General features: G+C 56.0%; 58 protein-coding genes, 1 pseudogene and 1 riboswitch (2 of these 60 cut by a window edge). Of the genes and pseudogenes, 16 read left to right on the plus strand and 43 right to left on the minus strand.

Annotation, left to right across the window (positions count from 1 at the left end; all coding sequences use genetic code 11):
- Window positions 1-275, minus strand: the 5' portion of a protein-coding gene (gene rph, locus AC27KL_RS13270) for a ribonuclease PH (protein WP_036713558.1). The gene continues 484 nt to the left of window position 1, outside the view; the window shows 275 of its 759 coding nt (coding positions 1-275); its start codon is at window positions 273-275; its stop codon lies beyond the left edge, outside the window.
- Window positions 276-414: 139 nt separating this feature from the next.
- Window positions 415-1,485: a GerMN domain-containing protein gene (locus AC27KL_RS13275; protein WP_339323837.1), complete on the minus strand. Its 1,071-nt coding sequence runs from the start codon at window positions 1,483-1,485 to the stop codon at window positions 415-417.
- Window positions 1,486-1,746: 261 nt separating this feature from the next.
- Between AC27KL_RS13275 and AC27KL_RS13280 the strand changes: the two genes are divergently transcribed.
- Window positions 1,747-2,313 carry a phosphatidylglycerophosphatase A family protein gene (locus AC27KL_RS13280; RefSeq protein ID WP_036713556.1) on the plus strand — a complete coding sequence of 189 codons (567 nt, stop codon included), beginning with the start codon at window positions 1,747-1,749 and terminating at the stop codon, window positions 2,311-2,313.
- An 86-nt stretch (window positions 2,314-2,399) separates the two neighbouring features.
- Here AC27KL_RS13280 and AC27KL_RS13285 read toward each other — a convergent pair whose 3' ends face one another.
- Together AC27KL_RS13285 and AC27KL_RS13290 are read right to left on the minus strand one after the other, a co-directional pair.
- Window positions 2,400-3,383, minus strand: coding sequence for an MBL fold metallo-hydrolase (locus tag AC27KL_RS13285; protein WP_487169999.1), 984 nt, complete (start codon window positions 3,381-3,383; stop codon window positions 2,400-2,402).
- Between the two features lie 18 nt (window positions 3,384-3,401).
- Window positions 3,402-4,159, minus strand: a pseudogene (locus tag AC27KL_RS13290) (class I SAM-dependent methyltransferase).
- Between the two features lie 313 nt (window positions 4,160-4,472).
- Here AC27KL_RS13290 and AC27KL_RS13295 point away from each other — a divergent pair.
- Entirely contained in the window at window positions 4,473-4,934 is a 462-nt protein-coding gene (locus tag AC27KL_RS13295; RefSeq protein WP_487170000.1) for a hypothetical protein, read from the plus strand.
- A gap of 68 nt (window positions 4,935-5,002) precedes the next feature.
- On the opposite strand, the gene AC27KL_RS13300 is transcribed toward AC27KL_RS13295, so the two are convergent.
- Window positions 5,003-6,232: an MFS transporter gene (locus AC27KL_RS13300; protein WP_487170001.1), complete on the minus strand. Its 1,230-nt coding sequence runs from the start codon at window positions 6,230-6,232 to the stop codon at window positions 5,003-5,005.
- A 58-nt stretch (window positions 6,233-6,290) separates the two neighbouring features.
- On the minus strand, window positions 6,291-7,187 hold the full coding sequence (locus AC27KL_RS13305; RefSeq protein WP_339323834.1) for a TetR/AcrR family transcriptional regulator: 897 nt from the start codon (window positions 7,185-7,187) through the stop codon (window positions 6,291-6,293).
- A 280-nt stretch (window positions 7,188-7,467) separates the two neighbouring features.
- Between AC27KL_RS13305 and AC27KL_RS13310 the strand changes: the two genes are divergently transcribed.
- Window positions 7,468-7,662: a hypothetical protein gene (locus tag AC27KL_RS13310; RefSeq protein ID WP_487170002.1), complete on the plus strand. Its 195-nt coding sequence runs from the start codon at window positions 7,468-7,470 to the stop codon at window positions 7,660-7,662.
- 200 nt (window positions 7,663-7,862) lie between these two features.
- Here the strand turns inward: AC27KL_RS13310 and AC27KL_RS13315 are convergent, their stop codons facing one another.
- From AC27KL_RS13315 to AC27KL_RS13330, 4 genes are all read right to left on the minus strand, one after another.
- Window positions 7,863-8,792: a manganese-dependent inorganic pyrophosphatase gene (locus AC27KL_RS13315; protein ID WP_487170003.1), complete on the minus strand. Its 930-nt coding sequence runs from the start codon at window positions 8,790-8,792 to the stop codon at window positions 7,863-7,865.
- Between the two features lie 138 nt (window positions 8,793-8,930).
- Entirely contained in the window at window positions 8,931-9,275 is a 345-nt protein-coding gene (locus AC27KL_RS13320) for a DUF1904 family protein (RefSeq protein ID WP_487170004.1), read from the minus strand.
- Between the two features lie 112 nt (window positions 9,276-9,387).
- Complete coding sequence (gene gpmA / locus AC27KL_RS13325) at window positions 9,388-10,137, minus strand: 2,3-diphosphoglycerate-dependent phosphoglycerate mutase (RefSeq protein WP_339323830.1); 750 nt, start codon at window positions 10,135-10,137, stop codon at window positions 9,388-9,390.
- A 78-nt stretch (window positions 10,138-10,215) separates the two neighbouring features.
- On the minus strand, window positions 10,216-10,575 hold the full coding sequence (locus tag AC27KL_RS13330; protein ID WP_339323829.1) for a hypothetical protein: 360 nt from the start codon (window positions 10,573-10,575) through the stop codon (window positions 10,216-10,218).
- Between the two features lie 133 nt (window positions 10,576-10,708).
- Between AC27KL_RS13330 and AC27KL_RS13335 the strand changes: the two genes are divergently transcribed.
- Together AC27KL_RS13335 and AC27KL_RS13340 are read left to right on the plus strand one after the other, a co-directional pair.
- Complete coding sequence (locus AC27KL_RS13335; protein ID WP_339323828.1) at window positions 10,709-11,170, plus strand: DinB family protein; 462 nt, start codon at window positions 10,709-10,711, stop codon at window positions 11,168-11,170.
- Between the two features lie 359 nt (window positions 11,171-11,529).
- The gene (locus AC27KL_RS13340; RefSeq protein ID WP_036649309.1) at window positions 11,530-11,754 is read left to right on the plus strand and encodes a helix-turn-helix domain-containing protein; all 225 of its coding nucleotides are present in this window, start codon (window positions 11,530-11,532) and stop codon (window positions 11,752-11,754) included.
- A gap of 814 nt (window positions 11,755-12,568) precedes the next feature.
- On the opposite strand, the gene AC27KL_RS13345 is transcribed toward AC27KL_RS13340, so the two are convergent.
- On the minus strand, window positions 12,569-12,943 hold the full coding sequence (locus tag AC27KL_RS13345; RefSeq protein WP_487170005.1) for a hypothetical protein: 375 nt from the start codon (window positions 12,941-12,943) through the stop codon (window positions 12,569-12,571).
- Window positions 12,944-13,156: 213 nt separating this feature from the next.
- On the opposite strand from AC27KL_RS13345, the gene AC27KL_RS13350 reads away from it, so the two are divergent.
- From AC27KL_RS13350 to nagA, 7 genes are all read left to right on the plus strand, one after another.
- A complete protein-coding gene (locus AC27KL_RS13350) occupies window positions 13,157-13,453 on the plus strand; it encodes a transposase (RefSeq protein ID WP_487170006.1) in 297 nt (98 codons plus the stop codon).
- 190 nt (window positions 13,454-13,643) lie between these two features.
- Window positions 13,644-14,516: an iron uptake system protein EfeO gene (gene efeO, locus AC27KL_RS13355; RefSeq protein ID WP_487170007.1), complete on the plus strand. Its 873-nt coding sequence runs from the start codon at window positions 13,644-13,646 to the stop codon at window positions 14,514-14,516.
- A gap of 4 nt (window positions 14,517-14,520) precedes the next feature.
- Complete coding sequence (gene efeB / locus AC27KL_RS13360; protein ID WP_487170008.1) at window positions 14,521-15,813, plus strand: iron uptake transporter deferrochelatase/peroxidase subunit; 1,293 nt, start codon at window positions 14,521-14,523, stop codon at window positions 15,811-15,813.
- A gap of 28 nt (window positions 15,814-15,841) precedes the next feature.
- The gene (locus AC27KL_RS13365; RefSeq protein WP_487170009.1) at window positions 15,842-17,698 is read left to right on the plus strand and encodes an FTR1 family iron permease; all 1,857 of its coding nucleotides are present in this window, start codon (window positions 15,842-15,844) and stop codon (window positions 17,696-17,698) included.
- Between the two features lie 226 nt (window positions 17,699-17,924).
- Complete coding sequence (locus tag AC27KL_RS13370; protein WP_340999854.1) at window positions 17,925-18,809, plus strand: MurR/RpiR family transcriptional regulator; 885 nt, start codon at window positions 17,925-17,927, stop codon at window positions 18,807-18,809.
- The gene (nagB, locus tag AC27KL_RS13375; protein ID WP_339323821.1) at window positions 18,806-19,531 is read left to right on the plus strand and encodes a glucosamine-6-phosphate deaminase; all 726 of its coding nucleotides are present in this window, start codon (window positions 18,806-18,808) and stop codon (window positions 19,529-19,531) included. The genes AC27KL_RS13370 and nagB overlap by 4 nt, the downstream gene beginning before the upstream one ends.
- Window positions 19,531-20,703 carry an N-acetylglucosamine-6-phosphate deacetylase gene (nagA, locus tag AC27KL_RS13380; protein WP_487170010.1) on the plus strand — a complete coding sequence of 391 codons (1,173 nt, stop codon included), beginning with the start codon at window positions 19,531-19,533 and terminating at the stop codon, window positions 20,701-20,703. Before nagB ends, nagA begins: the two co-directional genes overlap by 1 nt.
- A gap of 121 nt (window positions 20,704-20,824) precedes the next feature.
- On the opposite strand, the gene AC27KL_RS13385 is transcribed toward nagA, so the two are convergent.
- Together AC27KL_RS13385 and AC27KL_RS13390 are read right to left on the minus strand one after the other, a co-directional pair.
- Window positions 20,825-21,838: a YhcN/YlaJ family sporulation lipoprotein gene (locus AC27KL_RS13385; protein ID WP_487170011.1), complete on the minus strand. Its 1,014-nt coding sequence runs from the start codon at window positions 21,836-21,838 to the stop codon at window positions 20,825-20,827.
- 109 nt (window positions 21,839-21,947) lie between these two features.
- On the minus strand, window positions 21,948-22,511 hold the full coding sequence (locus AC27KL_RS13390) for a hypothetical protein (protein ID WP_487170012.1): 564 nt from the start codon (window positions 22,509-22,511) through the stop codon (window positions 21,948-21,950).
- Window positions 22,512-22,726: 215 nt separating this feature from the next.
- On the opposite strand from AC27KL_RS13390, the gene AC27KL_RS13395 reads away from it, so the two are divergent.
- Complete coding sequence (locus tag AC27KL_RS13395) at window positions 22,727-23,641, plus strand: NAD-dependent epimerase/dehydratase family protein (protein WP_487170013.1); 915 nt, start codon at window positions 22,727-22,729, stop codon at window positions 23,639-23,641.
- A 73-nt stretch (window positions 23,642-23,714) separates the two neighbouring features.
- On the opposite strand, the gene AC27KL_RS13400 is transcribed toward AC27KL_RS13395, so the two are convergent.
- From AC27KL_RS13400 to AC27KL_RS13410, 3 genes are read right to left on the minus strand one after another with little or no spacing between them, the layout of a single operon-like run.
- Window positions 23,715-24,098, minus strand: coding sequence for a hypothetical protein (locus tag AC27KL_RS13400; protein WP_339323816.1), 384 nt, complete (start codon window positions 24,096-24,098; stop codon window positions 23,715-23,717).
- A gap of 14 nt (window positions 24,099-24,112) precedes the next feature.
- Window positions 24,113-25,174, minus strand: a complete 1,062-nt coding sequence (locus AC27KL_RS13405; protein ID WP_487170014.1) for a glycosyltransferase family 4 protein — start codon at window positions 25,172-25,174, stop codon at window positions 24,113-24,115.
- Window positions 25,175-25,201: 27 nt separating this feature from the next.
- Entirely contained in the window at window positions 25,202-25,537 is a 336-nt protein-coding gene (locus AC27KL_RS13410; protein ID WP_036714372.1) for a hypothetical protein, read from the minus strand.
- A 182-nt stretch (window positions 25,538-25,719) separates the two neighbouring features.
- Here AC27KL_RS13410 and AC27KL_RS13415 point away from each other — a divergent pair, with 182 nt between their 5' ends.
- Window positions 25,720-26,349, plus strand: coding sequence for a DUF1796 family putative cysteine peptidase (locus tag AC27KL_RS13415; RefSeq protein WP_339323814.1), 630 nt, complete (start codon window positions 25,720-25,722; stop codon window positions 26,347-26,349).
- A gap of 89 nt (window positions 26,350-26,438) precedes the next feature.
- Here the strand turns inward: AC27KL_RS13415 and AC27KL_RS13420 are convergent, their stop codons facing one another.
- The 23 genes from AC27KL_RS13420 to AC27KL_RS13530 all read right to left on the minus strand — a co-directional run bounded on the left by AC27KL_RS13420 (window position 26,439) and on the right by AC27KL_RS13530 (window position 50,671).
- Window positions 26,439-26,600, minus strand: coding sequence for a hypothetical protein (locus tag AC27KL_RS13420; protein ID WP_339323813.1), 162 nt, complete (start codon window positions 26,598-26,600; stop codon window positions 26,439-26,441).
- Window positions 26,601-26,637: 37 nt separating this feature from the next.
- Window positions 26,638-27,861, minus strand: coding sequence for a glycosyltransferase family 4 protein (locus AC27KL_RS13425; RefSeq protein WP_487170015.1), 1,224 nt, complete (start codon window positions 27,859-27,861; stop codon window positions 26,638-26,640).
- Between the two features lie 204 nt (window positions 27,862-28,065).
- A complete protein-coding gene (locus AC27KL_RS13430) occupies window positions 28,066-28,503 on the minus strand; it encodes a hypothetical protein (RefSeq protein WP_487170016.1) in 438 nt (145 codons plus the stop codon).
- A 117-nt stretch (window positions 28,504-28,620) separates the two neighbouring features.
- Complete coding sequence (locus tag AC27KL_RS13435; protein ID WP_339323810.1) at window positions 28,621-29,334, minus strand: glycosyltransferase; 714 nt, start codon at window positions 29,332-29,334, stop codon at window positions 28,621-28,623.
- Window positions 29,331-30,263, minus strand: a complete 933-nt coding sequence (locus tag AC27KL_RS13440) for an NAD-dependent epimerase/dehydratase family protein (protein ID WP_487170017.1) — start codon at window positions 30,261-30,263, stop codon at window positions 29,331-29,333. The genes AC27KL_RS13435 and AC27KL_RS13440 overlap by 4 nt, the downstream gene beginning before the upstream one ends.
- Window positions 30,224-31,072, minus strand: coding sequence for an SDR family oxidoreductase (locus AC27KL_RS13445; RefSeq protein ID WP_339323808.1), 849 nt, complete (start codon window positions 31,070-31,072; stop codon window positions 30,224-30,226). Before AC27KL_RS13445 ends, AC27KL_RS13440 begins: the two co-directional genes overlap by 40 nt.
- Entirely contained in the window at window positions 31,072-32,055 is a 984-nt protein-coding gene (locus AC27KL_RS13450; RefSeq protein WP_339323807.1) for a polysaccharide biosynthesis protein, read from the minus strand. The genes AC27KL_RS13445 and AC27KL_RS13450 overlap by 1 nt, the downstream gene beginning before the upstream one ends.
- Window positions 32,048-33,139 carry a non-hydrolyzing UDP-N-acetylglucosamine 2-epimerase gene (gene wecB, locus AC27KL_RS13455; RefSeq protein WP_339323806.1) on the minus strand — a complete coding sequence of 364 codons (1,092 nt, stop codon included), beginning with the start codon at window positions 33,137-33,139 and terminating at the stop codon, window positions 32,048-32,050. The genes AC27KL_RS13450 and wecB overlap by 8 nt, the downstream gene beginning before the upstream one ends.
- A 12-nt stretch (window positions 33,140-33,151) precedes the next feature.
- On the minus strand, window positions 33,152-34,570 hold the full coding sequence (locus tag AC27KL_RS13460) for a glycosyltransferase family 4 protein (RefSeq protein ID WP_487170018.1): 1,419 nt from the start codon (window positions 34,568-34,570) through the stop codon (window positions 33,152-33,154).
- A 145-nt stretch (window positions 34,571-34,715) separates the two neighbouring features.
- A complete protein-coding gene (locus AC27KL_RS13465) occupies window positions 34,716-35,852 on the minus strand; it encodes a CgeB family protein (protein WP_487170019.1) in 1,137 nt (378 codons plus the stop codon).
- Window positions 35,853-35,942: 90 nt separating this feature from the next.
- Window positions 35,943-37,070, minus strand: a complete 1,128-nt coding sequence (locus AC27KL_RS13470; protein ID WP_487170020.1) for a CgeB family protein — start codon at window positions 37,068-37,070, stop codon at window positions 35,943-35,945.
- Between the two features lie 252 nt (window positions 37,071-37,322).
- Window positions 37,323-37,682: a hypothetical protein gene (locus AC27KL_RS13475; RefSeq protein WP_339323804.1), complete on the minus strand. Its 360-nt coding sequence runs from the start codon at window positions 37,680-37,682 to the stop codon at window positions 37,323-37,325.
- 24 nt (window positions 37,683-37,706) lie between these two features.
- The gene (locus AC27KL_RS13480) at window positions 37,707-37,982 is read right to left on the minus strand and encodes a hypothetical protein (RefSeq protein WP_036714360.1); all 276 of its coding nucleotides are present in this window, start codon (window positions 37,980-37,982) and stop codon (window positions 37,707-37,709) included.
- On the minus strand, window positions 37,979-38,317 hold the full coding sequence (locus AC27KL_RS13485) for an alpha-helical endospore appendage domain-containing protein (RefSeq protein WP_339323803.1): 339 nt from the start codon (window positions 38,315-38,317) through the stop codon (window positions 37,979-37,981). Before AC27KL_RS13485 ends, AC27KL_RS13480 begins: the two co-directional genes overlap by 4 nt.
- A gap of 30 nt (window positions 38,318-38,347) precedes the next feature.
- Window positions 38,348-38,635 (minus strand): nucleoside-diphosphate sugar epimerase, encoded by a 288-nt coding sequence (locus AC27KL_RS13490; RefSeq protein WP_339323802.1) that lies wholly within the window; start codon window positions 38,633-38,635, stop codon window positions 38,348-38,350.
- 134 nt (window positions 38,636-38,769) lie between these two features.
- Window positions 38,770-40,113, minus strand: coding sequence for a glycosyltransferase family 2 protein (locus AC27KL_RS13495; RefSeq protein ID WP_487170021.1), 1,344 nt, complete (start codon window positions 40,111-40,113; stop codon window positions 38,770-38,772).
- 54 nt (window positions 40,114-40,167) lie between these two features.
- The gene (locus AC27KL_RS13500) at window positions 40,168-41,046 is read right to left on the minus strand and encodes a GT-D fold domain-containing protein (protein WP_487170022.1); all 879 of its coding nucleotides are present in this window, start codon (window positions 41,044-41,046) and stop codon (window positions 40,168-40,170) included.
- 236 nt (window positions 41,047-41,282) lie between these two features.
- Window positions 41,283-42,014 (minus strand): sugar phosphate nucleotidyltransferase, encoded by a 732-nt coding sequence (locus AC27KL_RS13505; protein ID WP_487170023.1) that lies wholly within the window; start codon window positions 42,012-42,014, stop codon window positions 41,283-41,285.
- 27 nt (window positions 42,015-42,041) lie between these two features.
- Entirely contained in the window at window positions 42,042-42,800 is a 759-nt protein-coding gene (locus tag AC27KL_RS13510; protein ID WP_487170024.1) for a glycosyltransferase family 2 protein, read from the minus strand.
- Complete coding sequence (locus tag AC27KL_RS13515; protein ID WP_487170025.1) at window positions 42,797-43,909, minus strand: glycosyltransferase family 2 protein; 1,113 nt, start codon at window positions 43,907-43,909, stop codon at window positions 42,797-42,799. Before AC27KL_RS13515 ends, AC27KL_RS13510 begins: the two co-directional genes overlap by 4 nt.
- A 5-nt stretch (window positions 43,910-43,914) precedes the next feature.
- A complete protein-coding gene (locus AC27KL_RS13520; RefSeq protein WP_487170026.1) occupies window positions 43,915-44,745 on the minus strand; it encodes a glycosyltransferase family 2 protein in 831 nt (276 codons plus the stop codon).
- Between the two features lie 204 nt (window positions 44,746-44,949).
- Complete coding sequence (locus tag AC27KL_RS13525; RefSeq protein WP_487170027.1) at window positions 44,950-49,449, minus strand: WIAG-tail domain; 4,500 nt, start codon at window positions 49,447-49,449, stop codon at window positions 44,950-44,952.
- 64 nt (window positions 49,450-49,513) lie between these two features.
- Window positions 49,514-50,671 carry a glycosyltransferase family 4 protein gene (locus AC27KL_RS13530; RefSeq protein WP_487170028.1) on the minus strand — a complete coding sequence of 386 codons (1,158 nt, stop codon included), beginning with the start codon at window positions 50,669-50,671 and terminating at the stop codon, window positions 49,514-49,516.
- Window positions 50,672-50,977: 306 nt separating this feature from the next.
- On the opposite strand from AC27KL_RS13530, the gene AC27KL_RS13535 reads away from it, so the two are divergent.
- The gene (locus AC27KL_RS13535; protein WP_487170029.1) at window positions 50,978-52,060 is read left to right on the plus strand and encodes a YheC/YheD family endospore coat-associated protein; all 1,083 of its coding nucleotides are present in this window, start codon (window positions 50,978-50,980) and stop codon (window positions 52,058-52,060) included.
- Window positions 52,061-52,085: 25 nt separating this feature from the next.
- On the opposite strand, the gene AC27KL_RS13540 is transcribed toward AC27KL_RS13535, so the two are convergent.
- Genes AC27KL_RS13540 through AC27KL_RS13550 form a run of 3 tightly spaced genes read right to left on the minus strand, consistent with a single transcriptional unit; the run spans window position 52,086 to window position 55,031 of the window.
- A complete protein-coding gene (locus AC27KL_RS13540; protein ID WP_487170135.1) occupies window positions 52,086-52,892 on the minus strand; it encodes an energy-coupling factor transporter transmembrane component T family protein in 807 nt (268 codons plus the stop codon).
- Complete coding sequence (locus AC27KL_RS13545; RefSeq protein ID WP_487170136.1) at window positions 52,892-54,430, minus strand: ABC transporter ATP-binding protein; 1,539 nt, start codon at window positions 54,428-54,430, stop codon at window positions 52,892-52,894. The genes AC27KL_RS13540 and AC27KL_RS13545 overlap by 1 nt, the downstream gene beginning before the upstream one ends.
- On the minus strand, window positions 54,423-55,031 hold the full coding sequence (locus AC27KL_RS13550; RefSeq protein ID WP_487170030.1) for an ECF transporter S component: 609 nt from the start codon (window positions 55,029-55,031) through the stop codon (window positions 54,423-54,425). Before AC27KL_RS13550 ends, AC27KL_RS13545 begins: the two co-directional genes overlap by 8 nt.
- 105 nt (window positions 55,032-55,136) lie before the next feature.
- A riboswitch (TPP riboswitch) is annotated at window positions 55,137-55,248 on the minus strand.
- A 327-nt stretch (window positions 55,249-55,575) separates the two neighbouring features.
- Between AC27KL_RS13550 and asd the strand changes: the two genes are divergently transcribed.
- Window positions 55,576-56,382, plus strand: a complete 807-nt coding sequence (gene asd / locus AC27KL_RS13555; RefSeq protein ID WP_212948130.1) for an archaetidylserine decarboxylase — start codon at window positions 55,576-55,578, stop codon at window positions 56,380-56,382.
- Here the strand turns inward: asd and AC27KL_RS13560 are convergent.
- A protein-coding gene (locus tag AC27KL_RS13560) for an SDR family oxidoreductase (RefSeq protein WP_487170031.1) crosses the window boundary here: on the minus strand, window positions 56,379-57,179 show its 3' portion. The gene runs 66 nt beyond the window's last position; only the last 801 of its 867 coding nucleotides appear in the window; its start codon lies off the right edge, out of view — the gene reads right to left on this strand; it ends in the stop codon at window positions 56,379-56,381. The two genes, asd and AC27KL_RS13560, sit on opposite strands and share 4 nt — an antisense overlap.

Here is a 57,179-nt window from a genome sequence, read left to right on the forward strand (position 1 = left end):
CGCTGAATTTCCATCGTCCGGCCGGTGAGCTTGCCGCGGGCGCTTTCCCGCTGGTTCCGGGATTGCGTCGCGCGGGGAAGCATCGAATATTCCGCCGTTACCCAGCCCTTGCCTTGTCCCTTCAAAAACGGGGGCACCTTCTCGTCTACCGTTGCGGTACATAATACTTTCGTGTCCCCCATTTCGATGAACACGGAGCCTTCGGCGTATTTGTTCACGTTTACTGTTAAATTCATCGGCCTCAGCTGGCTTTCGCCGCGTCCGTTTGATCTCATGTTTTCTGCCTCCTACATTTGCGCGTCCTGTGATATAGAACGGGCTGAAGACGGCTTTTCGGCCGTTTTTCAGCCCATCTATACGATAGCAAGTTTTATTTTATCAAAGTGTCGGCATAAAAGCACCCCGGAAAGGCGCTTACAGCGGAATCTCATTGATGTACTCGGGTTTGGAAACGGGCTTGCTGTAATCCCGGGTATCGCTGATGCCTGTAATGCGGGTCTGTCCGTTCATGTCGATTTTGACCTTCGCGTTGTTGGCGTTTTCGGACACGGTCAGCACGACGGATTGGAGCAGCTCATCCGGAATCGGATCCTCTTTTGCGAACATGTCGTCCTTCAGCGAAACGGTCACCGTGCCGTCTTTTTCGGTTTTCACCGAATCCACGGACGTGCCTTGCGTCATGACCATCTCGAGGCCGTCGTTTTGCTGCGGGCCGGCAATCAGCTCATGCAGCGCCGCGCTTACCTTGTCTTGCCCGGGCTGAACGAGCCGCGTGACGGGGACGTAATAAGAATAGGTGCCGTCCGGCGTAATGGTCGAAAAATAGACCGTCACCGGCGTCGAATTCGTCAGGCTGGCGCCGTCGGATTTTTGCAGATTGATGCCGAAGCTCCGCGTGAGCGGCTGATTAATTGGCGTTTTGTTCTGCGGCATTTCCGTCAACCGCTGGCCTTCGACCCACAGCTCCACTTTTTGCACGCCCGGGAATCCGGTTGCCGTCCAAACGACGGCCTCCAATATTTTGCGCTCATCCTGCGGATTATATTGGTTAAAAGCGCCGTTGAATTCCACGACCGCCGTTTTTTGCTCCTTGTCCACCGACAATTGCGTAATCTCCGTTCCTTTCGGCAGGATGCCCGCAAATCCCTTAGGCACGTATTTGGAATAGGCTCCTCCCGAGACAAGCGCCGTAAGCGCCTGCTTCAGGCTGTCCTGGTCTTTTGCTTCGGGGATGCCGAGCGACACGGGGGCGAGCAGCCCTTTATCGTTGGCCAAATAGACCGTCGTTTTGGGACCGGTTTGCTCCCCGTTGTTCGTCGAGGCCGGGCCGTTCGCCATGTTCAGCATTTGCTGCTCGATGTCGACCGGCGGCTTGTCGATGTCCATGGAAGATTGTGAACCAAAGAGGCTGCATCCGGACAACAACACAGGTACAGCCAGCAATCCGGCAACCGAAATGCCGCGAATTTTTTTAGCCTTCGTCATATTGATGGTTCCTCCTAATCATTTTGTACAGTTTGTACTACCATGTATACGAGCCCCTGCCGCAAAAAATAACAGCCGGTCCAAATAAAAATCCGCGGCAAAACAGGGCCTTCCTTTAAGGATTTGCGCGGTGCCCCGACAAAGGCCGGAAAAGTATAAAAAAAGCCCGGGACCGAATACATAATTGGTTAAAACTGGACAAACCCTAGGAGAGGGACGTACAATCGTACTATTACGATAAGCATACAGCGGGGGGATAAGATGAGTGATCCGAACAACGAAAAAATACCTTACAGCCTGAACAGCCGGAAGGTAGCCAGCGCTACCCGGGAATGGCTGCATAAAAGGGGCGTCAAAGTGGAAGAAATCGCGGAGCTTGTCATGCTCCTGCAAAACAAATATTATCCGGATCTGACGATGCAGGAATGCTTGGACAACGTGGAAAAGGTTCTTGCCAAACGCGAGGTGCAAAACGCGGTGCTGACCGGCATCCAGCTGGACGTGCTCGCCGAAGAAGGCAAGCTGATTTCCCCGCTGCAGGAAATGCTGGTCAATGACGAAGGTTTGTACGGCGTGGACGAAATATTGGCATTTTCCATCGTTAACGTGTACGGCAGCATCGGTTTCACCAACTACGGTTACATCGACAAGCTGAAGCCGGGTATCCTGGAACGTTTGAACGACAAAAGCACCGGCGAAACGAACACGTTCCTGGATGACATCGTCGGCGCGATTGCCGCGGCGGCAAGCAGCCGGATCGCGCACCGGAAACAAGCCGAACGCGAACGCCAAAACGGAGAGCCCGAACCGGAGCTTCCCGAGGATTAAAACCAAGCCGGCGTTGCCGGAGCGAACTTAGAAAGAGCCGTCCCGAAAGGTCTTGGACCCCGGGGCGGCTCCTTTTCGATTATGGATCACGCAAGGCGGAAATAGGTCCCGCCGCCTTCGCCCGTCCATGATTCGATCCGTCCTCTGCGTTCAAGCTCCCGGGCATGCGCCAACGTTTCGCACATCGCAAAACGCATCTGGTGAATGCCGAGCTTCGTGCCAAACAACGAAACGCAAAGCCCGAACCCCGTGGCGGGAGCTTCCTCCAGCAGACGCTCCATCTTGGCAAGCCTCTCTTCATGATGCAGCAGCAGCGCCTCCAGCCGCTCTCCGAAATGCGTAAAAGGGTTGCGGTGCCCCGGGTAAGCGGTAGAGACCTCCAATGTTTTCAGCTTCAGCAGCCCTTGCATAAACGATTGAAGCGGCTCCGGATCGCTGCCCGGCATCAGGCTGACGTTGGGGGAAATTTGCGGCAGAACGGCATCCCCGCAAATCAGATGGCCGGTCTCCGGGTGGTAAAAGGAAAGATGCCCCGGAGCATGGCCCGCCGTTTCCATCGGCAGCCACCGGCGCCCGCCCATGGCCAAAAGCCGATTTGCATCGATAAAACCGACCTCGGGCATCGGGGTAACCTGCGGGATAAATCCATTCAGATGGGCTTCCAGCTGGCCGGCCCATTCTTCCGGCATGCCATGGCCGCGGAACAGCGCCGGCAAATCCCGGTTCATCGTCGAACCCGGTCCCCACATCAGCTGCGCCTCCCGGTAAGAACGTTCCGACATCCATACCCGGCAACCGGACTGCTCCTGCAGCCACCCGGCACAGCCGAGATGATCCGGATGGTGATGCGTCAGCACGATTTGCCGGATGTCGGCCGGCCCGATTCCCAGCTCCGCAAAAGCTTTTTTCCATTCTTCCTCGTTCCCGGGCGTCCGCGGCCCCGGATCGACGATCGTCATCCCATCGGGTCCGGGCAACAAATAGCTGTTTACCCAGCGCAGCGGAAAGGACATCGTTATTTTGACTTGAATGATTCCGTTTAAATGATCCGTTATCTCCGGCATGTTCACTTTGGATTAAACCTCTTTTCACGCTTGCTTGGAGCTTTGCGGGCGGCGTCCGACGAAGATCATCCGCTCGGATGTGTGCTCCTCGTAGCCTTCGTCTTCGTCGTATCCGCCATGGACTTCGTCCACGGCCAGACCGGCATCCGCGAGCATTTGCTTCATCTGCTCCAGCGTATACAGCTTGACGCGTTCGTGATACTGGCGCTGAGCGCCATCCCCTTGCAGGGGAGTAATCGTAATGTCTTTGATGACGAAATCGCGTTCGATGCGGCGTTTTTCGACGATCCGCTGCCCCTCCGCCTCCCGCTCTGATTCCGGCACCAGATGGGAGCGGACATACGGGGAATTCATAAAATCAATGATGAACCGGCCTCCGGGCTTCAGCATCCGGTAAATTTCCCGCAGAACTTTCAGCTGCTCCCCGTCCTCGCGGAAGTAGCCGAAGGACGTAAACAAATTCAGCACCGCGTCAAAGCCTCGTCAAGCGGAAGGCTGCGCATATCGGCCTGATGCCACTCGACGCGCCCGCGGTCGTCGGATTTCCGCGCTTCGCGGAGCAGCACGTCCGACAGGTCGACGCCGCTCACGCGGTAGCCGCTGTCTGCCAAAGCAAGCGCATGGCGGCCGGTTCCGCAGCATAAATCAAGCACCCGGGCGCTTCGAGGCAAATCCAGCCAGGAGATCATTTTTTTGACCTCCCGGGCCGCGCCCTCCGCATCCCGGTGTTTATAAACGAGCAGATAGTCTTCTCCGAAACTTTTTTCGTACCAGTCTTTGATCATGGCGGCCTCCTGAGACGATAGCAGTTTATGTATTACTTAACCGCGGTTGATCCTATTGTACCCAGGCGGCCGGATCTTCAAAAAATGGCTCCCGCTCGCATCCTACCATTCAGCTTAATGCATCTTCCCGATCTTGCCAAGGCGAAAACGGCTCGTTCTGCTGGCCGTTCAGGCGTAACATCGGGCGACAAAAAACGTTATAGATACATATCGATGAAATTGCGGAGGGATATTTATTCAAACGAAAAAATGTTGGCTGCTCCTGCTTCTTTGTGTGTTTCTATTGGGCGGATGCGCCGATCGTAACACGATGAACGGACCGCTTTACGAAGGAAAGCCCTTAACCATCGGCATCATCGGAGAAGCGCCTGAAGTGAGGGAAACAAACGTCTCTTTTGTGCCTTTAGGGCTGGAGGAGATGGCCAAAAATCCGGAGAAGCTGCCATCGCGGTTCGACGCCGTCTTTATTATGAAGGATTATTTTCGCGAGGCCTATGCGCCTCAGTATAAGAAAGCTTATCAAGAAGCAGGCCTCCCCTTTATCTTTATTCAGATCGACAAACTGCTTCCAATGTACATGGAAGAGGACGTATCTTACGATGACGCTCCAAGCGCAAACGATCTTCGGTTTGCCGCCGGCTATTACCGAACGCCAAAAGATGAAGAGAAGCAATGGGGATTCGGATTGTACAATGACACCGAAAACGAAACCAACGTCAAAACCACGTACTCAACCATATTCCGGACGATAGAGTCCAAAAGCTTGGATTAATCCTATATCAAAGCGAAAAGCCCGGAACAATCCGGGCTTTTTTGCCATGAATAAAGTCTATTTTTATGTTACCCCTGCGTGCCGGCCGTCTCCAGCTTTTGCTTGCGTATGCTCGAAAGTTTTTTGCCCCAGGTCAGAGACAACACAAGACTCAGCACCAAAATGAGGGCCCCGAAGGAATACGGCAGATTCATATGAACGTCGAACAAAATGCCGGCGAGCGCCGGCCCAAAAATATTGCCAAGGCTCATGTAGGCGTTGTTCATCCCCATGACGAATCCCTGCTCCTCAGGCCCGGCCATTTTGGACAAAGCGGTGTTGATCGCCGGTCTCATGATGGACGTAAACGTGAAGAAGATGAGGATCAGCAGCATGTTGTACCAGAAGTTGCCCGAAAGCAGCATCAACACCATCATCATTGCCGACACCAGGAAGGACACGTTGATCAGCTTGTTTTCGCCGAAACGAAGCAGCAGCTTGTTGATCACCGCGCCTTGAATGACGACGCCGACGAGCGATCCGACCGTGATGATGACGGAAATTTCCTTCGTGGTATACGCATATTTGTTGTCGACGTACAGGCTGAAGACCGCCTCAAAATTGACGAGACCGAAGGTCAGCGTAAATACGAGAATCAAGTAGATAAAATACGGCGCCTTCACGGAAGCGACCAGTTGTTTCAAGATGCTTTCGCGTTTTTGCTGCGACGCTTTGGCTGCCTGACGGCGTTCCACCGACAGCGTTTCTTTCAGCATGAAAAAAGACAGGACGGTGGCGACCGCCGCCACGAGAGCCGAAATGTAAAACGGCGCGCGCAGGCCGAGATCCGCCAAAAAACCGCCGATGCCCGGGCCGATCACAAATCCTAGCGACATCGCTGCCCCAAGCAGCCCCAAACCTTTGCCGCGCGTTTCCTCCGTCGTGCTGTCCGCGACGTAAGCCATCATGGCCGGAATCATCATCGCGGCGCCGATGCCGCCCAAAAAACGGGAAGCGTAAAGCATCCACATGACGTTGGCGACGGCAAACATAAATTGGGAGACCGTAAACAAGCCCAGCCCCAACACGATCATCAGCTTGCGGCCGTATTTGTCGGCCCATTCGCCGGCCAGCGGCGAAAACAGAAACTGCGTGAGTCCCGAGGCGGCAATCAAATATCCCGCAGCCGTTCCCCCGGCGTGGAAATCCTCCAGCAGTTTGGGCAAAATCGGAATGACCAGCCCGATGCCCAGCATGGCTATAAACATATTAATCATCAGTACGTACAGCGACCTGTTTATTTTTGAACCGGATGACATGAAGTATAGTTCTCCTTTTCCTCGTTACGGATTTTTCTTTCTCTAAATCCTTGCATCTCTAATCTAAATAACGTTTGATGCCGGGCAGCGCGGCCAAGCGGCCGGCAAGCTCCGAGAGCGCCCCGACCTGCAGCAGGTTATGCAGCATCCCCTGCACGATTATGCGCCGAGGCGAAGAGCTTTTCAGCTCATGGTCGAGCATCAGGATCGAATTGCGGATATCCTGCTCTTTTTTTCCCGATTCCCCTAGGCAATCGGCTTTACGGTACAACCGGCAAATCAGGTTTTCCACATTGTCCGTCTCGGGCTCCGGCATTTCGCACAGCAAATATTCGGGGTAGTTATGCACGCCAAGGATCGGTTTGACGCCGTTATCGCCCATCAACCCTTCCGCCATATATCCCAGCAGCTTCAATATATAACGGGACAGCTCGGTAATGTCGATCGCCACGTTTTCCAAGATGATCAGCACGCTGAACTGCTCCAGCAGAGCGAACATCGAAAAAACCAATTCCACCGCATACGGCTCGATCTCCGGCCCGTAGACTTGTTTGAACATCTGCTCGAAGTGCCGGATCATCCGCGCGCGCATCGAGCCCGACGCTTTCACGACCTCTTCGGTATACGCATTCGGGTTTTCCGTGATCAGCATCCGGATCAAATCCCGGTTCGCCAAAGATTCGCGAAGCTGCAGCTCGATCTGCTGTCTCAGGCTGTCCGCCGAATCGCCGTGTTCGCGGTTCATGCTGGCCTGAAGTTTGACGTAAAGCCGGTCGTTGATCATATGGAATATGGACAGCAATAGCTGGTCTTTCGATTTGTAGTGCTGGTACAGCGTCGCTTTGGACATGCCGCAACCCTCGGCGATATCCTGCATGGTTGAACCGTTGAATCCCTTCCGGGCGAAAATATGGATGGCTGCATCCATAATCTCCTGTTTACGGTCAATGGACATGGCTTGTTTTCACTTCCTCTTGGTTTCTTGCCGCCCTCGAAAAAACTATATGGTTTTGCAACTGAACGATATAGTTTTATCGAGATTTTAACCGTTCGCTTCCTCCCCGTCAAGAGAAAGTTTTCAATTTCGACAAGGGTTAAAAGCGGCCCGATTTCTGGCAGAAAATAGCGGAAAATAATCCGTTTGCGGCCACATCTTCCGACAAACGTTTTGAGAGACAAATGATATATTGAAAGTGCACTTACGATTCAAGTGTATAAAATGGAGGGATTAATCAATGGAAAACTTTGAACAAGAACTGCTGCTGTCCGACGAAGAGGTAGAGTCTCAAATCGAAGACGTCGAGGAAGACGACGAAGAAGAGGAAGACGAATCCGAAATCGAATTCGATTCCGACGATGAGGACGAAGATTCCGAAGAAGATTCCGAGGAAGATTCCGAGGAAGATTCTGAGGAAGACGAAGACCAGTAACCCTAATGCCAATCCCTTCAACCAGAACGGCAGAACTTATCAAACCAACCTGTTCAGCCATGAACAGGTTTTTTCATGGAAAAAATTCCGATAAGGGATCTTGGCCACGGCCCTTTGCGGATGCATTGCGCGGGGCCCGGGCACTGAAAAAGGCGCCCGTCCCGCCGATGGGACAAGCGCCTGCCATGATTCAATCTTGATTATTTGCTGAGCGTTTCGGTCAAAACCGGCACGATTTGCGATTTGCGGGATACGACGCCTTTCAGCACGGCCGTATTGTTTTCCAGCTTCACGTTGTATGCCGTTTCCACGGCGGAAGCGGCTTTGCCGAGCGCCAGGGCGACGGAGTCGTTGTTCAGGATGTCGGTGACGACAAAGACGAACAGATCGAGGCCTTTTTGGGCGATGATGCCGTTCAGGGCGTCTTCCAGCTCGGCTTGGCGGCCAAGGACATCGTTCGTGTCCACGACGTTCACCTGGGCGATTTCCACCTTGTGGCTGCCCATTTGGAATTCTTTCGCATCGAGGGAGATGAGTTCGGCAATCGTTTTGCTGCTCATGTCCGCACCGGCTTTCAGCATGTCAAGGCCGTATTCTTCCAGTTTGACGCCGGCGATGTCGGCAAGCTCGCGGGCAGCAGCCACGTCTTCGTCCGTGCAGGTCGGCGATTTCAGCAGGAGCGTATCGGATACGATCGCCGATACCATCAGTCCCGCGATTTCTTTCGGAATCGCGACATTTTTTTCCTTGAACAGCTTGTTCAGGATGGTGGCCGTGCAGCCGACAGGCTCCGCGCGGTAATAAAGCGGATGGCTTGTCTCGAAATTCGCGATGCGGTGGTGGTCGATGACTTCCGTCACGCGTACTTGGTCGATGTCGTCGGCGCTTTGCTGGCGTTCGTTATGGTCGACGAGAATGACTTCGCCGGCTTCGCCCGCCACTTTGTCCACAAGGCGCGGAGCTTCGACCTTGAACGTATCCAGCGCGTACTGGGTCTCGCCGTTCACATTGCCCAAACGCACGGCTTCCGTGTCAAATCCGAGCTGGTTTTTCAAATAGGAGTAAACAATCGCTGAAGTAATCGTGTCCGTATCCGGATTTTTATGTCCGAAAATCAAAGTTTTGGCCATGAGTTTCATTGCTCCTTATTGATTATTGATGTAATAAAGTACAGACATTCCAGAAATGTCTTCGTTTCTACCTTCGATTATAGCGGTAATTCGTTAATATTCCAATTCCTTTACAGAGATTTATTTCAAATCGGCGGGTCAGGCTTCGGGAACGGTATTTTTCGGAATTTCGCTTAACGGCACGCCTTCCTTATAATACAGCGAATGCTGCAGCAAAACGAAAAATATATGCGCGCGGTCGAAGCCGTGGCGCTTCAAATGCCCGTCGATCATCTTGGCGATGGCGTCATGCTTTCCCTGTTCTCTCGGAAACATATAGATTTCAACCGACTGCGGGCTGTTTGTGATTTTTTCCACATGCAAAAGCTCGATTTTGACGATCTCCTGCGGAATGTTGGCGATGGCTGCCATTTCTTCGACGATCGCGGGCGAGACGGCCTCCACCACGTTTTTTTCGAACCCCGTAAATCTGACAAAAGGCACTGCATTTCCCTTCTTTCCTGAAGTTGGTGTTACTGCGCATTAGGCACTATATACCGTAACACAAAAACACCGGAGGAGTCACCTCCCGTACGGGGACCCCTCCTTGCCAACGTTATTCCATAATTTTGGACGGGTTGGCCACCACGTCGATTTTCTCCTGCACGCGTTCACGGTCGCCGAGAAACGTCCGGTTCAGCGGCTTTAAATCGTCATCCAGCTCATACAGGATCGGCACGGCGGTCGGGATGTTCAGGTCGACGATCTCCTCGTCGCCGATGTTTTCCAGCACTTTCATGAGCGCCCGCAGGCTGTTGCCGTGGGCCACGACAAGCACGTGTTCCCCGGCTTTGATGCGCGGGACGATCTCCGCTTCCCAATAGGGCACGACCCTGGCGATCGTATCCTTGAGGCTTTCTCCGAGCGGAATTTCCTTGTCGGTGAGTTTCCCGTATCGCCGGTCGTTTTTCGGATAGCGTTCGTCTTCGGCGGTGATTTTCAGCGGGGGCACGTCATAACTTCTGCGCCACAGCCGCACCTGCTCCTCCCCGTATTTTTGGGCGGTTTCGTCCTTGTTCAACCCCTGAAGCGCGCCGTAATGCCGTTCATTGAGCTTCCAGCTTTTGCGGACGGGAACCCAAAGCAGATCGTTTGCCTCCAGTATGTAATCCAGCGTTTTAATGGCTCTTTTGAGAACCGACGTAAATGCAATGTCGATTTCGTACGGAAGCGCTTTGAGCAGTTCCCCCGCTTTGATCGCCTCGCGGACGCCTTTTTCCGTCAGGTCGACGTCCGTCCAACCCGTGAACCGGTTTTCCCGGTTCCATTCGCTCTCCCCGTGCCTTACCAATACGACCTTGTACATCTCAAGCATGCCTCCCTTGCTGACGCAGCGGTTATTCGCTGCAATGGGCCGTGATGGGCCATCTTCATTATTTAACCGTTATTCGGTTCTTTGATTCATGCGGGCGACGTAATTCTCGGAGGCGAGAAAATGGATCTTGCGCGCCTTTTCGTCATATTCGTAAATGAGAATCGTCCCGTGATTGCTCGAATCGGGATTGTTGTCAATGACGGCGAAACGGTTGGCGCCGAGGGATACGATTTGCTCCCCTTTCGTCGTGATGTTCATCTCGTCGGGAAAACTGGGAATGTTGATGCCATGCGCGTAGGTTTCCATGCTTCCCGTAAAATGGGACGCAGCGTCCGGCTGCGGCTTGACGATCATAATGACCAGGCAAATGACAACAATCATCATGATGCCGCTTAATACCAACATAAATACATTGTTTTTCTGATCCAAATCGCTTCTTCCTTCCTATCCAAAAAAATCCGCTTAAATAAGGTTATTTCCTCCCGCGGGGCCATCGGTTGCCCTGCATGCCCGTCTACTGTAAAATTGAATGGAGGTTACATATCGTAAGGAGGAACATCACATGAGAGACGCTTACTTATTCGCGCTGATGGAGAAAAACCGCAACACGATCATCAGCAAGGTTGAACAACTTCCGGAAGACAAACGCATGCTTGTCCCGCAAGGCTTCAACAACAACATTCATTGGCAGCTCGGGCATCTGCTGACCGTCACCAGCGGCATTTTGTTCCGTTTTGCCGGCAAGGATGCCGTCGTGCCTGAAAATTACCAATCCTTTTTCGGCAATGGCACGAAACCGGCCGATTGGAACGGCGAACCTCCCGCTTGGGATACGCTGATTCAAGAGCTGACGGCACAATGCAAGCTTGTGGCCGACACCTTCGAAGGGAAACTTGACGAACCGCTGGCTGTCAAAGAAAATTTCGCCAAAGCCGAAACCGTCCGCGAAGCGTTCATCGTGAACCTCGGGCACGAAAACTACCATTACGGCATGATCAACGCCATGCTCCGAGTGCTCGCGTAATTCGCGTGCGGCCATCCAGCCGACATCCGAACAACGCCCTCTAAAATCATATAAAAGACTAAAATACCCTGGCTTTCCAAAAAGCAGGGTATTTTTGGTATCCATATTATTACATAGCACGTCTTTTTAGTAAATCGGTTTTTACAGTATTTTCTATTTTTTCTTTTTGTTTCGGGGGATTTCTGATCTTGCTTTACATATTATGAATCGTCTTATCGTAGCTTGAGGCGGTATTGAACGGCGCAAGCCCATTTTTTGGCCGCAACGACACCATTGCCCCGGACCTTACATAATATGAGTTGACTGTATCCCTTTACCTTGTTATACCATACAAACCCGAGCAAGGAGGGGTGACACCATTGAAGGGGAACGATCATAAGAGCAAATTTTTATTGACTCACCGTGAACGTGAAGTGTTCGAACTGCTTGTTCAGGATAAAACGACCCGTGACATCGCCGGTCAACTGTTTATCAGTGAGAAAACGGTGCGGAACCATATCTCCAACGTTATGCAGAAACTGAACGTGAAAGGCCGTTCTCAAGCCGTCGTCGAGCTGATCAAGCTCGGGGAATTAAAGATCTGATCGAGCCCTCAAATGCCTTGGCCTTCTGTAGCATGTCTTCCTTTTGGGGAAGGAATGACAGGAGGTTCTTTATTTTGTCGTTCCTATTTGTTGCAAAGCTGCGGGACCAGCCCAGAAGCAGGGATCCGTTTTTGCCTTTGATGGGAACGGCCATAAGCGCAAATGGGCCGAAAGAGATCCGCTCAAACGTCGAAAACGAACATCATCCGGTTCATTTCACGCAAGGAAGGGTGCCGCAAGGGCACCCTCAGGCTGTCGAGAAACCCACGCCTTGGAGACGCTGGGTTTCTCTTTTTTTCTTTGCACTTGCTAAAAGGCCAAAGCAAAGCTCCTTAAAAAAGTTGTCTGATTTACTATTGACAGTCCAGTAAAAAGACCTTGAACGCAAAGTGATATAAGGAACCATGGAGACCAATTGAATGTGAGGAGACGTAGGGAATCGAGGGTACAATTGGACGCGAGGAGATGTAGTCGAGGTGAGGAGGCAAGTCAAAGTAGGAAAGTAAATTTCTAACGATTGCCACAGAGGTTAATGCCGGGAAAATGTAGGTTATGATATTTTAACGGTTCTGGTTGACGTTATTTGGGCATTATGGTGGAACTTCTTATGGTAATCTTGCAAATAACCCCATTGGTAACCGTTAGAACTTACAGAGAACCATTTGAAGCCACATAGGCGCTGTCACAACCGTTAGAATTTGAGAACAGCTTACGCACAGTGATCTAACCCTGTGCCTCCGTAGACATTTCAGAGGATAATGAATTTCTCCATGAACTGAGGGTGCCGCAAGGGCACCCTTTTTTTGTGCTGCAATTACTGTCTTACGATGAGAATGTCTTGAGGCGGTCTGCCTGTTCTTTGGATTTCGGCAATCTCGGCGTTCGTTAGGTTGCGGCCGACCAAAATGAGCGAAGACGTGACGTTATCAAAGTTGAAGGAACCCAGGTTGGCTACGTTTTGGCTGCCGCGGAACACGCGGAAAGCTCCCCGGAAATTCACCTGCGAGAACAAAACAAGCGTAACTTGAGAAGGCTGCACACGGTTTCTTAGACGGAAGCTGGAAAGCACGTTGTCAAAACGAAACGCTCCAAGATCCCGGACTGCGACACCTCCACGTCTCAATACAATTCTGCGGCCCGAAAAATTGATGCCGGACCAAAGGGCAAGGCGTACATCACGGTTTGCCAAATATATCAACTCCTTTTCAAAGATTGATATATTCTATTCGGGTTTCATAAATCGGTATAAGACAAACGATCCAATGAAAATGATGGTTTTTTCATATTTTCACCTCTGTTTTCATAGAATATGCCGTGATCGAGCGGGCTTCTCTCCCGGGAGCCGGGAGTTTAAACCGCTGCGTGCCTGCCGAGAATAGACTCTGGAAGGAGGTGCACGGCATTGCTGTTTTGGCTGATCGCCGGCTTTATTGCGGTTCCGTTTGTTATGGCGGTCCTGGCTGCGTTAAACCGCGGGTTCCGTTGGATATGGAGTTTGCTTGCGCTGCTATCTTTTTATATCACCGGTTCCATCCTCGCGGCCGATGTGTACCGGAACATCCTCCATGGGACCGTTCTGACCACGGACGTCCACCATTTGCTGCTTAACCCTTGGTTTCTCGTTGCGGGCGCTTACCTCGGGTTATACGTCCCCTACCGGATGCTTGCCGGGTTATGGGTCCATATGCGTCGCCGATGATCGGCTCTCCCCCCGCCCTGGCTGCATGTATGCAGCGAGGGCTTTTTTGCGGGCCCGCCGCATGTTTAGCCAAAAAATATGTATTGACAGCAATCCCGAGCCTCTATATTATTAATCCATGCATATAACTGAGAATCATTATCAATTATAACCGAAATCAAAACTTCCATATAAAAGGAGCTGCTTTTTCTTGAAGTACAACGTCATTCTTCCAACCGGCATTCTCGCCGCTTCCCTTCTCTTCAGCGGATGCGGGCAGCAAAAAAACCAGGACGCCGATCCCGCGTCCGCGACGCCTGCTGCGCCTGCGGCCGCTGAAACGAATACGGCCCCTGCGGCCGACTTTTCCGCCAGCGTCGAACAATACCGGACTTTTGCGGTCGAACAGTGCGATCTTTTCGTCAAGGAGACCGAAAAATTCACGGCTGCGGTCAAAGCCGGCAAGCTGGAAGAGGCGAAAAAGCTGTACGCCCCTGCGCGCGCTTATTATGAACGGATCGAACCGGTAGCCGAAGCGCTCGGCGATTTGGACCCGAATATCGATGCGCGGGTGAATGACGTCGACGCCGCCGACTGGCGCGGTTTCCACCGGATCGAAAAGGCGCTGTGGGAAGACAAAACGACGGCCGGAACGGAAGGGTTCGCCGACCAGCTGCTGAAGGACGCCCAATTGCTGCGCGCCAAAATCGAAACGATCGATCTGGATGCCAGCCTGATGGTCACCGGCGCGGTGGAGCTTCTGAATGAAGTGTCCTCCTCCAAGGTCACCGGCGAGGAAGAGCTTTATTCGCATACCGATCTGTACGATTTTGCCGCCAACGTTGAAGGGGCGCAGAAAATTTATGAAATATTGAAGCCCGAACTGGCGAAAAAAGACGCGGAGTTGGAAAAAGAAATCGAAACGCGTTTTGCCGCCTTGCAGAAAGAGCTGAATGCGTTCAAAAAAGGCGACGGTTACGTCGACTACACGGCATTGAAGCAGGACGAAATCCGCAAGCTCAGCCAAAACCTTGACGCATTGGCCGAACCGCTGTCCAATATGGGCAAGATTTTGGGAGTGTAGCGACATGCCGGAAAAGCATCTGCCTTCAAACGACGATTCTATCCTGAAAAAACCGATGACCCGCCGCGATGTCCTTCGTTTGGCGGGTACCGGCGGTCTTGGCCTTCTTCTCGGCGGCGGCGCGATCGGAACGCTGCTGACGACGGAGAACAAGCGCAAGACGAAAGCCGCCGGAACCGTCTCCACAGAGGAGGACTCCATTCCTTTTTACGGAGCGCACCAAGCCGGCATCATCACGCCTGTGCAAAACTTCATCTGCTTTGCAGCCTTTGACGTGACCACAAGCGGCGCGCCATCGCTGAAAAAGCTGTTCCAGGCCTGGACCGCCGCCGCCGCGGCGATGGCCGCAGGCCAACCGGTGGGCGAGGAAAGCGGCAATGGCAACCTTCCGCCGACCGACACCGGCGAATCGGCCGGGCTCAGCCCTTCCCGGCTTACGATCACGTTCGGCGCAGGGCCTTCGCTGTTTGACGACCGGTTCGGCCTGGCCGCGAAAAAGCCGCCGACCTTCAAAGAACTGCCCGCATTTAACGGGGATCAGCTCGAACCCGAGTGGTGCGGTGGCGACATTGGCGTGCAGGTATGCGCGGACGATATGCAGGTCGCATTTCATGCCGTGCGCAACCTGGCCAGAATCGCGCGCGGAAAAGCGGTCCTGCGCTGGGTGCAGGAAGGCTTTCAGCGGACGAACCAGGCCGACCCGTCGGGAAGCACGCCACGCAACCTGCTCGGCTTCAAGGACGGAACCGCCAATCCCCAAGTGGCCGACGAAAAGGAAATGAACCGGATCGTATGGGCGCAAAGCGGCGACGGAGCCCCATGGATGGCTGGAGGAAGTTATATGGCCGTCCGCCGGATCCGCATGCGCATCGAGGTATGGGACCGATCCACCTTGAAAGACCAGGAGGAGACGTTTGGCCGTTACCGTTCCAGCGGGGCTCCGCTTGGCGCGAAAAACGAATTCGATCCGGTCGATCTGAATGCCGCGGACGAAAGCGGCAAACCGTACATCCCCCGGGATTCCCATGTCGCGCTGGCGAGGGGCGACGGCTCCATTCAAATTCTCCGCCGCTCCTACTCTTATTCCGGAGGCATGGACATCAAAACCGGTCAGCTCGACGCCGGGCTTTTGTTTATCAGCTATCAGCGGGACCTGTTCAAGCAATTCGTCCCCCTGCAGCAAAAATTGGCGAAAAGCGACCGCTTGAACGAATACATTTTGCACGTGGGCAGCGCCGCGTTTGCCTGCTTCCCCGGAGCCGCCCAAGGAGGGTACATCGGGGATACCTTGTTTTAACAATTGATTTTGAAGGAGACTAATGCCAATGCGGTCCATACGCCATGACGACCAGACGAACATAAAACGCAGCCGCCGAAGCAAACCCCGCATGACGGCCATGTTGGCGCTCGCCATCCTGATGTTTTTCCATCTGGTGGCGGCCCCGGCATTTGCCGAAACCGGTCAAACCTCCACCCTGGACCGGCTCCTCCCCGCCGTCGGCAGCGCGCTGGTGGAAAGCGGTCAACAACAGTGGAAAGAAGCGTCCACAGATTTGGAACAGTTTAAAACGGATTGGACCGCCTTGAAGCAAAACGGCGGCAAGGATTTGGCCGACCTGACGGCACGGGTCGATGCGGCCCTGGCCGAGGCCGAGTCGAAGCTCCGGCAGGAGGATGCCGGGGCCAAGCAGGCGTTGTCGGCGCTAGCCAAAGCCGTCAACGCTTACGTCGAGGCCGCTTCCGGCCAGCGGCAAGGCGGCCGCCAAACTTCCGGCGGTGCGGAATCGGCCGCAAAGCTGCTTCCTTTTGCTGAGGAAAGCCTTGCCGCCATGGAGCAAAAGGATTGGGCCAAAGCCAAGTCGAGCTATCAAAACATCGTCGATGCCTGGCCAAAAAGCGAGACGCCGATCCGCAGCGACAACTTTGTCGTCTACGGGCAGCTTGAAACCCAAATCAGCCTGGTGCGCATCGCGCTGCAAGCGGATCCCGTCCGCGAAGACCAGGCCGTACAGCAAATGAACAAGCTGATTGCGCTGTTGACGGATTATGCAAACGGAAAAGTCCGGCTGGCCGGCGACGGCAACGAAAGCATCCATTCGTTGTCCGACCTGCTGGGCGTGCTCGAGACGGCACGCAAGCAAACCGCGGACGGCCAAACCGCCCAAGCCGCGGACAGCATGAACCAATTCATCGCGTCTTGGCCCGCCGTGGAAGGCGAGGTCCGGGTGTCGTCCCCGTCTTTGTATACCCAAGTGGAAAATCAGATGTCCGAGGTGTCCGGTTACCTTCTTTCGACGCCTCCCCGCAGTCAGGAAGCGCTCCAAGTTATCGAAGACATGCAGTCCTCCCTTGCGGAGGTTGCCGGCAGCCACAGCTATACCGCCTGGGACGCCGCGCTCGTGCTGCTCCGGGAAGGGCTGGAAGCCATTCTCGTCATTGCCGCGCTGCTTTCCTACCTGAAACGAAGCGGTCACGCCGAAGGGCGGAAATTCATCTGGTCGGGCGCGGGAACCGGTTTGGCGCTGTCGCTGCTGCTCGCCGTCGTGTTGACCTATACGATATCCAAAGCCGCTTCCGGCAGCGCCCGCGAGCTGATCGAAGGCATTACCGGACTGGTCGCCGTCGTCATGATGATCACTGTCGGGCAATGGCTGCACAACAAATCGAACACCAAAGCCTGGAACCGCTATGTCGGCAAGCAAATGGACCAGGCGTTGGCGAAAGGCAGCCTATGGTCCCTGTTTGCCGTAGCCCTGCTGGCCATTGTAAGGGAGGGTGCCGAAACGACGATTTTTTACGTCGGCATGGCACCGTCGATGCCGATGTTTCAGCTGATCCTCGGCGTCGTCATAGCGCTGGCCATCCTCGCGGTATTGGGTTATGCCATCATCGCGCTCAGCGCTGCGCTGCCGATCCGGGCCTTTTTCCTGGTCGCGACGCTGCTGATTTATTACCTCGTGTTCCGCTTCCTTGGGGACAGCATTCATTCGCTTCAGGTGGCAGGCCGACTGTCGGCCCATTCGGATCCGTCGCTGCCTTCCGTTTCCTGGCTCGGCATGTATCCGACGTGGGAAACGTTCATCCCGCAAATGGTCATTTTGGCCTACATCATTTGGCAGGTGCTGCGGCAGGAAATCGGCCGATCGAAAAAATCCCGCGTCAGCGCCGGAAACGTCCAATAACAATAACTTTACCCGCCCTTTTACCCGAGTTCCACGCGAACGCGGGTTTTTTCTTTTTCTTAAAAAATACCGGCCCTGAAAAATCCCGTCCCCCCCTTGTCACCGGAAGACTTTTGACCTATGATGGGAGGGAGATAAAAATAATTTTCTTGCAATCAAAAATAAATATTAAAATAATTTTCACACCTCGTCTTCAGATGAAGTCGTACAAAAGGGAGGTCCTTTCGTGGCTCCGTTCTTATATGCGCTGGCGCAGGAAAAAGATAAGCTGTCCCCGCAGGAACGCCGGATCGCCGATTTTATTCTCTCTTCCCCGGCCCAGGTGGTCCATATGGGGATCAAGGAACTGGCCGAGCAATGCGGAACCAGTCCGGCCACGGTCACCCGTTTCTGCAAGGTGTTCCATCTGAAGGGCTACCCCGATTTGAAGGTCAAGCTGTCGGCGGAACTCGCCCACACGGGACTGCAGGAACGAAACCAGGCTTCCTCTTACCAGGACATCGTGGCCAACAATCCGTTATCCAAAATCGTCGAAGCGATGGAAGCCAACCATTTGACCTCCATCCGGGATACGACGCAGCTTCTGGACATGAACCGGCTGTCGCAAGCCATTCGGCTGCTGTGCGATGCGCAGCGGATCGATTTGTACGGCGTGGCGACGTCGTCGGTCGTGGCGCTCGATTTTTACCAGAAGCTGATCCGGATCGGGAAAAACTGCACCGCATTCGCCGATCCCCACATGCAAATCACTTCGGCGTCGACCCTGACGGACCGGGACGTGGCGATCGCCATCTCCTATTCCGGGGAGACCGAGGAGACGATCAGCGCGTTGTCCTGCGCCAAAGACAGCGGCGCCGCAACGATCACGCTCACTTCTTACGGCAGCAACACGCTGGCATCCATGGCCGATATCCCCCTCTTCGTTTCTTCCCTAGAGGAAGGCATGCGAAGAGGCGACATGGCTTCGAGGATCGCCCAGCTTCATATCATTGACATTCTTTTCATGGGCATGAGCAGCGAGCAGTTCGGACAATACGTTCCCAAGCTGGAGCAGTCCTATCAAAACGTCCGGAACTACCGCAAAACAAGAGGAGGTTATTCAAAAGCATGAACATCTATACTTTCAAGCATGAGGCCGACTTCAACGCGACCGGTGCGGGTCTCATCGCCAGCCTGCTTCATACGAAACCAAGGTCCGTTCTCGGCATGGCGACGGGCAGTTCGCCGATCGGCATCTACCAGCGCCTGATTGAAATGAACCGGCAGGGGCTGGTCAGCTTCGCCAAAGCGTCCACCTACAACCTGGACGAATACGTCGGCCTGCCTGAAGGGCATCCGGAGAGCTACCGCAGCTTTATGAACGAAAAGCTTTTTAACCACATCGACATCAAAATGGAGAATACGCACGTGCCTGACGGCAACGCCGCCGACCTCGAGGAGGAATGCCGGAAATACGACGCCATGCTCGAAGAAAACGGCCCGGTCGATCTGCAGATTCTTGGACTCGGGCACAACGGTCACATCGGGTTCAATGAACCGGGCGAAAGCCTGATCGGCGGCACCCATGTCGTCGAGCTTCAGGAAAAAACGCGCACGGCCAATGCCCGCTTTTTCCCGTCTTTGGCCGACGTGCCGACGCAAGCGATCACGATGGGCGTCGGTAGCATTTTAAAAGCCAAACAAATCCTGCTGCTGGTCCGCGGCGAAGACAAGGCGGAAATCGTCAAACGCGCCTTGAAAGGGCCGATCACGTCCCAATGCCCGGCATCGCTTCTGCAATGCCATCCGAACGTCGTCGTGCTGCTGGATCAAGGAGCTGGAGGGTTATTATGATGAGCGAAACTTCAGGACAATTGTTGTACGGTAAAGTCGTCGTGCCGGGCAACGTCATCGAGGACGGCGTCGTCGCCATCCATGAAGGCACCATTCTTTATGCCGGCGAGGTGCAGCATTTGCCGGACCACCTGCATCATCTGAATCCCGGCAAAAAAACGGAAGGATATCTCGTGCCGGGTTTCATCGATGTCCACGTTCACGGCGGCAACGGCGAAGACTTTATGTATTCCGGCAAGGAGGAGCTCGACAAAATCACCTCCTTCCACTGTTCCCAAGGAACGACCGCCATGCTTGCCACCACGATGACGGCTCCTAAAGCATCCATCGACAAGGTGCTGAAGGAAGTCCACGAGTACAGGCAGCAGGATATGCCTTATGCCGTGATTGAAGGTGTTCACATGGAAGGGCCTTTCATCAGCCCGAAGTGGCCCGGAGCCCAAAATCCCGAGCATATCGTCCATCCGAACGTCGAATGGCTCGAAGCCTGGGAGACACAGTATCCGGGACTTATCAAACAGGTCACGCTTGCTCCCGAACGCGAAGGCGCGCTTGAGGCCATCGCCTGGATGAGCGAACACGGCATCAACGCCGCTCTCGGCCATACCGATGCATCTTACGAGGAAGTCGAAGCGGCGGTAGAAGCCGGTCTCCGCCAAGCCGTCCATACGTTCAACGCCATGACGCCGATCCATCACCGCAAGCCGGGCACGGCCGGGGCGGTGCTCAGCGACGACCGGATTCATGCCGAAATCATTGCCGACGGCATCCATGTGCATCCGGCGTGCATTTCGATTTTGACGAAAGTGAAAACAAACGATAACTTGATCCTGATTACGGATGCGATGTCCGCAGCGGGCATGCCGGACGGCGATTATACGATCGGCGATTTGCCCGTAGAAGTAAAGGACGGCATCGCGATATTGAAAGGCGAGTCGAACAGCCTGGCCGGCAGCACGCTTACGATGATCAAAGGTTTCCGTTACCTCGTCGAAACCGTAGGATTGACCGTCGAGCATGCCTCGCGCATCGCCAGCTACAACCCGGCGAAACGCCTTCGAATCGAAGACCGGACCGGGACGCTTGAAGCCGGCAAGCAGGCGGATGTGCTGATGCTGGATGAGCGTTTGAACATTCAGGGCGTTTGGGTACGCGGACGCCAGGTCTTTTAATGAATTCCATCCTATAACAAAATGACGCTGGATCGCCGGCGTCATTTTTTTATGCCGCCCTTCCGAAAACACCAAAAAGCAGCCCGCAATGATGCGCAAAGCTGCTTTTTGTGTTTGTTTTTTACTGCGTCATGTGTCTGCCTGCAGGCGTTTTGCCGGGAGCGTTGTGCGTCGTGCCCATCGGGGTTAAGCGATGGTCGGTCGTGCTTGTATTCGTCGGGAAAATCCGTTCGATCATCGTCGAAAGCTCATTCACCATGCCGCCGATCGGATGGCCGTTTCTCACATCGGTTGCATAATTGCTGACGCGTTGGACAAAATCAGGATTAGCAGATACGTAAACATTGGTGATGTTTGGATCGGCTTTTTGGACGATCTTCGTGATTTTGTCTTTTACGTCGTTGCTTACGTTATAATTTTGCGAATAGGTTTGGCTTGTGCCGGCCGTTCCCGGCGTGGTTGCGTTAAATCCGTTGTTTCTCGTAATCGGCTCGCCGGCGCTCGTCGTATATCCGCGGAAGTTGCCGCCTGTTCCTGTTCCCGCTGTCCCGGTTCCTGCTCCTGTTCCGGTTGTGCCAGCGCCTGTTGCGCCCCTGCCGGTAGTGCCCATGCCGTTAGTTCCTGCCGCTCCGTTGAAACCGCGGGTATTCACGCCTGCCGCGCCGGTGTTAAAGCTGCTGTTGCTGCCGCTGGCGCCGTGGTTCATCGTGCCGAAGCTGTTATTGCGGAAACGGCCGTGGGTGCCGTCCGTGGCATGATTGGCTTGTGCGCCGTGTTCCAGGGAGACTGCCACGTACGCGCTGTTGCCTGCCTTAAGGACGTTGGCCGTGCGCACTTCCTTCAAGGCAGCCACTTTATCCGCAACGTCCTGGGCCGAAGTCAGGTTCGACAGGTCATGTCTTGCGTTTCGCGTGCCGAAGTTGCCGTCCGTATTGTAGGTGGAAAAACGGTTGCCGTTTCTCAAAGAGTTGACGTTCAGTCTGCCGTCACGGGTATCCAGCATCCGCCCGTCATGAACGTTGCGGGTGCGCACGTTCGTATTGGCAGGTTCTCTCGTGCCGCAGCCGGCCAATCCGGCCATGCTGACGATCAGTGCGGCGGATACGGAAAGACTAATGGCTTTGGATCGTATCATGAGTTCATCCTCCGTTATAATTAATGTAGTAACATCGTTTAGGATGACCTCGCGCTTGACGCGCTATGCTGAAAGGATTTGGCATCCTGAAGGCCTTTGAGCGGCAGCATCAGGCCGGAGGAGTTGCAGATTTAAGCCTGTCGACGGCCCCTTCCAGCAACTCCAAATCCTTGACAAATACAGGGTAAGCAAAAGATGCCCCCGGCGGAATGATCCATACCCTGTCCGGATCTGACGGTTCGGCTGCGATCAAATACACGGTTTCTTCCGTCTTAGCCATGCCGGCAACGGTCACGGTAGAGTCGATTATTTCATTTTTTAATGAAGAAACCGGTTGCTTTTGTGCCGCCCCTTTGGCCCAAAGCAAGTTCATCTGCGACAGCACCCGCATGGCATCGGATTCCGCTGCGGGCTTGCCGTTAAGCGACCATCCCCCTTCCCCTGCCTCATCGTTGGAATCGGTACGCTGCAGCAGCCATGACGTTCTTTTCCCCTCCCATTCGACCGCCGTCACGTCTTGCGGATCTACCCAGACCGGAAGCGAATCCGATCGTCCGGCCGCAGAATCCGGCTTACCCGGCGCTTCGGTTTGATCGGGGCGAAAGAAATACGCAATGCCGGCGATCAGAATGGCTGCAAGCGCAACGATAAGCGCCAAAACCCTTTTTTTCATTTAACTTTCCCCTTTCGCATGGCGTATTTTGCATGCATGAACGATTCGGCCCCGGCAAAAAGATGTCATTCACATATTACCCCGTTGGAAGCTTTTTACTACCTCTTTCCCCAAGATGCCCGGCGCCAGATCGAAATCGGGACAATGCCTAATGCCAATGATGCCGCTGCCACATACGATATCTCATGATTATAGCCTTTTAAGGAGGTCATGACATGACGACGGTGGTAGTGACGGGCGGTGCCGGGTTTATCGGCTCGCATCTAGTACGTCATTTGATCGATATGGGGCATCGGGTACATGTCATCGATGATTTGTCGGCCGGCAAGGCGGGGAACGTTCCTCAAGGCGCGACCTTGCATCAGGAGGATATTCGCTTGCCTGCCGCTTTTGAGGCGATCGTTGCGCTTCAGCCGGATACCGTGTTTCATCTAGCGGCACAAGCCGATGTGCAGCATTCCATCCAGCATCCGCGGGAAGACACCGAAATCAATGTGCTTGGTACGCTGAACATGCTGGAGGCCTGCCGCCAAGGCGGAGTCCGAAAATTCGTGTTTGCATCCACCTCGGGCGTTTACGGGAATCTGCAAAAGGATTTGCTGGAGGAAACGGACCCCGCCGTTCCCATCTCGTTTTACGGATTATCCAAATATGCGGCGGAGCATTATGTCCGGCTGTACGGCGAATTGTTCGATCTGGATTGGACCGTCCTGCGGTTCGCGAACGTCTACGGTCCCGGACAAACTTCGAAAGGGGAAGGCGGCGTCGTGTCCATTTTCCTGAACCAGCTCCGGCAAGGCATGCCCTTAACGGTTAATGGGGACGGGGAACAAACGCGGGATTTTATTTACGTTCAAGATGTCGTCGCTGCCCTGGCAGCGGCCCAAACGTCAGGGAAACGGAAAATCCTTCATGTCAGCACCGGCCAAGCGACCTCCGTCAATCGGTTGGTTGAGCTTCTTCGTCTGCACCATGGCCAAAAAACCGTTTGCGTCCATCGTCCGGACCGGGCAGGAGACATCCGCCACAGCCGCTTGTCCAACGCACGAGCCTTGGCGCATTTAAATTGGCGGCCTGCATACGGCATCGAGGAAGGACTCCAGCTGACGTACCAAAGCTTTTTCCGGTAAAGGGAATGCAAAAAAGCCGATCCCCGGCTGATGGCAGCCGGAGTCGGCTTGATCCGTATGATTCTATTCGTCTTTACGGAGCATCTACCGTTCCTTCCAAATAATACGCGGCAAGCTGCGCTTTATGTTCGACCGAGCGGGCCGTAAGGAAAAAATGGCGCATGGTGCCGTCGCCCGCCAAAACGCATTCTTCCCTCGTACGGGCCTGGGCATAGCAGGTTTCCATCGTCCAATAGATGATGGGTCCGTCCGGAGCGTCCCTCCGAATCATCAGTTCGAGCTCTCCCAGATCGCACATCGGTTTCAGCCAGGATACGTCGATATCCAAAATCACGCGGTCGCCCTCGGCGATTCCTTCCAATGTGACTCCCGTCAGGACAATCTCATCGGGACCGACCGTAAACGGCATGAAGGTTCCCGCTGCCGCCCCCACCCTGGTGTTGTATTTTGCCGTCACGCGAATTCCTCCCATCAAATGTGATACAGCATATCAATAAAACGCACGCAGTACAGATGCGGGTTGAATTCCGTTTGCACCCGTTTTAACGCGCCGCTTCGGATGCTTTCCCTCAGCGGAGCGTTATGCATCAAGTCCAGCCCCTCCTGCACGGCTTGCGCAATATTGCCAAGCGTATAATTTTTGCCGGTTTCGTTATGACGGATGCAAAGAGCCACCCCGTCGGAATTCGTCGCCAGCACCGGACAGCGGCAGCTCATGGCTTCGAGGACCGATAACGGGCCGCCTTCCACCTTGGATGTATTGCACACGAAACCGCCCGAATCGCCTATGGCCGAGAAATAATGCTGCATCTGATGGTTTGGCACGTTCGAATGCATGATTAAACGCGAATGAAGTCCCAATTGATGCACCACGGAATCGAACTGTTCGCGTTCATGGGGAATCGACAAGTTGGGGTCTTCGAAAACCCAAAGTTTCAAATCGGGAACGTAGAAAGACAGCTGATAGCCGATATGAAGGAATTCCCTCCAGTTTTTATTGTCTTCCATGCGTCCAAGCCATGCGATCACCGGACGTTCCGGAATCGGTCCCGGCCGGTAGGTAAAGCTCTCGGAATCAAAAAAATTGGGGAAATTATACTGAGGAATATTCGGAAACAGTTCCCGAAACAAAGCGGCAATATGCGGGGTGCTCGGATTCAGCAGCGCACTTGCGTACGTGTTCACGTAAGGAATGGCTTCGATCAGCTGCTGGCGGGCATATTCCTTGGCGCCGTACCCCTGAATTTCCAGTACAAGCTTTCCCGTATATCCCAGCTGCCTGAAGCGGGGAAAGCTTTTGTGATCCGTCGTGACGACGATGACATCGTAATTCCCGGCGGCCAGAATTCCCCGGATCTCTTCATCGTTGTTCGTAATGTACATAGGGACCCCGTCGTTATTTTGCACCCCCGCCCCCCAATGGAAGTAAAGGCAGGAAGCATGGATACCGTATCTGGCAAGGGCTTTGCAGCGAAGCCGATTCAACGTATCCATGCCGCCGCTCGGCACGTAAAACACAAACAGCACGTTCATGGCATCCCCTCCTTTGCGTCTTAACGGTCAGATCATTCGAAACATGTCCTCCTGGGTAAACAAAGCGACAAGGTTGCCTTGGTTGCGGACTCTAACGGTCACTGCGGTATGCGTATAATCGTTGACGTTCGTCACCAGCACCAGCTGAAAAGGCTTATGCTCCGTCATCATATGATAAAGGGGAACCGTGCTGCCCGAACCGACATGGATCAACTGAACGTAAAACAGTCCCTGTTCGCCGTAGCCATGCACAAGCATCTCAAAACCTTCCGTACCGACATTGCATATTTCAAGATCGACGGACTGGATATACGTAGAGTCGATCGGTGCAAAAGGAGCGGCTTCTAGCCGTAATATGGACATAACCTTTCCTCCTGAAAGTCAAGTCTTAATCCTATCCTATGTGGCTGCGCTCCAAGTGGAAGGGCGTTTAACGCCCGCCGCAAACCTATTCTTCCGGGAATAAGCGAGAATACAAGCGAAAGAAGCGGATCTCGCATCTACTATATTGCGAATCGCAATTTAGGAAGAAAGGATGAAAGAATATGAGGGTTGCCGATCTCAAAGGATCCTACGACGCGATTTTCAGTTTGGGAGACTTATGCCTCGCCGCAATGAAGCTCGAAAAATTCGGCCTGCGAAATTATGCCGGTCCGATCGATTGGATGGCGACTTACAACCTATCCGACGTGAACCGCCTTTTAAGGAACCGATTCGCCCATTTCATGGTCTACAACAACCTCGTCGTTGAAAATAAAGTCAGCGAGCAGCTTTATTTGGTGCGCGACACGTATTACGATTTTCTGTCGAATCACGACTTTTTTACCCACAACAACTTCCCCCCCAATCTTGAAGCTTATCCTTACGTAAAAGCCAAATATGACCGCCGCGTGCAGCGGTTCATGGAAAAAATGCTAACCAGCCGTAAAATTTTGTTCATTCGCACGGAAGGCACGTTCGAACAAGCCAAAGAACTCCAGGAGGTTTTATCGAGTCTTGTCGCGCATGATTTTCGGGTGCTGTTGATTAACCATACCCCTGTCAACGACATCGTGGAACTGGACTGGCCGCTTGAAAAGGTCTGCTCCATTCAATTGCCGAACGCCGATAAATGGCTGGGAAATGATCACTTATGGGGACAAATATTAAGCGGAATTCATATATCCACTCGCTGAAGAATCGATGAAGGCCGCCGATCCGGACACGTGACATGCCGAATTGGGCGGCCCTTTTTTTGGCTCTGGATCCCTGTTTGTTCAATCGTTTAGAAAGTCAAAACCTCCAAATCCGGAAGCGTGTAATTTTTTGGAAGCTGCTCGAAAATCCGGTTCCACACCGCATAATTCACCATCAGATCGACATGGGACGATTGCACGGCAAAAATCCGGTTATACAAATCGCCGATGACCATATAAGGCTCAGACACGTCGTCTCCTCCCTTCCTTGGCTCATGGTTCGGCCGTTTATGCTCCTGAAGCTACCCTCGCATATTCGTTCAATAGCCTGGAAATCATCTGATCGAGCGACCAGTGCTGCTGTCCCCAGCGCGCCGCATTTTGACCGAGCATGCGCCGGTATTCATCGTTTCCTAGCAGTGTATTCAGATGCTGTGCCAGCGTAAGCGGATCTTTCACCGGGGAAACCAGGCCGGTCGCGCCATGTTCCACCATCTCCGGCAGTCCTCCGGCATTCGACACGCATGCCGGCAAGCCGGCGAACTGTGCCTCCATCACCGAAAACGGCTGATTATCCTGGATGCAGGAATGAACGAAAATGTCCGATTGCAGAAGCAGGGCCGGTATATCATGGCGCTCGCCGAAAAACACCACGTCGTTCTGCAATGCCAGAGCTTGGGTTTGGTTCCACAGCTCCTCCCTTTTATCGCCGTCTCCGACGATCCAGCACACCCAATCCTGCTGCCTCATGCTTTTCAGGATGCCGAGCGCCGAAATCAGCACATCGATCCCCTTGACGAACGACAGCCTTGCCGGACAGATGATCACCTTTTTATCCGGCGGCCGGCTGACATCCGTTCCCATATGGGCTTTATGCCAAAATTCCTGGGCATCCAGGCCGTATTGGAAAACGCTGATGCGATGTTCAGGAATGCCGAAATCGCGGACGAGCAGGTTTTTCTGCCACTGCGTCGACGTGATCGTAACGTTTCCGGACGCAGCGCCGCGAGATTCAACGGCAGGGAAATACTTCCAGGCTGGCGAATGCTCGTTGATGCCGAGCTGCGGGTTCATCCGGAAATGGTTGTGAAGCTCCCCCGTAACGGAGCCGTGAACCTGCGAAATCAACGGAACGTGTGCCGGCTTCACCCGGGCGAGCGAGCGGGCAGCAAATATATCCTGGGTATGGATGATGTCATATTGATCCAGCCCGAAACACGCGGCCGAAAGCTCCAGCATATAGCGGTCTATCTCATAATAGTGAATGAGGGGATCCGCATGCAGCAAGGGCGCGTACTCCCTGGCCAGCTTGGTGACCACAAGCGGGCGGATCCATTCCTTGGAGATTTCGCGGCCGCGGTTAATGATATGGAATTTGGCGTAATCCGGGCTGTTTCCGAGCAGATCCACCTGATGTCCCATGGCTTCCAGCCGCTGCTGGATTTGCGTCATGTATTTCCATACTCCGCCGACATGGGGAATCAGCCAGTATGTCGCTAGCAGTATCTTCATGCCTTCTCCTTCCCATGGGATCCGGCGACGGGAGCCGGACTCATTGATGGTTTAATGGACGATGCCGACAATATACTATATTGGAAAACGATGCGCCGGGACACGACTCTTGAACCCCCTCACGCGGAATGTTCGGAAATTTCGGACAAAAAAATCACCGGAACATCATTTCCGGTGATTCCAGTTCGTTTAAGCGCCGTTGAATTAGTCGGAGTAGGCCACGGCTTCGAAGCTTTCGGGCCCTACCCGGTTCGGAATGACCGTCAGTCCTCCAGGAATGCTGACGAAGGCCTGGTAGACGACAAATCCAGGGTTCGTCGTCAACAAATCGATGCCCGTTACGGTAATGACGTCGGTCGTCAGAAGCAACGTGCCTACCGGCAGCGACTCGGTAGCGGAATAGACGAGAGTGGATACCCCGTCAACCACCCGGAAGATCGTAATGGTTACAGGAGCGAGGACGGCAACGACAGCGCTCAACGTAACGGTTGCCGTGAAGTGAACGGAAAGATTCGGCCCTGCGGCGGCTGTGTTCAAGCCAAGCGTGCCGAACAAAGCAGGGGTTGTGCTGGCAGGGATGCTGACTGCGCCTGCGGTGGAGACGTTTTGGGAAATCTGGCTATCTATCAAACGGTTTGGCATAAGGAATTCTCCCTCCTTTCATCCATAGATTATGCTAGAGTTTCGCATCATGCATGGACGAACCATCCAGTCTATTCATACAAAACCGGAAGAAGGGAGAAGCAGTAGAATTCGATATTATCCCATAATCGACAAAATCGGATGGATCGCGTTCCGGACGCGTTCCTGCGTCATGGCATATTCCTGCCGAATGAGATCCTGATACCGAAGCGTGCCCATCGCTTCGTGCCAACGGTAACCGACCAGCGCCTCATCGAGGTACGGGAACGATATGCCTGCCTGGATCGCCCTGATCCATAAATCCAGATCATGCGTATAAGGGAGGGACTCGTTAAACAATCCGATATGGTAAAACAGTTCTTTTTTCATGATCACCGTACAACCGTTGACCGGATTGTTGATCAGAAAAGTGCGGTAAAAGTCCGCCGTCCCGTGAAAAGCGAAACCGGCACGATGCTGTACGATCTGGCTTTGCCTATCGATATAATCGAAGTTGGTATGGGATATCCACGCCCCCCGTTCCAGCATAAACTGGATCTGGCGGTTGATTTTATCGTGGTAAAATATATCGTCGGAGCTGAGCCATGCGACATATTCCCCCGAAGCATACCGGATTCCGTGATTTAATGCGCTTGCGGTGCCGCCGTTGGCCTTTCCTAGATAATGGATATACGGCATGTACGGACCTAACCGGTCGGCATGCATCGTCGAACCGTCGTCGACGACGATAATTTCGATCGGCCTGTACGATTGCGTAAGCGCGCTTTGCACCGCTTGATCCACGTAAGGATCGTTGTAAAAAGGAATGACGATCGTAACCAGCGGTTTCATTTGGATCCTCCCCCTCCGGTGCGGAAATATTGAAGAATGTCCGTTATCGACCTCTCGATCGGAATGGACGGCTTCCAGCCAAGCGATTCCAAGCCCATCGGAACCTGCGAATCCCGCTCCTTGATGGAATCGTCCTCATCCCCCCACTCGACCGGGACATCGCTCCCCGAAGCCTTCATGAACAAAACGGCAATTTCCTCAAGCGTGCGTTCTTTGCCCGACGTGACGGTGTAGACCTCTCCCGGCGTTCCCTTTTCAAGCATGATGCCGTAAGCCCGGACGGCATCCCTGACGTCCAGAAAATCCCGCCGCGAGGCTCGCGACGAAATGCGGAAGGCCTTCATCGCCTCTCCTCTTTCCCATGCGGCAATGTAGCGGCCCAGCAAAGCGCAAAAGCCCGTCGACGGCCCGGGTCCGATCAAATTCGACGGCTCCGCCAGCATGACCGGCTGCCCGAACAGGCAGCTCCAGGACATGACGGCCGCCTTCTGCAGGCTTTTGCTTAAGCTGTACGGATGGGGCGGCCGATAAGGAGGGGTGAGGCTGAACACGGCTTTCGTTCCGGCGATCAGTACCCGGCACGCCGGAAACGGGCGAAGGGCATTCAGCAAATAAAGCGTCGGAAGCACGTTGGTTTCCATGTAGAGCAGCGGATCGGCCCAGGATTCGGGGACCGAGTTTTTCCCCCCGAGATGAAGGACATAGTCGGGAGCGATCTGCCGGGCAAGCTCTTCAAGCTTCCGCTTATCCATCAGATCGCAGGCATAGTATCTTACCCCGTCGATGGCCGGGAGTGCCTGCGTTTGCCGCACGATGCCGGCGACCTGCATGCCGAGCCCGGCAAAATACCGGCAGGCATGGCCGCCGGTAAATCCCGAAGCTCCGGTAATCATAATGACGCGCTTGCGGAGGGAAGCTCGTTCATCCATATCTTCAACTCCTTCAGCATGTCTCGGTAATGGGGGACGGCATAATCGATGTCGGCCCGCGTCGACACCAGCGTACGGTCCTGCACCGGCTGGTCGACAGGCAAAACCACGACGTCGCGAAGATCCCATATTTCCTGAAACAGCAGCAGCAAGTCATGTTTGCAGATCGGGACCGGGTGGGCCAGATGGATCAAACCCGACACGGAAGAATTCATGAAGCGATCGACTGCCTTCGCCAGCTCCAGCGTCGTCACGCCGTTCCACATGACGTTGCGGTAGCCGGTAACGGCTCCTTTTTGCGACATGAACCAATGCATGAGCCCGATGCCATGGCTTCGGATCTCCGGACCGATAATCGACGTCCGGATGGTCAGATGCCCCGGAGCCCGCACTTCGCCCAGCGCTTTGGTCATCGCGTACATGCTCGTTCCATCCGGCTGGTCTTCCTCCGTGTAGCCGCCCCGGGTTCCTTCAAAGACGCAGTCCGTGCTGATATGAATGAGGCGGGCACCGATCCGGTCCGCGGCCCGGCAGAGCCGGTGGGGCAAAAAGCCGTTGATATGATACGCATTGATCCGGTCGTCATCGGCATGATGGTTCAGGACGCCGATGGCATTGATCACGACATCGGGCCGGACGATATCCAGCAGCCGGTCGACCATGCACGGTTCGGAGGCGTCAAGGTAAAGTCCCCCGGGACTTCGGGCTTCCCGGGTGGTGTAGAAGACGTGATGTTTTTCCTGACGCCGAAAGTAATGAACCAGCATATGGCCCGCCATTCCGTTTCCGCCAAGAATAAGCAGTTTCATCACAGAAACCCTCCGCGCTGGAGAATGTTTTTAATCTCCTCTTTATTCATCAAATGATGGTTGGAGCTGAAGCTGCTGAATTCTACCGGTCTGCAGTGTTTGTAACGTTCCTTCAGCTCGGGCATATGAAGCGTCGGCAGGATGACGAGGTACTCTTCGTCGTATACCACCGTCGTCATGCTTTCGAAATCGCTCATCAGTATTTCGTGGATCTTCTCTCCGGGGCGGATGCCGGATTCCACGATGCTTACGTTTTCTTTGCCGGAAGCTTCGATCAGCACCTCCGCCAGGTCCACGATTCTGCAAGCAGGCATCGTCATGACGAAGATTTCCCCGCCGTAGCTTTCCTCCGCGGCCTTGAACAGCAGTTTAATCGCGTCCGGCAGCGTCAGGAAAAACCGGGTCATCTCCATGTCCGTAATCAGCACCTGGCCTTTGCTCCGGATCTGGTCCTTGAACACATGCACCACGGAGCCGTTTGTCCCAAGCACGTTGCCGCCGCGAACGGTAACAAAGCGGGTTTCGCTGTTGAGCAGATTCGCGTACACGACCAGCTTTTCGCCGATGGCTTTGGTCATGCCGTAAAAATTCGAAGGGTTGGCCGCCTTGTCGGTCGAGATGTAAAACACTTTCTTGACCTTGTTGTCGATGGCTGCTTCGATCACGTTTTGGGTGCCGATGACGTTGGTTTTAAGCGCTTCGTACGGCTGGTCCTCGCACACCGGAACATGCTTGAGCGCGGCAAGATGGAACACGTAGTCGATGCCTTGGCAAACGGCGGTCAGCGCCTCTTTGTCACGGATGTCCCCGATCCGAAAGCTCAGGCGCTTGTCTTCGAACGTCCGGCTCATCGCCACTTGCGACGATTCGTTGCGGGAGAACACGATCACCTCCCTCGGATTTTGCATAAGCAGCTGGGCAACCAATTCATACCCCCAGGATCCGGTCCCCCCAGTCACCATAATACGTTGATTTTCAAACATGCACTTTCCCTCCAAGCAGAAATTTGACTACCTTATCCGAGACGTTTTTGGCCAAATACCCTTCCGGGCAGACCCATTCCCGGTTCAAGCTGATCATCAGGTCCGCCGCGCGCGCGATATGCTTCGCTTCAAGGCCTGATACGATGTTGCTGCCGCAGTCGACGGTTTCCGGGCGTTCGGTCGTATGCCGCATCGTGACGGTGGGAACCTGCATGATGCAGCATTCCTCCTGGACCGTTCCGCTGTCCGTCAATGCGCAGCAGGCGTGCCTTTCCAGCTTGACGAAATCGAAAAATCCGAAAGGCTCGTGGAATTCCACCAGCGGGTGCGTGCGCAAATCTTTCAGCCCCGCAATGCGGGAGGCCGTTCGCGGATGAATGCTGCAGATGAGCCGGCGGCCGTATTTTTCCGCGATCATGTTCAGCCCTTCGACGATTTGCCGCAGCCGTTCCGGATGATCCACGTTCTCCGCGCGGTGGGCCGTAACCAAAAAATATTCCTTCGGCTTCAGGGAGAGGCTGTTCAAAATGCGGCTTGCTTCGATCGAATCCTTGTAGTGCTCCATCACTTCATAGATCGGATTTCCCGTCAGCACGATGCGCGAGCTGGGAAAACCTTCGGCAAGCAAATGTTTTTTGCTCTGTTCCGTATACGGCATGTTGATCGAAGAGATCGCGTCGATGACCCGCCGGTTTTTCTCTTCAGGCACGCCCAGGTCAAAGCAGCGGTTGCCGGCTTCCATATGAACCACGGGATATCCGAGCCTTTCGGCAAGCACCGCGCACAGCGCGCTGTTGGTATCGCCAAGCAGAAGGATGGTATCGGGCTTCTCCTTTTCCAGAATCCGCTCCATTTGAAGGAACATGGACGACAGCTGTTCCCCAAGCGTTGCGGCTGCATCCTGCAAAACGTAATCCGGTGAGCGCAAGCCCATCTGCTTAAAAAAAATGCCGCTCAGCCTTTCTGCAAAATTTTGCCCGGTATGCACCAGCACATGCCGCTCTGCATACCGGTCCAGCTTAGGAAGGATGAGGCTGAGGCGGATAATTTCGGGCCGGGTGCCCAAAATCGTCATGATTCTCATAGCGTCCGTCCCCTACTTTCGTTTAATGGACTTGGAGCGACGTTTGGAACGTTTGCCTGCTCCTGCCTTTCTTTGGATCCGGCGTGCTCGAACCGCGGCCGCCGGTCTTCTTGCTTTCCTTGCATGTTTCCTTCTCCTGCCCGCCTTCCTTTTTGCCGGGGCAGCTTGCCCAGCCGGAGGCGGCGGAACGTTCAACGCAGGGACGCCCGCGGCGGATACGCGGCGGGAAACGTCCCCGCTCATCCAATCGGGGCATCCCCGCTGCAGCTCCTGAACGAATCCGTGAACCCGCTGCCGGTAGGTCTCCATGCCGTATGCGTTCCTAGCGGCGTTCGCGTTCATGCTTCCGGTATACTGCAGGAACTCCGGTTGATTGACCAGTTCGGATACCTTGGCCGCCAGCGCTCCATAGTCGCCCGTCGGAACCGCAAAATGACCGTTGCCCGTATTTTTCATCAGCTCGCCGAGACCACCGGAATCGAAGGATACGACCGGCTTGCCGCAAAGCATGCCTTCCAGCGCCGTCATCCCGAAACCTTCCTGCACCATGCTAGGAACGACAAGGATATCCATGGCGCTGTAAGCCGAATGCACCGATTCCACAAACGGGATGAAGCGGAAAGAATTTCGGTGGCCGGAATCATTCACTTCCTGAACGCAGCGGTCGTAATAGGACTGGTCGGCGGGTTTTCCGATCACGACAAACCGGCAATTCGGGTACGACGCCGCCAGAATTTTCGCCATACGGATGAATTCAAGCAGCCCCTTTTCGGGATGGATAAAAGAAGAGATATAGCCGATGCAGATATGGGAGTCCTTCAGGCGGAGAATTTTACGATAGCCGTTCCGGATCAGCATTTGGGAAGGCTGCAAAAGCTCATTGTCCGCGGACGGGGGAAGCAGCGTGATCGGTTTGGAGACCGTTCCGCGAAAGACGCGGGCCGACGCCTCCGAAATCGCGATCAGGCAATCGCTGTACTTCTCTATCACGGCCGTGGCCGCAGACGTGTATGCCGTCGTTTGCATCGTTTCGGTTATTTTCCATAAGACCGGAATGCCAAGCAATTTGGCAGCCATGGCGGGCATCACGTTCACGATGGTATTGGTGAGGACGATGTCGGGAGCCGTCTCCGCCATGCAGCGGACAACCGAAGCAAAATCCGGATGGTGCCGAAGCCCTTCCGCTTCCTGTTCGAGCCGTTCGCCGGGCTGATACATGCCAAAAAGCAAGGGGCAGGATTGGATTCGTACCGTCATGCCTTGTTTACGGGCAGAAGCCGTCAGCTTGCCTTCCTGCGGAGCGACCAGAATGCACTCGAAATAAGGCGCGATTTGAAGGCAGAACATCAGCAGGAGCTTTTCGGCCCCCGTGATGCTGCTTGTATTGCTGACATGGGAGAACAGCATCATCTTAGGCTTATACGTCATCATGGGCGTTGAGACCGCTGCAAAAAAGCACAGGGTACGATTCGCACCTCCTTTCACCCAAGTAATACAATATATTAGAAGTGAATCTGTACCGGCACGACATATGCTCCCCTCCAGATGTCCAAAAGTGGAGGGGAACCTCCCCTTTTTACGGAAATACGATGGACAGCAATTGGTTCAAGCGATGGCCGTACGTATGCTCGCGGAGCGTGCGGTCCAGCGCGTTCAGGGCGATCTCCCTGCGCTCCTGCTCGTGATGGAGATAATATTGGATTTTGTCTAACAGCTCTTCCGGTGAGTTGTACGTTTCGATCTCCTTGCCGGGCGTATAAAGTTTGGCGAGGTCGCTTCGGGAATCGGTGAGCTGCAGCGTGGCGCAGGCGGAGATTTCGAACGTGCGCGGATTCGGGGATGCGGCGGGAATTTTTACGGCATTGTTGTTGACGGAATCATCTTCGTGGGAACGATGAAGATTGATGACGATTTTCGAGGCGTTGTAAGCATCCGACGTTTCCTGCGGTCCCATCCATTTATTGACTTCGATCCGGTCCCGGTAAGCGGCAAAATTGGGCAGGCGGTCCCACCAAATGCCGTTGATGAGCGTATTATACTGCATTAACCGGTCCATGATCGGGCTCAGGAATTCGATCCGGTTCCAGTAGGCGGAACCGATGAAGCTGACGTCCCTGCGCTGCGGGGAAGGCGTTTTTGCCGGTTTGTAAAAATCCGGAAAAGCGGCGAAAGGCAGATGATAAACCTGCTTGCAGCCAAGCTGCTGGTAATATGGAATGCAGTTGGATTCCAATGTGAATACGTAATCGTAATGGTTGACGTTTTCCGTGGTCATATCCGTGTAATACGGATCATCCGTCAGCCAGACGGCCGTTTTGATCCCTTGGCGGCGGATATCGTCCAGCTGCTCGTTTTGAACAAACATGCCGTCCAGCACGAGAACGAGGTCCGGCATCAGTTGATAAGCGATTTCGCTGACCGGCTGGCCGGGCTCAATGACGGTGACTTGGGCAACCAGCCCGCGCAGCGTCGTCGAAATGGCTTCGTCCATCGGAGAATACGGGAACCCTTTCCCCGAGGCGACGTACAGGACATGAAGCTGGCGGAAAGGGAACGATTCCGTGTGGCTTTTGACGATATAGTCGGCCCGGCCCTTTAAATATCCCTCTTCGTATCCCCCCGAATAACCCGCCTCGCGTCCGCGCGCCCGCGCTTCTTCGGCCGGACTCGGCTGATAGTGGTGCACCATGTTCCAGTGTTTTACGATTGACATGTGACAACCCGCTCCTCTTTCTTTTTTTTCAACAATTTTCAGACCTATCGAACTTCGGGGTTCGGTGCCCCGTCTTTGAATAAGTTTTGGTTAAACATGCTCCAGCAGCGTTTTGATTCTCGAAACGAAGGAATGCTCTTTTCGCGTCGTCCATAAACCGCGCCATGCCAATTGTAAGCGCTCGTCGTCATGTGCCAGGTAATGGCTGATTTTGTCCTGCAGCTCTTTGACCGAACCGAAGGTTTCGATGTCGTAGCCCGGCCGGTAATGCGAATGCGTATCCTCCCGGATGTCCGTAATTTGCATCGTGCCGCAGGCGCTGATTTCGTACGTGCGCGGATTGATGGATTTGGCGCGGATGCGGTGGGTGTTCCGGTTGTCCTGCCCATACTCGTCCGGGCGATGGATATTGATGACGATTTTTGCCCCGTTGTAATAGTTCACGGTCTCCTCCGGCGGAATGAACCCCAGGTGCAGGAACCGCCCGAGGATCCGGGTCTCCTTCAGCCTTTCCCAAAAACCGCCGGCGATCAGCACCTTTTTGTCTTCCAAAAACGGGGCCATTTCGTCGAAGATCGCGACCCTGTTCCAAAAGGCGTTGCCGATAAAGCAAATGTCGTACAAATGCTGGGGGGCCGGACGTTGGGGCTTGAACATGGCGGTGTTGACGGCCAGGGGCAAATAATGCACTTTCGCCGCGCCAAGTCCGCGGTAAAACGGGACGCAGCTGAGTTCATGGGTAAACACGATATCGTAGCCCGTGCACATGCGGGCCGTATCTTCCGTAAAATACGGATCATCCACGAACCAAATCGCCGTTTTGATCCCCATCCCCCGGATTCTGGCCACATCCTCCAGGTGATTGTCGGGGAATATGTGCAGCCCGTTCATGACAAGGACGAGATCGGGCCGTTCCTTGACGGCCAGCTCCAGCATTTTCGGGGCTTCCCCGACGATGCATTCCTTTACCAGGCTGCGGAGCGCCGAAGCAACTCCCTGATCAATGGCATGAAAGCCTTGGGGAACGTAAAGTATTTTCATATCCCGGAAATAGGGCGGCGGCGGCGGGACTCGTTTCTCGACGGCTTGACAAATGCCGAGCCGGTAGCCGGCACCGTAACCGCTTCGGTAACCTTCACTTTGTTCTGCAACATTTTTTTCCACAGCTCTCACCCTGCCTGTCGTAAAATAAGGTAGAATTCCGGCCGCATGTAACATGCGGAAAAGTGTTCCTATTTGCGGCTGATCTAAGCCGGCTCGGCATTCGCCGAAGGCTTATATCATTCTATAATGATAAATATATGCGGAAGAGGCACATGCATCATGGACGACTGCCTTTCGGGCGGGAAATTGGCGCGTATCACGTTTTACGGGCGCAAAAAAGCCTTCAACCCCATAGGTTTCCCATGGAGCGAAGGCTTGACTGTGTTCCTATCCCTGCTCATTTATTTCAGGATTTTGGCCAAATCCTCATTTCGATTGATAAGCGAGCTGATGCCCATCTTCATAGCCTTTGGCGAATCCGGCATTAAAACCTTCGTTGTAAGCTTCGTCGTATCCTTCATTATAAGCGACGTCCGGCGATTGCGGCAGCGAGCCCTGCTCTACCGGAGCCGGAAGGACGGGGTTACCCCACCCGCGTCTGCGCTTCCTGCGAAGGGCGCCAAGCCGGGAAAGCCGTCTTTTTCTGCCCTTGACAAGCCGGCGCGGCCTGGTTTTGTTCGCACGGAGCTTTCCCGTTCTTTGCGCTCGGGCCTTTCGGGCAACGAGAAGCTTCCGCCTCCGGGTGCCGGATCTCGCGGACCGGGAAACACGTTTCTTGGTCTTCATCCGTTATTCCTCCTGTTAGTTCGGTCATCGTGCATGCGGCAGTCGGGATGCGTTTAACCAGGGCGGCGCAGGAGTACCGCTGCGGGGGTGGCATAACGTGATTCCTTGCAGCATCTCGCACATGGCGGCTTGATACTGCGTGAGAAGACGGATGTTTTCGCTCAAACTCCGCGCGGACAATTCCGAATGGGAGGAAATATCCGCAATGCTGCCGAGAATCCGGGCAAGCGCCTGCTGGCTGCGCGCGATGGAGGCGATCAGCTCAAGCTTTGCTTCCTGTTCTCTTACGAAAAGACTCATTTTTCGATGTCTCCCATATCGAATCCCGGGCCGAACATGCCGTCCTCGCCGCCGAAGCCTCCTTCATCCTGAACGAGCACGGCTTTCAAATTGCTGCAAAGCCCGTTTTCGAGTTTGGTCAAACCTTCGAGCAGCTCGACGATTTGACCGTGAATTTGCAGCGGTTCGTTGAGCTGATGATCATGCGTTTCAAATGCATCCGCGGTCAAGTGGTTGATCGCCCAGTTCCGGACTTTCTCCGCCTCAACCGCCTTTGCCTCCAAAATCATCGCAATGTTCCACTGAATTTTGGATGCGGCGTCCAGCATATGCAAAAATGCCTGCTCCCTGCTCATCTGCAGCACTCTCCTATATCAAGTCTCCAATTACTCTTCCTCATGGCTGCCGAGCTCTTTCACGACATGATTCAGAGTCTCCGCGAGCGCTTCCTGAAGATCCGCGATACTTCCCAGATAGGCGATGATGCTTTTATTGATTTGCCCGGAGTTCTCGATCAATCCGCTAATCCCGTCGAATTCGGGATCGGCGTCCGGAAGGTCGTGAATGATCTGGGACATCCGGACGGCCATCTGCCGCTCGGCGTCCAGAACCCTGGCCATCTGTTGATGGGAATGGGACATATGGATTAACATTTCATCGATTTTATTCTGCATGGTCGATTCCTCCTGTAGATGTTCCGCGAAAAGCCGCGAAGGCCCGCCCCTCCTGATCCGCTTCTGCCTGCTATTATCTTATGCCGGCCGCCTACATACAGTTACGGGTAACCCGGCTCGCAGCCAAAAATTTATTACAGCACGGGGTTTTCGAGCACCGGGGGAGCAATGATCGGCAATCCGCGGGGGATCAAGCGCAGCTTTTCAGGCGGGAGATGAACGATGTTCCGCTCTTTCAGGTTCCAGCGCTTCAGGGCATAGTCCGATACGAAGGGCCGAACCGAACCTTGGCGCCACTGATAGACGGTTCCGTCGCCGCAGCTGACGATTTGCCCGTCGCTCAGCTCGCCTTCGGCGGGCCTGAGCAAAGCCAGCATCTCCTGTTCCCCCATCGGCGCCTCTGCCGCCGGGATGCTGCGGAGATCCAGCCTGGACAACACAACCGACCGGATTCCCGCCTTCTCTTCCATTCCGCTGCACGGATGTTTTTTTCCTTCGCAGAGAACATACTGACGTCCCCCTTGATCCCGGATCAGCACTTGGGTGGGGAAAAAGTCGGCGGGCGAGCCGCAAGGCTCAGCCTCACCATTTGCACCGCGGTATCCAAGCTGCCGTGCCTCCTCTACCCACGCATGGGGATTCCCCCATTTCTCCGCATAATACCGCTCGTTATATCCTTGAACCGTTTCGAACCGTTCCCGTCCCAGATTCTTCATGCTGACGCTGCCGAAATGATGGATGAACGCATCGCCCGCAATGACGAGCTTAAGGCCGCACAGCCGGATCCGGATCATCCAGTCGTCATCCTCGTAATTTCCGACGCGGAAGCCTTCATCGAAATAACCGACCCGCTCCAGCAGATCCTTCCGGAAAAGCACGCAAAATCCGACGATCCTGTCGGTTTGCCGCCATTTGGATGCATCCGGCCGGCTGAAGGCAGCCGCGAACTCCCACATCTGCTCCACGTCGTTATAGGGCACCGGGATCTGCTGCTCGCCGCTGATGTAATTCGTCACCGGTCCTACGGCGCCGATTCGGGGGTCGCTTTCCAGGCAGCGCAGCATATGGGTAAGCCAGCCTCCCGTGACCAGCGTATCGTTGTTCAAAATGACGATGGTGTCGCCTTTGGCCATCATGAGCCCTTGATTCACGCCGCCGGCGAACCCCCGGTTGGTTTCCAATCGTTTGTACCGCAGCCGGCCCGCTTTTCGATTCAAATAGGCTTCCGTCCCGTCCGTCGAACCGTTATCGACGACGATGATTTCGTATGGTTCGGCCGTGTGCGTTTCGATGCTGTCGATGCAGCGGGACAGGTAATCCAGCTGGTTATAGCTGGGAATGACGATGCTTGTGCCGTGGAACGGGCGTCCGAACGCTTCTCTGCCTTGGGCAAGCCCCTGTTCGTAGCCCCGCTCAAACCCGGCTTGGTAACGCAGGGCGGCATCCTTCGCCCGGACGCCGTTTTTTTTCCTGTTCATAGATCAACCCTCCTCGCCTGGCATGATGTCCGCCGGTGCCGGGCACCGGCCGTCTTACGATGCGTTGTCATCATAGGTCAGCTCGCCGGAAATGAGCTTATCGGCCAAATGGCCGAAATCGAGCGCTACTTTGCCAAGCTCCGCGGCGATGGTTTGGCAGATCACGACCGCGGGAATCCCGCTTGCAACCAGCGCGATATCGAACGTATGCTGCGCCGTCGCCGCAAGCGCGCCAGGAACGTCCCTGAACCCGTTGACGGGGGCGACCGTCCCCGTAATATGCACACCTGAGGCGGAAAGGACTTCAGCCAACGGTTCTGCCTTATTGCCGATGACCAGCACTTGCCTGTTTCGCAGCAGCGGTTGAAGCAGCTTGTGCTCATGAAGCGCATAATTTATGGTTGAGATGGTGAAACGGTGCGGATCATGGCCGATGCCGTAATAACGGAGAACCGGAAACAGCAGGCCCTGATAAGTAGGCAACCGCGACGCCGGAATGCCGATGATGTCCGCTCCCCGGACGGCTTCCGCCAGCCGATCCCTCGCCTCGTAATCCGGAAGGGTGATCCCGGCTCGGGTCAGGAACGGCCCCGCCGCCTTGGCATGCGCCAGCGGAAGCACGGTGTCGTGGGCCAAAGCAAGCAGCTCCCCGTCCCCCAGCCGAACGACCGACAACGGTTTTTTTAAGGCTAACGATTGTTCGAGGCGAACATGCACCTCCTCCGGTTTCAAAAGCGGCTGAAGCCGGGGCAAAAAACGCTGTAATCCAGCCTCCATCACCTCTTTGGCCGAGACGCCCGGGAGGATCGTGTACGGCGGAAGCAGCGACGTCATCTCCTCTTCCGCTCCGGTCGCGGCGCCCGCCTTGTAACCTGCGTCAAATCCTTTGGCGTACGCCGACTCTTCGGCTTGGTCCGTTCGCCAATTCTGCACCTCCCCCGTGCCGGGCAAGTTGAGTTCTTGAGTGTACGCTGCTGAAAAATCGGCCATTCGCCTGCGCCGATGAGAGACCGGGGCCGCTTTTCTCCAGGGGCTGCGTCCGCGTCTTGCATGCCGCTTGCCGGATCGGGCGGCCGCCCGTACGCCGTTTCTTCGCCTTTTGGCGCTCCTGACACGAGCAGCCTTCTTCCCTAAAGGAACGAAGGCTGCCGTGGTATGATATGGCCGTGTCATGGAATCATCCCCTTCATGCGCCGCCCGGCTTCCTGCAGCGATTCGAAGGTGCCTGCGTCGCTCCACCATTTTTGGAGAATGTCATATTCCAACTTTCCTTCCGCTGCGTACACGTTATTCACATCCGTAATTTCAAGCTCCCCGCGTTCCGAGGGATGAATTTGCGAGATGATATCGAATACGGCCGTATCGTACATATATATTCCGGTGACGCAATAAGAGGACTTGGGCTGCGCGGGCTTTTCTTCGATTTTGGCGATCAGTTCCTTGTTTTTTTCGTCGAAAACGGGGACTCCGTAACGTCTCGCATCTTTCACCTGCTTTAAGAGGACTTTGGCCGTTCCCTCGGGCTGGCGAACAAAGCCGTCAACGAACGGCTTCAAATCATCCATAAACAGATTGTCGCCGAGCAGCACGACAAAACGTTCTCCTTCCGCCATAAATCCCCGGGCCAATTCCAACGCCTCGGCGATGCCGCCCGCCTCTTCTTGAATCCGGTAGGTCAGATGGACCCCGAATTCCTTGCCGCTGCCCAAAAAGTCCGTGTACAACCCGGCGGACTGCTTGCCTATCACCATCAATATATCGGTAATCCCTGCTTGGCGAAGCCTCTCCAAGCCGTAGAGGATCATCGGGTACTTCCCTACCGGAAGCAAATGCTTGTTGATCAGCCGGGTCAGCGGGTACAATCTGGTTCCTGTGCCGCCTGCCAATACGACGCCTTTCACTGCACTTTCCCTCCTTCGGGTTCGGTTTTAGTGTTCTTCGATAAACTGGCGCGGATCAAAATGCCATTTTTCGATAAACAACCGGTAATTTCGTTCGATCAATGCCTGCAGCTGCTCCGGCTGCGCTTGTCTGAAGCTGACGCTTCCCCGGTGATGCACGAGCACGTCCCCGCAAATTAGCAAACGGTAGCCCGCAAGCCGGGCCCGGTGACAATAATCGTCGTCTTCATAGTGGCCGGGGGAAAACGCTTCGTCAAAATAGCCGATCCGGTTCACCACTTCCCTTTTGATAAGCAGGCACATGCCGATGATCCGCTTGACTTCGAGCCAACGCCCCGGATCCGAACGGTTGTTTTCGAAGGCGATCCGCTGAAATTCGGACAGGTCCTGAAAGGCGATCTCCACCTTTTGAATTCCGCTTGCCTCGTTGGTGACCGGCCCGACGAGCCCGATGTCCGGGCGGCTGTCGGCGGCGGCAAGCAAATTGCCGAGCCAGTTTTTCGTAACGGTCACGTCGTTGTTCAACAGGAGGAGATACTCCCCGCGGGCTGCCTTCATCCCGAGATTGCAAGCCTTGGGAAATCCTTCGTTGGCCGGCAGGGATATAAAAACGACGCCTTCCCGGACGCAATATTCATCCGTGCCGTCGGTGGACGCGTTGTCCACGACGATAATTTCGTATGGAACATCGGTGTATTCGCGGATCGACTCGATGCACGAGACGAGCATATCCAAGCCGTTGAAGGTGGGAATGATAATGCTGGTCAAACCCCGTTCCCTTTTCACATTGCATTCCTCCGCATCGCGACGTCCTTGCGGGACAAAGGGGGCTTCAGGCCGGAAACTCCCCTCCGTCTCAGCACTTCTCCAAGCGCTTCCGCATGGTCGCCGATAATCATGCCTGCAACGCTGTTGCCCCTGCCCGTGTTGCCTGCCCGCCTCCGGTTGCCCGAAAAGACGTCTACGGCATGCACCGCCTCCACGCGGTACCCTTCAAGCACCGCTATCGCTTGCGCTTTCGGCGGAACGGACAAATGGCGCGGATCCAACTGCCGGAGAAGCCGCCCGGACAGGGCATGCGGCACGGCGGTCATGGAATTTGCGCCCAAATCCCCCCGGGAAAGAACGGCATTCAAAAAGCTTTTGCAGCGCGTGACCTCATCCTGATCGGCGAACAAGGGCAAAAATCCGTTAAGGTCATTCAAGGCCACGTCGCACCCTGCGTCAACGGCATATAAAAAGGGCGCCAGATCCTCCGCGGCGATGACCATGTCGCCGTCGCAGAACAATACGATGTCCGCTTCGGCGAGCTTGGCGCCGAGGCTCCGGCCTACGTCGTGCCCCAGCAGGTCCGGATAATACGCGACCGTTACCCGGCGGTGCTTCCGGGCAAGCGCGTAACTGCGGTCCCGGCATCCGTTCAGCACGACGATGATCTGCCGGAGCGGCAGCCTTTCCAGCTCGCGCAGCACGGCATCGATGCTGTCCTCTTCGCTGCTCGCGCACACCACCGCAGCCGCGCTCCCGCGCAGCGGAAGCGGAATCCCCCTGTCCTTGCGCCCGGCGGCATCGGAGTAACCTTGCGCGTAGGCTTCCGACAAACGTTTCATTCTGGCGTAACCCGGTTTTTCTTTTATGCTTTCGTTCATCCATTCCGCAAACGATTGCTGAAGCGCGGAAGCATGGAACGCCGAGGCTCCGGAATCCGGCGGGGCGGCGTTTCCGGCTTTCCGGCCGGCGCTCGCCGCGCGGCGCAGCCACGGGTCCCTCCGGGTTCCTCCGCGGTAAACCGATGAACGCTTTTTCGTTGTGGATACGCGATGTTTCCTTGCGGGACGACGGGACCGCCCGCTATTCCGGCGTTTTCTTGCCGACCGGCCCGTTCCTGCACCCATGCCCTTCACCTCCCCACCCTGTCTCTATCCCGGCCCAGATCGGTGAACCCGGCCCTGGAATCCGTATGGGATAAATACCATTCCATCGCCCGCAAATGGTCGTCGATGACGATCTGCTGCAGCGGATCCTGCCCGTGATGTTTGCCTCTGCGCCGGTTCATCCTTCCGACTGGAACTTCGTGAACGGCAGCTACCTTAAGGCCGCTCCGTACGGCGATCGCCTGGGCAAGCGGAGGAACGGAAAGATTGCTTGCTTCGATGCAATCGGCGGCTTTGCGGCTGATCGCATGCGGAACGGTGGTCATCGAGGCGCCGGACAAATCGGGGCGCCCCAAAAACGTGTTCAGCGTATGCTTGGCTAATACGACGGGATGAGGGTGTCGCAGGCGGACCGGTCCGCCGTAACGGTTCAACGCGACATCCGTCCCGTTTAGCACCGCGGTCACAAACGGTTTAAGATCCGAACCGCCGATTCGGATGTCGGCATCGACAAACAACAACGCCCGACCCGCGGCCGCGGCGGCGCCAACGGCCCGGCCCGCGTCGTGTCCAAGCGGCTCGTCGTAATGCAGGACCCGGGCTCCCATCGCTGCGGCAATCTCCTCCGTTCGGTCGGTACAACCGTTAGCGACGACGATCACTTCGCAGGACTCGTGGACCTTCCAGGCTTCCCTGATGACGTGGCCGATGGTCCTTTCCTCGTTCATTGCCGGGATAATGACCGATACGACCGGGCTCCCGCATGTCCTGCGCGTCAAAAAGCTTGCAACGGTGCGGCTGCTTCTCCTCCGCCGCGGCCGATTTGTAGTTCGTATTCGTCCAGATGGCTTGTGCATGCGGGCATACTCCCCCTGTTCGAGTCGGCTGATATTCCTTAAGTATCCTATGCGGCGGCCACAAGAGCGGACGCGGCGTTTGTGCATGTTTGCTTCGCTCCGCAGCGGTTTGAGCGGGAACGGCTCACGTGGCCTCAAACGGCAAAACGAGCCGGATCAAGGTCCTTCCAACCTTGACCCGGCTCGCATCATGTCCGGCTTTGATTACATCGGGGCGCTGCCGACGGCAATCCAGGAAAGGAATCCGAACGTTTCGGCCCCGTTTTGGCGGCGAACCACTTCAATGAACGCGGTATCCTCCCGTTGGGTTTTCAATACGGCATAAAAATCAGGGTGGTTGCACATCGCCACGATGACGTACTGGTTGCTTGGGTACGGCTCCTGCAGCATGACGGGGACTTCGACCTTCGTCTCGCCCTCCCCGATCCGGAAAGAGGTCATTCCGCACTGCTGCACGGTCGGCACCCGCGATGCGCTTCGAACCGGAGCGAAGGCCAAATGGGCGGCCGTCACCGATTGATCGGCCAAATGCCTCGCCTCAACGGATTGGTCCTGGAGATGGTTCCCGTTCACGGCCCCCGGCTGCAAATGCCATTCCTGAACGCTTTCGGCCTGCAAATGAAGCGAACGGATCGACTCCGGCTGAATATGGGTGGCGGATATCGCGCCGGGCGCGACCTTGGCCGAATGCACCGCGCCGTCGCGGAGCGCTTCGCCGTGCACGGCGCCGGGTACCAAATGCCGGGCTCCGATCGCTCCGGATTGGATATGGACGCTTCCGACCGAAGATTCCGCCAGTTTTTCGAACGTGACCGCCTCGTTGCCCAAAATCTCCGTGCTCACGGCCCCGCTGGCGAGATGCCGCTCGCTGACGACGCCCGGCTGCAGATGGTCTTCGCCGACCGATTCGGCGGCCAAATGCATGTAGTCGACTGCCCCCGGTGCGAGATGCCACTTTTGTACCGATTTTTCCTGAAGCTGAGCCGCGGATACCGACCCTGGCAGGATGTGCCCGTGCCCGATCGAACCGGGCGCAATTTTATCCCCGGTGACGGCTTCCTCCTGCAAAGCATCACCCGATACGGCCCCGTAAGCAAGATGCCGCTCCGTGATGATTCCTTCCTGCAGATGGCCGCCGCCGACGGCTTCCGGCGCGAGATGGGAGAAATTGACGATGCCGTCCCCCAAATGCCGTTCTTGTATAGAGCCAGACTGCAGATGGTAAGCCCCAACCGAGTCCTCTGCCAGCTGATGGCTTCCGATCGACTCGAAGGCAATTTTGCTTCGCGTTACGGCACCGTCCTGGATCGCCCCGCCGTAAACGGAGCCTTCGCTCAGATGCTCCGCTCCGACGCATCCGTTTTGGAGCTGCTCCGGTCCGACGGAATCCTCGGCCAAATGGCGCGATACGACGGCATTCGGCGCGATATGCCGCTGCTGAATGCTTTTTTCGTGAAGATGGATGGAACGAACGGCCTCCTGCTGCAAATGCACGCTTGCTACCGACTCTGGCGCCAAATGCTGGGCGGCAACGGAACCGCCTTGGATCGCTTCCGGTCCGACCGAACCGGCGCTAAGGTGACGTTCCTGCACGATCCCCGGCTGCAGCTGCTCCGATCCGACTGACTCCGCCGCCAAATGCCGGTATTCTACCGCGCCGTCTTCGATCGCTTCCGATCCCACCGAACCGACGCTAAGGTGACGTTCCTGCACGATCCCCGGCTGCAGCTGCTCCGATCCGACTGACTCCGCCGCCAAATGCCGGTACTCCACCGCGCCGTCTTCGATCGCTTCCGCGCCTACCGATCCGACGCTAAGGTGACGTTCCTGCACGATTCCCGGCTGCAGCTGCTCCGATCCGACTGACTCCGCCGCCAAATGCCGGTATTCCACCGCGCCGTCTTCGATCGCTTCCGATCCCACCGAACCGACGCTAAGGTGACGTTCCTGCACGATCCCCGGCTGCAGCTGCTCCGATCCGACTGACTCCGCCGCCAAATGCCGGTATTCCACCGCGCCGTCTTCGATCGCCAGGGAATGGACGGCCCCCTCGGCCATATGTTCCCTTCCGACCGCGCCTCTGGCAATTTTGGAAGAGAGGATGCTGCCGTCCGCCAGCTTCTCCGGCGTGACAGCCGAATCTTGGAGTTTATCCGTGGCGACGCTTTCGGGCGCCAGCTTCAGCGAAGTGACCGCATGATCGGTGAGATGGACATGGGTCACGATGGCGGGATTCAAATGTCTCGTCTGGATGCTGCCTGGGGCCAATCGGTCCGACGTGACCGCTTCCCTGCCGAGAATGTCCGTGTTGACGATCCCGGCCTGAAGATGTTCGGCCGCAATCGCTCCCGCGCCGATATGGCGGGATTGGATCGCTTCATCCGCAAGGGCATCGGGCGAGACGCTCCGGCCTGCGAGATGGCGGCTGCCCACGGCTCCGGCGCGGATATGTTCCGCCCCGATGCTCTCTGCCGCGATCGTTTCCCCACCGACGGAGTTCGGGGCGAGCTTGCTTGCGGTAACGCTCGCATCCCCTAGCTTCTCGGTCGTTACGGAAGCGGACTGCAGTTGGCCGGCTCCGACGGCTCCTTCCGAAATATGCTTTTGTTCCACGGCCTGGTCGCCTAAATGGATGTTCTGGACGGAGGCCTGCCGCAAATGCCTTGACTCCACGCTGTTTTCCGCCAAATGTTCCCCGCCAACCGCGCCCTGGCGGATTTTGGCGGAGAGGATGCTGCCGTCCGCCAGTTTGTTCGCCGTGATGGCCAAGTCTTGAATTTTGTCCGTGGCGATGCTTTCGGGCGACAGCTTTAATGAAGTGACCGCATGATCGGCGAGATGGACATGGGTCACGATGGACGGATTCAGATGTCTCATCTGGATGCTGCCTGCAGCCAGCCGGTCGGACGTGACCGCTTCCCTGCCGAGAATATCCGTGCCGACGATGCCGGGCTGGAGATGGTCGGCCGCAATCGCGCCGGGGCCGATATGGCGGGTCTCGACGGCTTTGTCTGCAATCGCGCCGGATTCCACGCTAAGCCCGGCAAGATGGCGGCTGCCGACCGCCCCTGCGCGGATGTGCTCCGACCCGATGCCCTCTGCCGCGATGATTTCCCCTCCGACGGAGCGGGGCGCGAGCTTGCTTGCGGTAACGCTCGCATCCGCCAGCTTCTCGGACGTAACGGAAGCAGACTCCAGTTGTCCCGTTCCGACGGCTCCCGCCGTAATATGGTGTTGTTTCACGGCCTGCCCGCCCAGATGGATGTCCTGAACGGAAGCCGGCTGCAATTGTCCGGACCCTACGCTGTTATCCGCTAAATGCCCCGCGGTAACGGCTCCCTGCCGAATATGGCGGCCGGAAACGGAATCAGGCGCAATCTGTCCTTCCTGTACGGCCCCCTGCCCCAAATGGCGTGTTTGGACCGCTTCGCTTGCGATTTTGCTCGGCAAAATGCTCTGATCGGCGATTTTGGAGGACGTGACGGTCTGATCCACGATATGGGCCGTGCTGACGGACTGCTCCTCCAGTTTCGAGGAGCCGATGCTTTGATCGGCAATGTGTGCCGCGGTAATTTCCCCCGCCCCGATATGCCGGCCTTGAATGCTGCCGTCCGCGAAATGGATGCCGAAAATGGATGACGGAGCTATGATGCCGCCGCCGATGGACCCCGGCTGAATATGGCTCGAGGTTACGGATCCCTCGGCCAGCTGGGCCGTGCCGATGCTTCCGGCCGCGATCTGCCCGCTTGAGATCGCACCGTCCGCAATCAGGTCGCCCGTCAGCGAACGTTCCCGGATGTGGATACCTTCAAGCGTTCGTTCCTTGATCTTTTCCCCGGTAATTCCGCCGTCGCGCAATTTGGAGGCCGTGACCGCGCCGTCCGCCAGCTTTGAGGTGTCCACCGCACCGCTTGCGAGATGGCGGGATTGGATGCTGGAGCCGGCGATTTTTTCCTCGGTGACGGCTTCATCCTGGATCAGCCGGCTCGAGACGACAAGCTCCGCGAGATGGCGCGTTTTGATCGAGCCGTCGGCGATTTTTTCCGATGCGATCGCTTGATCCTGCAGTTTGTCGGAGGTGATGCTGCCAGCGCGGATTTTTTCTCCGCCGATCGATTGGTCCCTCAGCTTGCTTCCGCCGAACGCGCCGTCCGCCACATGGTCTTCGATGATCGAATACGCCGCGATTTTGGAGGACGTTACCGCCCCGTCGGCCAAATGGACATGGGTGACGGCATAATCGGCGATCGCTTCGCCATCGACCGCGCCGGGCTTCAGTCTGGACGAATCGACCGCGCGGAATGCGATTTTGGAAGTGACAACCGCTCCGTCGCTCAAATCCTCGGCATAAATAAAGGGCTTCGCCGACTCCGGCAGCTTTTTCTCCGCAATCCATTCCTCGATCGTCTCCTGGGGCTCTAGAACGCTGATTCCAAGGGCCTCTGCCCCTGCATCCGGCGCTGCCGGAACTTCTTGCTGCTCAGCTTCATATTGCTGTTCTTCTGCCTCCGGCTCCACGGGGATCGCCGGCTCCGGCGGTGCCTCCGCAACGACCGATTTGATTTGAGCATGCGTTTCCTGGACTTTCGGTATAAGATCCAGTTTTGGTTTAGGTATCATTTCCAACTCATGAATATTCGGGTTATCCACGAAATAGCGGCGTCTGCCGTTTCTGTCGGGCTGTTTTTTACCCTTCTTTTTCAAGTACCCTCGCTCCCTTCCTGGCCGTAACATCCTTTGGCATCATATGCGCCCGGATGGGCCTTTGTCACAACGAGGCGAGCTTTTGCATCAGTTCATGCCATCTGGCGGCCGTCTGCTGCCATTGGAAGGACCGGGCGGCCCGCAAGCGCCCCGCTTGCCCCATTTCCCGCCGCAGCCGTTCATCGTTTAAAAGCCGGATCACGGCAGCGCCAAGCTGCTTTCCGAGGGAGGGAAGCGGCAGCACGATCCCGCTTTTCCCATTCTCTACGATTTCCGGGATCCCGCCGGCATCCGAAGCCACCACCGGAACCGCCGATGCCATCGCTTCCACGTTCACCAGGCCGAAGGCTTCGCCTTCCGCGGAAGGAACCGCCACGACATCGGCCAGATGGTACCAATACGATATCGCGGGGTACGGGACGAAGGGGATGAAGGTCACATGCCCGGGGTAAGGTTTTGCCAGATCGTGAAGATACCGTTCATAAGGATGAGGCCTGGCGGATTGGTAATACGGGCTGCCGACGATCAGCACCATGACGTCCGGCACGGCCCGCACCAGCTCAGGAAGAGCGGCAAGCAGATGATGCACGCCCTTGATCGGCAGCAGCCTTCCGGCATACATGACGATCCGCCTTCCCTGCCAGCCCCTGTCCCTCAGTTTGGCTTCGCGAAACGCCTCGGAGGACGGATTCCAGCGCGGGGTAAAGTCCTGGAGCCTGACTCCAAGCGGGTTGACGCTTATTTTATCCTGGAGCGCGGGATGGCGCGCGGTTACCTCATGCTTCAAATACATGCTGTTGACGACGATTCCGTCCAGCGGCTGCAGGACCCGGCCTGCCGACTCCCGATCCATGTACGGCGGCGAAATATAGGTAAGCGAATGAATGGACGACACCACCTTGCTGTCAGGCAAAGCTTCTTTAATCTTGCAGGCCAGAAGCGGACGGTTCTGCACGTCGACCACCCGCGGCCTCCACGCCGACAGGGCTTGGATCACGGCCGAAGCATAACGGGCGCCTCCGGGAAGGCGATGAACCGGAATCCCGCCGTCGATCGACCCGACGACAGGGCGTCCCGGCTCCCGGACTCCGTAAATTCTCGTATCGAAACCTGCCGGCACCATAGGGATCATCTGTTCCACCACCCGCTCCACGGAGCTGCTCCGTCCCGAAGGAATATAAAACGAACCCGGCGTTACGACGGCGGCTTTATGCTTTTCCACTTGCTGTCCCCTCCTTCCCATCAGGTTGAAGTGCCTGTTCGGTATATACATGCGACTGAACCTTCCCTTCTCTAGCCTATACAACCACGGGGGAGGGCGGTGACAAACGGGGAAGGCCCGAAGCCAAAATAGGCTGAAAACGAACGGACAAACGTCCCTTGCTGTCACGAAACCAGCGGCATAAACTATATCGACCGGGGGAACGCCATTCGGAAGGCACCGGCACCAAGTTTTACGCATCCTAAGAACACGGGCATCCATGGCGAGAGTTGAAAAACGACGATAAAGATACAGGAGGGATGAAATGTGTGGTTTTCTTATGTCGGGATTCTGTTGAATGCGGCTGTGCACCGGGGAATTCCGCATGGAACAACCGGGCAGGAATCCCTATCGAACTATGAGGAGGCCGCGCGGGTTTACGGTCTGATCCCCTGCTATATGCGGCTTCAGGATCTTGACCCGGACAACGGGCAGTGCAGCGCTTACGTGCTCAGGGACCATGCTTGGACGCTCGTGCGCATGCCGATCCCGCGCGTCATTCATAACCGGGCGATCTATTTGGACGCAGGGTCGCGGCAAAAAGTCGAATTCCTGCTCCGCCAGGGTTACGTTATCTTTAATGCTTTTAACCGCTATGGAAAAGATGAAATACATCATCTGCTCAAAAAAGACCCGCTGCTTGCGCCCCACCTCCCGGAAACGCAAAATGCCACATCCTCATCCATCACGGACATGATGCGGCATTACGACGATTTGGTCATGAAGCCCTGCGTCGGCAGCGTCGGCCGCGGCATATGGCGGCTCCGCCGGGCCGGGGCGGCCTGGAAGCTTACCTATTCCCCCAGCGGCCGATCCTCCGGCTGGAAAACGGTAACGCTGCATCAAAACCAGCTGCCGGCCATGCTGCGGAGACGGCTCGCGCGCATGCCTTACCTCGTACAGGAGCGCATCGCCCTGGCGGAGTACAAGGACCGGCCGTACGACCTGCGCGTTTCCGTGCAGCGGGGCATCAGCGGGCAATGGGAGATCACCGGTCTTTATGCAAAGGCGGCCTCCTCCCGTACCTTCGTTTCAAACGTGGCGCAAGGGGGCCGGGCTTTTCCCGCCGAAACCGTCCTTGCCGAAAGCCTTCCCGGTTTGGCGCCCGATGTCGTCTTGACGGACGTAAAACAGCTTGCCCTGCGGATCGCCGCAAGATTGGAGCTGCATCTTCCCTGGGCGGCCGACTTCGGGCTCGACATCGGCTTGTCGAAAACGGGGAAACCTTATTTTATCGAATGCAACGGACGCGATCAGCGTTACGGCTTCCGCAAGGCCGGCCTGAACGGGCTGTGGAAGGAAACGTACCGCAAACCCATGGCCTATGCGCGTTATCTTCTTGGGGACTGATGCCCGCTCCCTCGTTCCCTCATGTTTAGGAATGATAGCGGACATCGGCGATGCCGAACCACGGGAAGACGGCCGCGGCGGCATAAGCCGCGCATGGAGCGAGGGCAAGCAGCAGGACGGCGGCCGCGTCGGTCCATGAGACGTTCGACGGGTAGTAATAGGTTCGTTTTCCCCCGCCGTCAAACTGCTTCGCCTCCATCGCAACGGCTACCCGGTGGGCCCGGCGGATGCTCTGGGACAGGAGCGGCACGGCGTACAGCCGGACATGCTCCGCCATCCCCCTTAACCCTTTTCCGCGAACCGCGATCCCCCGTACCTGAAGCGCCTGCCTGCGGATCATAAATTCCTCCCACACCATCGGCAGCAGGCGGATCGAAGCCATAAAGCTGTAAGCAAACCGCGGGGCCAGCCTGAAATTTTGCATAAGGGCGTAAAACAGCTTTACGGACGGCGTCGTGCTGACAAAAAGCAACCCTTCGGCCGCAAACGCAATCGAGCGGAATCCCAGATGAAGCCCGCGATAAAAGCTTTCCTCCGAAATGCGAAAGAGCCCCCACTGCCACCACAACGTGTCCCCTTTCCCGAACAGGATCATCGTCATGGAGGAGGAGACGAAAAGAAAACCAAACGGCAGAACCAACAGAAGCGTCTTCCGGACCGGAAACCCGCCGAACGCGAATAATAGAACGGTATATACCAGCGCCTGGTACGCCGCGAAGTCGATGTTCCGCGTCAGCACCGTGACCAGGCACAACGCGACAAACAGGACGAGCTTGATGGCCGGATTGGTGCGCAGCAGCACCGTTTGCCGCGCCGGTTTCAGCAATTCGATCATGTGCCCGCCCGCCTTTCTGCCCGGTCGGCCTCGATCGCCGGACGTTCGGCAACCGCGCCGTCCAGCACCTCCCACACCTTCGTGGCAACACGCCGGGCGATGTTCTCTTCATGGGTGACCATCACGATGGCTGCTCCCTTTTCCTGCATCTCCAGGCAGTAATCGAGGATCGCAAACGTATTCCGGGCATCCTGGCCGAAGGTCGGTTCATCCAGCAAAAGGACAGGCTGCTCGCCCGCGACGGCGGCCGCCATGCTGAGCCTCCGTTTTTGGCCGGTGGAAAGCTGGTACGGATGGCGGCGTTCCAGCCCTTCCAAATGAAAGAATCGCAGCAACCCTCGCGCTTTCGCTTCGGCCTCGGCCTTCCCCGCTTCTTTCCCTTTCGCGGAAAAGCCGACTTCCTCCAGCACCGATTCCGCGACGAACTGGAATTCCGGGTTTTGGAACACGTAACCGATCCGGTCCGAGGGCGGACGAACAGCCCGGCGCGCTCTCCGGGAGGCGCCCTCCGTTTCCGGCATGGCCTCCCCGCATAACCGGTATTCCCCGCGAAAGCGCAGGAGCGACATCAGGCTGAGCAAAAGCGAGCTTTTGCCGGCCCCGTTCGGACCGACGACCGCGATAAAATCACCGGGATCGACCCGCGCCTCGTCTGCCCGCACCACGGGCCGGCCGGCCCGGAATCCCGCAAACCGCCGCAGCGTCAGAAGCGGAGCGGATGCGTCCGGCTCCAGCGGCTTCGCCGCTCCGCCCCGCCTCAGGTCAAGCACCTTGAAAAAATCCTCCCATACGCCCGGATACCAGATGCCGTACTGCTGCAGCTCCCGCCGGAAGGCGCCGAAAACCCATGCGGGAGGGCCGTCGCCGAGAACGCTCCCGTCGGGAGCCAGCAGGACGATCCGGTCCATCCGGTCCGCAATCTCTTCGATCCGGTGCTCCACGACGATTAAAGTCCGCCCTTCCGCCGCTTTCCAGACGGACTCCCACATCTGTTTTCTCCCCTCGGGGTCCAGGAGGGCGGACGGTTCGTCCAGAAAAATGACCTCGGGCTCCAGCAGCAGCACGGAGGCCAGCGCCAGCCGCTGCTTCATGCCTTGGGACAGGCTGTCTACCGGAACATGCAGCAGATCCGGACGCAAACCGACCGCTTCAAGGGCCCGGCGCATTTCGGGCACCATCCGTTCCCGCGGAATTCCGCGGTTTTCCAATACGAACGCCAGCTCCTCGTCGACGTATGGCATGCAAAACTGCGTATCCGGATCCTGGAACACGTACCCTCTGGAATCCGGCGCCACGATGCCTTCCGCTTTGATCGGCACCTCGATCACTTGCGGAATCAGCCCGCCGAGCACCTGCAGCAGCGTCGATTTGCCGCAGCCGCTGGGCCCGAGCAGCAGCACTTTCTCGCCGCGGCGAACGGACAGGGACAAATCCTTGAACACGAAAGACGGCTCTCCCGGAAATTTAAGCCTGAGCTTGCTGACTCCCGCCACGGTCTCCGGCCCGAACGGTTCTAAATCAAGCGACTCAATCATGGTCAAGCGCTTCATAATCCTTTTGGGTCACGGGCCGCAGCAGCTGCGTCACGCCGGTAGCCTCCAGCGCCTTCGCCAGCGCAAACGCCAAATATCCCGCCAAAATCGCGGAGCTGATGATTCGGAGCACGTATTTGAACAGCATCATCCCGAGCGTATAGTCCGTCACGTAACCAAAATAAACATCGACCGCAAACGAACCGAGCGCAGCGGCCGCGCCCGCAAATGCCGCCGTCCCCATCTTGAAGCTGCGGTAGCGCAGCAAGGCAAAAACCAGTTCCGCCGCAAGGCCTTGCGCGACGCTGTAAAGCACCAGCTGAACGCCCCATTCGCTGCCGAACAAAATTTCCACATGGGCCGCCGCCACCTCCGCCAACAGGGCAACGCCGGGTTTGCGAATCAGCAGCATGGCGAGCGTCGGCGCCAAAAACCAGACCCCGTACACCAGCTCATCGGCCTGAAAAAACAGCGGCTTGAACAGATCGTACACCGAGCTCCAAAAATGATAGACGACGCCAAGCACAAGCGACAGCAAAATCGTGACCAGCAAATCGCTCAGCCGCAGCCCTTTCCTTTTTTCCGCCTGAAGCACGTGATTCATCCTACATCTTCCTCTCTTCTTCGGTGAGCGGGAATGCGCAAAAATAGGCATGAAAAAAACCGCCCTGGATACGCAAAGAGAGACGGTTAAATAAGCCCAATCCATGGGCTTCTATCGCGAATTCTCTACGCTGGCATTATCCAGATCAGATTCCCGGTCAGCAGCGGATACAGCTGCAATCTCAGCCTGATTCACTCAAGCTCCCGCATCCCAATATGTAACGGACCGCCCTTCGCCAAAAAAACGAAGCATGCGAAAGCGTCCGGTTCCTGGTTCCAAAATACACCAATTCCGTGCCGGTTGGCAACAGAAAAAATTTTTCCTCGGCAGCCCCTGCCCTACTTCCCTCCCCCTGCATGCGGCCGTCCGTCTTGCGTTAGACCTTATTGATTTAACCGCTATTCTATGTCAATATATTTCAGAGTGTTCCAAAAATAGTATGCTGCGCATTTCGGATCCGGCCGAAATTCGGTGAAACCATAAGGCGGCCGCGAACGTTAACTCTATAAATCGACTCGAAGCACCATCCGAAGGGAGAAATAGCATGGCAAAACGATTGTTAAGGCTGATGACGGAGCTCTCCTCAAGAAAGTGGCTGTCCGCATTGATGGGGCGTTTTTCCCACAGCAGGCTCAGCAGGGGCGTCATCCCTTATTTTATAAAAAGCTATCAGATTCCGGCCGACGAAGCCGAAAAGGAAATCCACGAATACCGGACGCTGAACGAGTTTTTTTCGCGCCGGCTGAAGCCGGGCATGCGCCCGGTCGAGGAAGGGCCGAACGTGCTGACAAGCCCGGTCGACGCCAAAATAACGGCCATGGGCGACATTAGCGCGGGGACGATATTAAACGTCAAAGGCCAGGATTATTCCGTGGCGGAGCTGCTGAACTTTTCCCCCCATTTGGAGCTGTACAAACACGGCTATTTTTTTGTGCTTTATTTAAGCCCGACCGACTACCACCGCATCCATTCCCCCATTACGGGGGTGCGTACGGAAAGCGAGCATATCAAGGGCCGGGCTTATCCGGTCAACGAATTCGGCATGACCCGGATGAAATCGGTGCTGTGCCGGAACGAGCGGCTGATCACCTACATCGCCGGGGAATACGGCGAGGTCGCCGTCGTGAAGGTCGGCGCCATGAACGTCAGCAGCATCCGTTACGACGACGAATCCGTGTCCCGCTGGAACAACGGCGACGACCTGGCCTATTTCGAATTCGGCTCGACCGTCGTGCTGCTGACGCAGGACGGAACGTTTACGCCAAGGGCCGGCCTGAAGCCCGGGGACCACGTCCGGATGGGCCAGCTTCTCGGAACGCTTCACCCTCCGGTCCCGCGGGACAAGGGCTAAGATCCGCTTTCGTCCCGGCCCAGTACGGAAGCGATCATCTTTTGCAGCAAACGCCCCGGCAGGATCGCTTTGGCCCGGAGCGTCAGCCGGGTGCTCCCCGGCAGCGCGTACCGGAACGCGGGCCGCTTCATGCATGCGATACGCGCAACGAGTTCGGCTACCTCCTTCGGGTCGCCTCCTTGTCGTGCGCTTTTTCGCGAAAACGCCAGCACCTTGTCCATCATGGCCCGGTAAGGCGAACCTTCGGGAGCGCTCATTTGCGCGAACCCCTTGTCCCAAATCGGGGTTCCGTAGGCCCCGGGCTCTACCAGGACCACATCGATGCCGAAGGGTTTGGCTTCGAGCGCAAGGCATTCGCTGAAACCCTCTATGGCGAATTTCGAGGAAGCGTACGGCGCATATCCCGGAAATCCGATGCGGCCGCTGATGCTGCTCATCTGGATGATCCGGCCTTTCCCCCGCTCCCGCATGATCGGCAGCACCGCCTGCGTCACCCGCACCATGCCGTGAAAGTTCGTATCCATCTGTTCCTGCCAAATCGCGGCAGGCACCTCCTCGACGAAACCTCCGTAGGCCGTTCCGGCATTGTTGACCAGCACGTCCAACCGGCCGTACTGCCGGCGTATGTATGCCGCCGCGTCCGTCACGCCGGCGGCGTCGGTAACGTCCAGCCGCACGGCAACGATTTTCCCCTGCACCCCGGCTTGCGCCGCCGCGTCCATCAGCTCTGCCTGCGCCTCCATCCTCCGGATGCCTGCGATGACGGCGAATCCCCGCCGGGCAAGCTCAACCGCCGT

Source organism: Paenibacillus sp. YAE3, assembly GCF_057546105.1.

Bases quoted from the DNA above. Each gene is read 5' to 3' on its own strand.
- AC27KL_RS13275 (WP_339323837.1), bottom strand. From the start codon at position 1,485: ATGACGAAGGCTAAAAAAATTCGCGGCATTTCGGTTGCCGGATTGCTG.
- AC27KL_RS13280 (WP_036713556.1), top strand. From the start codon at position 1,747: ATGAGTGATCCGAACAACGAAAAAATACCTTACAGCCTGAACAGCCGG.
- AC27KL_RS13295 (WP_487170000.1), top strand. From the start codon at position 4,473: ATGAACGGACCGCTTTACGAAGGAAAGCCCTTAACCATCGGCATCATC.
- AC27KL_RS13300 (WP_487170001.1), bottom strand. From the start codon at position 6,232: ATGTCATCCGGTTCAAAAATAAACAGGTCGCTGTACGTACTGATGATT.
- AC27KL_RS13305 (WP_339323834.1), bottom strand. From the start codon at position 7,187: ATGTCCATTGACCGTAAACAGGAGATTATGGATGCAGCCATCCATATT.
- AC27KL_RS13310 (WP_487170002.1), top strand. From the start codon at position 7,468: ATGGAAAACTTTGAACAAGAACTGCTGCTGTCCGACGAAGAGGTAGAG.
- AC27KL_RS13315 (WP_487170003.1), bottom strand. From the start codon at position 8,792: ATGGCCAAAACTTTGATTTTCGGACATAAAAATCCGGATACGGACACG.
- gpmA (WP_339323830.1), bottom strand. From the start codon at position 10,137: ATGTACAAGGTCGTATTGGTAAGGCACGGGGAGAGCGAATGGAACCGG.
- AC27KL_RS13335 (WP_339323828.1), top strand. From the start codon at position 10,709: ATGAGAGACGCTTACTTATTCGCGCTGATGGAGAAAAACCGCAACACG.
- efeB (WP_487170008.1), top strand. From the start codon at position 14,521: ATGCCGGAAAAGCATCTGCCTTCAAACGACGATTCTATCCTGAAAAAA.
- AC27KL_RS13365 (WP_487170009.1), top strand. From the start codon at position 15,842: ATGCGGTCCATACGCCATGACGACCAGACGAACATAAAACGCAGCCGC.
- nagB (WP_339323821.1), top strand. From the start codon at position 18,806: ATGAACATCTATACTTTCAAGCATGAGGCCGACTTCAACGCGACCGGT.
- nagA (WP_487170010.1), top strand. From the start codon at position 19,531: ATGAGCGAAACTTCAGGACAATTGTTGTACGGTAAAGTCGTCGTGCCG.
- AC27KL_RS13385 (WP_487170011.1), bottom strand. From the start codon at position 21,838: ATGATACGATCCAAAGCCATTAGTCTTTCCGTATCCGCCGCACTGATC.
- AC27KL_RS13390 (WP_487170012.1), bottom strand. From the start codon at position 22,511: ATGAAAAAAAGGGTTTTGGCGCTTATCGTTGCGCTTGCAGCCATTCTG.
- AC27KL_RS13395 (WP_487170013.1), top strand. From the start codon at position 22,727: ATGACGACGGTGGTAGTGACGGGCGGTGCCGGGTTTATCGGCTCGCAT.
- AC27KL_RS13405 (WP_487170014.1), bottom strand. From the start codon at position 25,174: ATGAACGTGCTGTTTGTGTTTTACGTGCCGAGCGGCGGCATGGATACG.
- AC27KL_RS13410 (WP_036714372.1), bottom strand. From the start codon at position 25,537: ATGTCCATATTACGGCTAGAAGCCGCTCCTTTTGCACCGATCGACTCT.
- AC27KL_RS13415 (WP_339323814.1), top strand. From the start codon at position 25,720: ATGAGGGTTGCCGATCTCAAAGGATCCTACGACGCGATTTTCAGTTTG.
- AC27KL_RS13425 (WP_487170015.1), bottom strand. From the start codon at position 27,861: ATGAAGATACTGCTAGCGACATACTGGCTGATTCCCCATGTCGGCGGA.
- AC27KL_RS13430 (WP_487170016.1), bottom strand. From the start codon at position 28,503: ATGCCAAACCGTTTGATAGATAGCCAGATTTCCCAAAACGTCTCCACC.
- AC27KL_RS13435 (WP_339323810.1), bottom strand. From the start codon at position 29,334: ATGAAACCGCTGGTTACGATCGTCATTCCTTTTTACAACGATCCTTAC.
- AC27KL_RS13440 (WP_487170017.1), bottom strand. From the start codon at position 30,263: ATGGATGAACGAGCTTCCCTCCGCAAGCGCGTCATTATGATTACCGGA.
- AC27KL_RS13445 (WP_339323808.1), bottom strand. From the start codon at position 31,072: ATGAAACTGCTTATTCTTGGCGGAAACGGAATGGCGGGCCATATGCTG.
- AC27KL_RS13450 (WP_339323807.1), bottom strand. From the start codon at position 32,055: ATGTTTGAAAATCAACGTATTATGGTGACTGGGGGGACCGGATCCTGG.
- wecB (WP_339323806.1), bottom strand. From the start codon at position 33,139: ATGAGAATCATGACGATTTTGGGCACCCGGCCCGAAATTATCCGCCTC.
- AC27KL_RS13460 (WP_487170018.1), bottom strand. From the start codon at position 34,570: ATGATGACGTATAAGCCTAAGATGATGCTGTTCTCCCATGTCAGCAAT.
- AC27KL_RS13465 (WP_487170019.1), bottom strand. From the start codon at position 35,852: ATGTCAATCGTAAAACACTGGAACATGGTGCACCACTATCAGCCGAGT.
- AC27KL_RS13470 (WP_487170020.1), bottom strand. From the start codon at position 37,070: ATGTTACATGCGGCCGGAATTCTACCTTATTTTACGACAGGCAGGGTG.
- AC27KL_RS13475 (WP_339323804.1), bottom strand. From the start codon at position 37,682: ATGAAGACCAAGAAACGTGTTTCCCGGTCCGCGAGATCCGGCACCCGG.
- AC27KL_RS13480 (WP_036714360.1), bottom strand. From the start codon at position 37,982: ATGAGTCTTTTCGTAAGAGAACAGGAAGCAAAGCTTGAGCTGATCGCC.
- AC27KL_RS13485 (WP_339323803.1), bottom strand. From the start codon at position 38,317: ATGAGCAGGGAGCAGGCATTTTTGCATATGCTGGACGCCGCATCCAAA.
- AC27KL_RS13490 (WP_339323802.1), bottom strand. From the start codon at position 38,635: ATGCAGAATAAAATCGATGAAATGTTAATCCATATGTCCCATTCCCAT.
- AC27KL_RS13495 (WP_487170021.1), bottom strand. From the start codon at position 40,113: ATGAACAGGAAAAAAAACGGCGTCCGGGCGAAGGATGCCGCCCTGCGT.
- AC27KL_RS13515 (WP_487170025.1), bottom strand. From the start codon at position 43,909: ATGGGTGCAGGAACGGGCCGGTCGGCAAGAAAACGCCGGAATAGCGGG.
- AC27KL_RS13520 (WP_487170026.1), bottom strand. From the start codon at position 44,745: ATGCACAAGCCATCTGGACGAATACGAACTACAAATCGGCCGCGGCGG.
- AC27KL_RS13545 (WP_487170136.1), bottom strand. From the start codon at position 54,430: ATGATTGAGTCGCTTGATTTAGAACCGTTCGGGCCGGAGACCGTGGCG.
- AC27KL_RS13550 (WP_487170030.1), bottom strand. From the start codon at position 55,031: ATGAATCACGTGCTTCAGGCGGAAAAAAGGAAAGGGCTGCGGCTGAGC.
- asd (WP_212948130.1), top strand. From the start codon at position 55,576: ATGGCAAAACGATTGTTAAGGCTGATGACGGAGCTCTCCTCAAGAAAG.